Below are 43885 nucleotides of genomic sequence, written 5' to 3' on the forward strand. Positions count from 1 at the left end.
CCTCCGCGAGGATGACCTCATCCTCGCGCTGCGCACGCTCGGCGTGGTGGCGACGTTCGGCGCGCCCATCGTGCTCGTGTTCGATCAACTCGAGAACCTCGCGGAGGAGGAGGGAAAGACAGGCCGGATCATCCGGCACGCGCGCCTCGTGAGCGAGCTACGCGACACGGTGCGTGGGCTCGTGATCGTGCAGATGGCGCTCGACGCCGTCTGGATGCAGCGCATTCACCCGGTGCTCCACGCCAGCATGCGGGATCGGCTCGAGGAGAAGATCGAGCACCTCGCGCTCCCGACCCCCGAGCAGCGGCGAGAGCTCATCGAACGGTGGAGGAGCGCGCTGCCCGAGGAGGAGAACAGCAAGCCATTTCCGTATCCGTTCTCGACGAGGCAGGTCGATGCATGGCTCGGCACGCCGGGAATGACGCCGCGTATGCTGATGCAAAGCTGTGGTGAGGCGTATCAGCGTCGAGCCCTGCCCGACGCAGAGGAGGCGGAGCCTGTCGACACCTCGCCGGACGAACGCCTCGCGGTGGCCTGGCAGCAGCTCCTCGGGCGAGCGCGGAAGTGCATCGACGAGGCCGCGGCGCAGGCCCAGGGCGTGGCAGCCGAGAGCATCCGCGCAGGGCTCCTTTCGGCGCTTTCGGTCGCGCAGGTGAAGGCCGAGACGGGGGAGACGGAGGGGGCTCCTGCGCTGCGCATTCGCATGGCCGACGGTGGCTGCGATATGCTTTTCGTGCAGCAAGCGCATCATCGCTCGCTCGCCCGGGTCCTGCGCGCAGCGATCGCGCTCGCCGACGAGCGCAAGGTTTTGCTGTTGCGCGAGCAAGCGTTCGCGATCCCGCCGACGTGGAAAGAGGTTCACAAGCTCCTTGGCACGTTCACCGGGAAGGCCAATGCTTCGTTCTTGCCGATCGAACGCGAGGCCCTGGCACGGCTGCTCGCCGTCGAGCGCCTGCTCGGCGCGGCCCGCTCGCAGGATCTGAGCGACGACGCCGGCAAGGTGATTGCGTACGATACGGTGATGGATTGGGCCCGGCGCACGCTCGGCTGCAATGCGTGGGGGCCGGTGGAAGTCCTGTTCGGAGTGACGACGTCACCTGTCTCGGCGCCCCCGGCTCCTCGGCCGCCCGAGCCCCCGCCGCCTCCTCCAGCCCCGAATGCCGCCACCGCCCGCGAGCATGCAGACGAAGCATTTCCTCGCGCGACAGTGAAGACGCTTGCGGACGGTCCGGTGCTTCGAGAGCTGCGCAAACTCCGGGTCGCGTCGATCGATCGCCTCGTGCGAGAGGTGCGCGCGTGTGAGCCCATGGCCACGCGGGCAACCGTCATGGAGGAGCTCGCCAGGCTGCCAATCAAGCGTTTCGGCAGCGCGATCGTCGCGCTGGAGGAGCCATGGCGCTGAGCTCTCAGCCCCTTCCCCGGCGCGGCGCCCGCGAGCTCTCCGTCACCGAGATCCGCAACGCCCTCCGTTGCCCGCGCGTCTTCGCGCTCGGCCGCGCGCGCGGTCAGGCCGTCGCTTTCCCGATCGGCGCCTCGTCCCTCGGCGCGCTCTTCCACCGCATCGCCGAGCGTTTTGCGTGCGAACTCGAGGCGCCTCCCGAGCCCGTGCGCCTACTCCCCCCGCATGCGCCACGCGAGCGCGTGGCAGATGGCCTCTCGGCCTGGCTCCTTGGCCACCTCGTGGACGAGCTCGAAGCGAACCCCAGCGCGGCGAGCATGCCCGGCGAGATCGACGACCTGGCCGAGGCGCTGCGAGAGCTCGCGCGCTACCTGGCGAAACAAATCGAAGGCACGGGGCACGGGCCGGCGGAGGCCTTGCGCACGTTCCTTCAGCACGCCGAGCTCGCGGTCGACGCCGTGCTCGACGCGTCCGGAGGCATGCCGGTGCGTGTCTCGGGCCGGATCGATGCGGTGTATTGTCGGGCGAGAGGCGCCGTCGATGTCGTCGAATACAAGCTGACGGACGAGGCCAACCAGGAGCTCGACCAGGCGCAGGTTGCGCTTTATCGTTACCTCTTGCGCTCCGCGCTCGATCTCGACGCGGATCCGCTCATCCTGCGCTTCAAACCGGGGCTCATCGAGACGAAGCTCTCGCCGGTGGCTGCTGACGGCATTGTGGACCGGACCCTCTCACCCCTGCTCGGCAGAATGGTGAGCTGGTCGGAGCGCCCCGAAGACGCGCCTCCGACCTCGCGCCGGGATCTCTGCCCGACGTGCCCTGTACGGCCGGCGTGTGTCGAGACGTACCGCGACGCGCTCGAAGCTCGTGATCAGCCGCCTGCGGGCGCAGCTCGCCCCATGCCCGATCCGGCCGGGCGACTGACCGTGCCTCCTCCGCGCGAGCCCGTAGGTGCTCTGCCGGACGACACCGAGGGCATGGCGGAGGCCGAGGCCCTCGCCACGCAGATCGTCGCGCAGCTCAAACGACAAGGGGTCATTGCGAGCCTCGGTCGGAGGACAGTGGGGCCGCGGCTCCTGCGGATCGAGGTGACGAGCCCGCGGCAACGCGTGGCGCAGCTCGATCGCGCTGCGCAGGACGTGGAGCATCACCTCGCCGGGTACAACGTACGGTACGAGCGGGACGAGGCGAGGCGATACTTCACGGCGCCGCGAAAGGTGGCGCGCAGGGTCGTCCTCGAAATGCTGCTCGCGCGCAAAGCCGCGTTCTTGCGCGAGCGGCCGGGGCGCTTCGTGCTCGGGGAAGGGCTCGATGGCGAGGTGATCGCCGGTGACCTCGCCGACGGGAGCTCATGCCATCTGCTCGTGGCCGGTCAGACGGGGAGCGGAAAATCGGTTTTGTTGCGTGCTCTGGTCGTCGGGCTTTGCCATTTTCATCCACCGGCGGCCATACGGTTCACGCTGGTCGATCCGAAGCGCGTGACGTTCGGCGGGCTCGCTGCGGGGATCGGCGCGCATCTGGCAGGGCCGATCGTGTACGATGTGGAGGTGCTCCTCGCGGAGCTCGACGCGCTCGTGGCCGAGATGGAGGAGCGGTACACGCTCTTCGAGCACCGGAAGGTGCAGAGCATCGACGACTACAACGACCTCGCTCCAGCTCCGCTGCCGCGGCGGGTGGTCGTGGTGGATGAATTTCAGGATTTGATTGCGTCGAAGGCAACGCGGCAACCGTTCCTGGACGTGGTGAAGCGGCTCGGGTCGATGGCTCGCGCGGCCGGGATTCACCTCGTACTGGCGACGCAGCGGCCCGACCGCACGACGGTGCCCGGAGAGATCAAGGCGAACCTGGGCGGGAGGGTCGCGCTGCGCGTGCAGGAGGTCATCAATTCGAGGATCATCCTGGACCAGGGTGGGGCGGAGGAGCTCCTCGGAAAGGGAGATTTCTACGCGGACCTCGGGCACGGGCTCGTGCGGGGGCAGGCGCCGATGGCGTGACGGACCGAACACGCGCTGCGCCTGGCCTCGGGCCTGTCGCTCGTCACGGCGGCGCAGAGGTCCGGGTGTTTGGGGGACGCGAGGCGGACGCGGCGGGGCTCCACTCCCCCGCCAAGGCATGGTCGGATGGGCCGCTTCAGCCCGTATAGGGCTGGGCGAATTCGCCCCAGGTGCCGGTGGGCTGCAGCCCGGTGCCCGGGTAATCGTCGCGGTTTTGCTGGCTCCGCAGCTCGACGGCGGCGGGGGCGAGGGCCTCGATGCTCAGCACGGCGGCGTTGATCGCCGCGTCTTCCTGGCCCTCGAGCGTCGCGATCCAGGTGCGCATGTACCGCACGCCGTAAAGGACCTCGTCTCGATCGTAGATCTCGCCGCTCTGCTTCAGGTCGTCCTCGATCAGGTAGATCCACATACGCGCGAAATTGGCCAGCATGCGATCGTAGGTCGCCCGGCGCGGATCGTTGTCGGGCGGGCGGCTCAGGTTGTTGCGTAGCTGCTTGAAGCTCAGGGTACGCACGCTGGCGATCTTGCCGGTGCCATTGCGGAAACCTTCGGCGTCCCGCCAGGCGGTCGCCGCGGACTTCTCGACGGCCGTCTTGGCGACCACGAAGGCGTGGTGGACGTCGTAGCGGGCGAGCAGCACCGACTCGAGGTAATCGCCGATGAACGTGGCGTAATTGTGGCTCTCGTGCAGGAGCGCAGGATCACGCGCCCACGACATGACGAACCAGCTCTGCTGGAACACCTCGCTCTGCTTGATGCGCGCCTGCTCGTAGGTCGGGTTCGCGTGGATCGTCGCGTCGATCTCGGGCGGCAAGAGGGTGCAGGGCCAGCTAGCCATCGCGAAGCAGGCCGTCTCCGGCGGGCGCTGGAGCGGCGCGACGCGCAACACGTCGCCGGCTTCCCAGATCGGGTAGCGGTGGATCACCACGTCGAGGTTCTCCTGCATCGTCCCGGTCCGATCGACGAGCACGTCCGGATATTTCACCGTCTCGTGCCGCATCATGTGCTGGACGACCTGGAGCGACTTGTACTTGAGGCGCATCCACTCGCAGGCGCGACCATAATGGTTCGGGTCCCCCCCGGAGCTCAGATCCGCGTCGCAGCGCGTGTGCGTGTCGATGGCGTCGAAGTAGGCCCACAAGGCCTCGTCGGTCGGGTTCGCGAGGTACTGGTCGAGCAGCGCCGTCCAGGCGTCCTCCTGGCCCGGCGAGGCTGCCGTGGGGATGTCGGGGTACCATTCGAAGACCGAGAGGTGAGGCGCGCCGTAGAAGCCGTCCTCCGACAGGTGATCGAAGGGGATCCCCAGGCGCAGCGCGCCGAGATCGATCGCGTGGAGCTCGTCATAGGCCTGCTTCGCCTTTGCCAGCGAGTCGACGAGGCCGGTCGCCCAGAGCAGCTTCTTCTCGTCCGTGAGCGATTGCATGAACAGCGCGTCGCGCTCTTCCTGGGCCTTGGGGTCCGTCACCTCGAGCCCCGGCGTCGTGGCCTCGAACGCCTCGAACCCGGGCTGCTCGGGGCGATAACGCGCCGGATGCAGCAAGGTCTTCATCTCGTACTTCTGCCGCAGCGCGTGTACGTATTTCACCAGGCTCTCGGCCTTCTGGTCGTCCACGTGGGCGAGCGCGCGGCGGCGAATGTTCGCGTCGCTGTAGCCGACCTTGGCCAGGTCGTAGCCATCCGGGGCGTGGCACCCGACGCATGCGCCGCGCTGTCCGGGGAAACGAAATGCCTCGAGGCCCTCTTTCAGCGCGGCGTCGAGCTCGGCCGGGTCGAGAGCCTTTTCGGGATCGAAGGCCGGGCCGCAGCGCTCGTCATCGTGTGGCTCCGGGGGGCATAACACCGAATCCGGGTAGGCGAGGGGCGCCGCGCCACCGCCGCCTGCGCCGCCGCCGCCTGCGCCACCCGCACCACCGCCGCCGCTCGCGCCTGCGCCGCCGTTGCCCGCGCTCCCCGTCCCCGCGCCCCCACCGCCGCAGCCGGCCGCCAGCATCGCTCCCAGAAACCCGGCAGCAATCCAGATTCGTCGCATAAGCTCCTCCATTCGAGGCGCCCGCGCACGCAGAGAGGCGACGTAGGGAAGCCCCTGTTCGAAGCACGCGCGCCGTTCAAGGAAGAGGGGAGGGTACCACGCGTCGCTCTCGTATTTCAAGGTAGCGCGCGCGGAGGTGTCCGCGCGAAAGCGGGGGCCCGAGGAGGAGGACGCGCAGCCTCTCCTTGACATCCACGACGCCTCCTTATGAACTTTGCATCTCCGAATGAACCTCAAGCCAGGGCCCATGTTCATCCTCAATGAGGGCCCGCTGCCCATCGCCAGCGTGCTCTGGCAGCCGAGACCCGGGGCGTTTTGCTCGACCGTCGTCTGCAAGGCCACCTTCACGCTCGAGCCGGGCGAGGCCGCGCTGCGCCCCATGCAGGAGCCTCTCTGGGAGGCAGACGTCAACGACGCCGGCGCAGGGCTCCGCTGTCCTTCGGACCTCGCATGGGCCAAGCCGTGGGCCGACGTCGTCCTCGTCGGCCATGCGTACGCGCCGCGGGGTGAGCCGGCCCGAAGGTTCACCACGCGCCTCGTCGTCGGCGCGCTCGACAAGCACGTCGAAATCTTCGCCGATCGCAGGATGTCGCGCGACGGCGCTGTGTACGAAGGCAAGCCGGTCGATCGCATGCCGCTCGTCTACGAGCGCGCCGCCGGCGGGCCGAGGACGTGGAACCACGTCGGGCTGCGCGAGGATGCCTGGGACGCCGAAGGCTGGCTCGAGCTGCCGAACCTCGTCCCCCGCGGCGCCGATGCCCTCGCCCCGGGGCAACGATTCGAGCCGATCGGGTTCGGACCCATCCCCGCGACATGGCCGCTGCGACAGGAGCGGCTCACCAGCCACACGCCGCTCTCCGGGTCGGTCACGCGCGGCGGCGCCAGCCTGCCGCCCGACGCCGAACACTGGTTTCACAACGTCGCCCCCGTCGATCAACAGCTCGCAGGCATCGAGGACGGCGCCCGCATCGTGCTCGAGCACCTCAATCCCATGATCGGGCGGCTGGAGACACGCCTGCCCGGGCTCAGGCCCAGCGCGCGCATCGAGCGGCCCGGGCAGAAGCTCGAGCCGCTCGACCTGCGCGCGGATCTCCTGTGGATCGATACGGATCGCGGGATCTGCACGGTGACGTATCGCGGTCGTGTTCCCTTGAAGCACGCCGAGGAGCCCGGTCAGATCATCGTCACGTTGTCGAGGGGGGCGCCGAGCCTGCGGCCGGCGATGAGCACGTCCCCGAGCGCGCAGGCCGAGGCGGAGGAGACGCAGGCGCCCGTCGTGAGGTACGACGGGCTCCCCTTTCGTCCCCAGAGCGCACCTGCCGCTCCGAACACGACGCCGCGGCTCGACGCGCAGCCGCCGCCGAAGGGCTTGTCGCTGGGGTTCCTGTCCGCTGCGCCCGCGCCCGTTTCCGTGCCTGTGCCCGCGCCTGTGAAGCCCGTCCCGCCTCCCGCGCCGCCGCGTGTCGAAGCGCGACCGCTTCCAGCGCTCGGCGACGACGAGGCGTTCGAGCTGCTCTGGTTCGCCGTCGAGATGATGCCCCGTATCCGGCGCCGCAAGGCGTGGAAGGAGATCCTCGACGCGCTGGAGGACGAGCCCATCGATCCAGAGCTCGACGACGCGGAGCTCTCGGCGACGCCCGCGACGGTGGAGAATCGTCGGGACATCTCGGCGATCTTGTCGTGTGGCGAGGCCCTCGGGCCGGAGCGGCTCGGCGAGGTGCTGAAGGAAGGCATCTCGGCCGGCGCGTTCACGGCGAAGATCGCGCTCTGCGCGGGGGAGCTCTCGTTCAAGTTCGACGAGGCGAAGCTCCTCGAGGCGCTCTGCGCAGCGGTCACGCCGCTCGCCGTGGATGACGATCGGCTGCGCGCCGCCCTCGCGACCGCGGACGCCTTCCTCGGCGCGCGTGGCTCTGCGAGCTTGCCAGCGGTGGCGGAGGGGCTCTTCGCGCAGATCAGGGAGGTGCTGCGCCAGGGCCGTCGGGCGACGCCGCTCGAGGGGATCCTCGCGCAGGTGGAGCGTGCGGCGCTCGAGCAGCGGGCGTATCAGCGGCGGATGGTCTTCGGCGGTCCCCACCTGCGGGGCTCGATCGCCGTCTCCGCGGGGCCGGCGGCGCAGGCCGTGCCGGTCTACTTTCCGGAGGACATCGTGATGACGTTGCCGATGATGGCGTCGTTTCCGGCGAGGATCCTCTGCGAGGTGCGTCCGAGGGTGGATCGCGCCGAGGCCTCCTCGCTCTCGCTGCGAGGGGTCGCGATCGGCAGGGCCGTGAGCCTGGGTGCCGCGGGGAAGTCCCCGTGAAGGGAGCGGGCGAGCCATGACAATCTTGCCGCAATCGTTCGTCGAGATCATCGAGGGGGTGACGGGCCGGCAGAACTGCGGATGTGATCCGTGCTGCCCGGACCAATCGCAGAGCGCCGAGGGGCCCTGGATGGTCACGGTCACGCCGCACCACGCCGGCCGAGCCATCTTGCGCAGCTCGCCCGAGACGCTCGGGTACGGCCCCTCGGACGCGGGGACCAACTGGATCATGTTCCTGGACGCGGGCACGCCGCTCACGGTGCTCGATACGACGCAGGACATGAGCTTTTACCGCGTCGTCACCGCCGACGGACAGGAGGGCTGGATCGGCTCGGGGCGCACGGCCTACCTGAGCGGTTTGTGCCTGGGTCATCCCTTCATCGATCGATGGGACGGCCGCGACGGCAGCCCGCGGACCGCGCTCATCCACGCGCGCACCATCATGAACGGGGAGCTGAAAGGCAGCGACTACGCCAATCGATGCCTGCGGTTCGTGAGCGATTGCTACAACATCACCGGCGTTCAGCCTCGTTGCCCCTTGATGTACAACCCGGGTCGGTGCGGCTATGCCGGCAACGCGATCGGCGCCTACCGTGCCCTCCAGCGTTGCGCGAAGATGTTGCCCCTCATCTCGCCGCTGCCCACCGGGGCGATCGTCTTCTGGGGCCCTTCCGGCAAGAATGGCAACCACGGCCATGTCGCCATCGCCCTCGAGGACGGCGTCCAGATCATCACGTCGGGGTTCGTGACGAGCGCGGGGGTCCCGACCAACGTCGAGATCATGGAGAGCGTCGCGGCCGTCGCGACCTGGACCGGCGCCATCGCGCTCGGCTACACGACGCCCGAGGTCGCCTTCACCCCGGGGAGCTGGGGCGCGGCGAGCCCGCCCTGATCACGCGTCCTCGCGCCGGAACACGAGGGCCGGCGCGTCGCCTTCGTCTTCCACGACGAACGCCTCCGCGTCGCCGAAGAGCCGCTGCCGCTGCCTGCCTCGCGCGCCCCGCAGCGCGGCGGCGAGCGCCCTCGGCTCGTAGAACCGAAAATAGAGCAGCTCCGACGTCTCCTTCACGCTCACGAGCAGCAGCCGGCGCAGTTGCCTGCGTACCTCGACGAACGGCCGGCGGCTCGTCAGGTAGATCCCGAGCCCTCGCCCCCAGCCCTCCCTCACGAGGCGCTCGAGCAGCCACGTGTCCTTCGGCAAGGCCACGAGGTAGGGCGCGACCTCGGCGAGCTCCTCCCCCTCCGCGCCGTCATAAAGCGACGTCACGTCCTCGGGCGAACACGAGAGCAGCGCCTTGAGCCGCTCGTCCCTCGCCGCGTCGAGCACCGCGTAGAGCGGCGCAGGCTCCGATCGCAGGAGCGACAGGATCTCCTCTTTGCGCGTCGCCGGCACGAGATCCCCGTCGTCCTCGCGCGCGAGCTTCCGCGCGCGCCCCTCGAAGTACACCGAAAACGTCGTCGCTCCGGCCCGGATCCAGTCGTCGTGCGTGACCTCGCCGGACGAGATCCGCTCGCCGTTCAGGATCGTCCCGCGCGCGCTCCCGAGATCGGCGAGCTCGCAGCGGCTCCCGTCCCACGAGAGGGCGAAGTGCAGCCCCGACATCGCGTCGTCGTGCGGCACCACGAGCCCCGCGCGTTCGCTGCGCCCGACGTGGAGCGTTTGTCCGCGATCGATGACGGCCTTGCTCCAGCGCTTCGGGCCCCACTCGATCCGGACGATGACGCGCATGGAGAGCTCCGCCGGCTCACTCGCCGGTCGGCAGGATGAACGGCGCGCGCTTGTTCTGGACCGTGTACTTGATGAACGCCGCCCGCTTCTCGGCAGCGGCGATCTTGCAGAGGCCGCGCAGCGATCGTCCGATCCACACGGCCGGGCAGCCCGTGAGGATCACGCCGCCGTGCGCCGTCTTGTGCCCCTTGCACGCGACGGGCTCGCCGCCGATGAGGACCTCGTCGTCGCCCTCGACGATCTCGTCGATCGAGCCGTCCTCGCAGAGCACCTTGTCGCCCTTGCGCGCGACGGGCTCGAAGCAGACGAGGACCTCGTCGTACCCCTCGTCGATCGTGCCCTTCGCGTGGGCGGGGCATTTCGTGATGTCCGTCTTGCGCGCGACGATCAGCATCGGGCCCGCTCCTCGTCGTTATTGACCGATCCCCGTCCGGCTCACGTCGTCGAGCGTGGGCAAGGGAGGCGGGGCCACCTCCGCGCGCGCGGGCTCGAGCGGCGCTTCGGGCTTCGCCTCGGAGGCCGAGATCGGCGCGCCGCCGCTGTTGATCTTCACCCGCGAGCCCTTGATCACGATGCCGTCGGGCTGCACGCGGATGAAGCCGCCCGGGCCCTTGATGCAGAAGTCCTCCTCGACCTCGAGGACGAGCCTCTTCGCCTTGATGGAGAGCGTCTCCTTCACCTCCACCACGTGCTCACCGGCGATCGTCTCGTGCCGATCGCCGCCCACCGCCACGGAGTGCGAGCCGCCGATGCGCACGACCGCGCTCCCCCCGACGTCGAGGTGCTCGGCGCCGACGTGCTCGCGCCGCTCCGCCTCCACGACGACGTCGACGCCGCCCTCGATCGTCCAGCGCGCGTTGCCGTGGATGAGCTCGTCGTCGTTGCTCTCGACGATCGTCGTGCGGCGCTGGCCGATGTGCGTGGTCCGGTTCGCCTCGGTGATCTCCGTGCGATTGTTCCTCGTGACCTCGGTACGATCGCGCAGGGTCACCTCGGTCTCGTCGCGCTTGACGAGCTTCGACCGATCGTTGCCGACCGTGAGCACCTCGTCGTGTTTCGTGAGCCTGCGCCGGTCGCGCTCGGCCTGCTCGTAGACGAGCTCCCGCCCCTTCAGATCCTCGAACAAGATCTCGTTGTAGCCGCCCGTCTGGCCCGTGGAGTTGCTCTTCCACGCGCTGCGCGTCCGGTGCTCGGGCAGGCGGTACGGCACCTTTTGCAGGTTGGTGAAGACACGACCGACGATGATCGGTCGATCCGGGTCTCCGCCGAGAAACTCGACGAGCACCTCCTGCCCGACCCGCGGCAGGTTGATCCCGCCGTAACCGGCGCCGCCCCAGAGCTGGCTGACGGGCACCCAGCAGGAGCTCTCGTTGTTCATGCGCCCCTCGCGATCCCAGGGGAACTGCACGCGAACCCGGCCGAGCTCGTCGACGTGGATCTCCTCGCCTGGCGGGCCGACCACCGTGGCCGTCTCCATGCCGTTCACGCGTGGCTTTCGTGTCACGAGCGGCGGCCGATAGGGGATCTCGGTCGCGCGCGCCTCGACCTCGTGGCTCCACTCCCCGGTGGCCGTCCCGTGGATCCGGCTCCCCACGACGAGCAAGCGGCGCTCCTCGGCCATCATCGGGTGCGGGTGCCCCTCGACCGAGAGGACGAGCCCGGGCGCGAGATCGAGGGCGTTCGTGGAGAACGTGCAGGACTTCGCGTTGCCCCGCTTGGCGTCGAGCCGCTTCTGCGCGAGCGCCTCGCCCAGGGCCTCGTCCGATCGCGTCTTGCCCCGGTCATCCGCGGCGGGCGTGGACTCGCCCTTGTCGGTCCCGAAGAGGAACGCGCCCGGGGTGTAGTGAAATCGCTCGAGCCGCTCCTCGACGCCGCGTCCCCGCGACGCGCTCGCGCCGAGGGGATAGTCGGGCGCGAGGCGATAATCGCGATCACGCATCGTGTACCGGCCCGGCCGGACGCGCTGGCCGATGCGGACGTTCGTGACGAACTCCAGCGGCGCGGCGCCGGGCAGGGGACGCTCGACGTGCACGAGGGGCGCGCTGCGCGGGGCCGCGTCGTGGGGATTGGCGGAGAGGACGAGGCGCGTCTCGTCGCCCGCGGCCACGAAGAACGACGCGACGCCTGCGTCCTCGAGCATGCGGCACACGAACGCATGATCATTCTCGGCGTACTGGAGCCGATACTTGCGCTTCTTGTAGATGGCCCGGTCGAGCCGCAGATCGACCTCGACGCCCCACTCGCGGAGCAACACGAGCGCAATGTCCGGCTCGGTCATCTGCTGGAAGATCCGGTAATTGCGCCGCTGCGTCGCGAGCCAGAGCCGGGGGACGATCCGGAGCTCGTAGGTGCTGAGGCCGACCTCGTCGGTCCCCGTCTGCATGATGTGCGCGACGACGCCGGAGAAGACGCGCTCGCCCGCGCCGAAGCGGATCCGGAAGCGCGCGGGCTGCCCGACGATCGAATCGAAATCGAGCGCGGGGTTCGGCGAGTGGACCATCAGATCCACGGTGAAGAGCGCGGACATGCGGTCCTCGACGACGAAGGTCCGGACGTCCAGGGGGATCTGGGAAGCGAGCTCGACGGAGAGGTTCTCGAGCGACATGGGAGGACCTGATAGGAGCACGAGCCCCCGGGGTACGTAAAGCAGCGCGGCCCGCGCTCCCTCACGACCGACCCTCGTCGGTCCTCGCACCCCCGTCCACCGCTCGCCGACCGCCGCCGACCGATACCCTCACCGCCTCGCAGCGCTCGAGCAGCGACGAGCGTCGATTCCTGCACCGATACCGAGGGCTCCTTCATCGACGAGCATCGGTCCCTCGATCTCCCCGGATCCGTCGCACCACCGGCGGCCGTCGATCCACGACCGCCGCGCGGCGATCCACGACCGCCTCATGGCGATGACCGATCGCCGCCCATCGGTCCCTCGACCGGCGCCCATCGGTCCCTCGACCGGCGCCCATCGGTCCCGCACCGGCGGCCATCGGTCCCTCCACCGACCCCGATCGGTTCCTGGACCGGTAGCAGGATTTCGCCCTTGCACGAAAATTCGTCGGGCACACGTTGCACCTCTCGCGCACATCGCTTTGTGGCGCGAATGGAATCCCATCATTCCCCCCGATGTCGGGGAGGAGGAGCCTCATCATGTCGAACACGCTCGAGCCGCTCGCCCTCGATACGCTCGTTTTTGATTGCACTCCGCTCGAGAGCTTCCTCGTCGACCTCGCCCGCGGTGCGCGCCGCGGCATGCTCATCGAGCGCGAGAATTTCGCCGAAGTGATCGCCGAGATCATGACGAATCAGGCTGACTTCGGCGGCAAGGCCGGCATCACGCAGGAGGACTTCGACGCGTTCCAGGAGTCCGGCGCCCGCATCGCGCTCGTCGACGCATTCTTGCCTGCCGTGCGGAAGCTCTGCGAACGGCTCGAGGAGACCCGGGCGCAGGAGGAGGACAAGCGGCAGCGCCAGGCGCTCTCTTTTGCGGTCTCGGTCGAGCGCCGCGCGAAGAACCCGGGCAACAAGCACCTCCTCGCGAAATACGAGAGGACGCGCGCCTATCGCTCCGCCACGGGCTTCAAGGCCGCCAAGACCCGCGCCAGGAACCTCAAGGCTGCCACGATACCAACGCCTGCGGAGGGATGACGCTCTCGCCGCGTGGAGAGCGTCAGCAAAACGGACGGATACGTCCGGCTACTTGTTGAAACTCGGTGGTCGGTCGCCTCATCGTTTCACGCGGTCCGTTTGATGGGCGCAAGGGTTCGCGTGGGGGCGAGTGGATTCGGGTTTGGGGGACCGGGAACCGCGGGGCAGGGGGCAAGGGGCCCTCGACCGGACGTGTCAGACCTCCACCGTCGACATGGCGGAGCCCTGTCACTGATCCTCGCTCCAAGTCGGGGACACATGAAAGCCGGCCCCTCGAAGGATCGCATGATTCTCCTGGAGCAACGCAGCTCGGAGCGGCGCCGTCTGGGTATCGATGCTCTCCCGGGTGTTCTCCAGGCGCGGCTCCATGAAGTTTTTGATGGCTTGCCCGCCTGTTGCCCGGAGAACGGCGAGTGAGGCATTGTAGTCCACCTCCAGGTCATCAAGACCGCGAACCAACAAGGCGACCCTGCCCACTCTCGCAGCGTCCATCCGGACGGTCGGAACGACTCGAGTGCCGTTCGGAAGCGACTGCCCAGCCCCTCCGCATACCGCCCAGATCACGTGGCGTTGACCAGGCGGAACATCGATCCGGGAGAGCGAGTAGTACGCCTGATGCTCGCTGAGCTTGCCATTCTGCTGATCCTCGTATCCCACGAGGGTCGTGCCGTAATCGATCCGAAGCGGCGCGTTCCTCGGCGCGTGCACGCAGAACGCACCATGAAATAGAATCCTGGTCAGCCAGTAGGGAGTTCGCGTCGTCCCGCCGTTGCAATCCGGGACGATGTCCCCGTCCATCACGACCTGGCTTGGCTTGGATTCTGCCGCTGCCGCTCGGGACGCCTTGGAGTTCGCCGAGGTAAGAGGCGACGTGTCCGGCTCGGCCGCGGGCGCGGGGATCGCCCTCAGCATCCCGAGGACCACGGCGAGGAAGAGGCCTCCTCGAAGTGTCCGGCCCATCGTTTCGTTCTTCATGACTCTACTCCAGCATCGCGCTACAATCACGCGACGCGGCTTCAGGCTGGTCGTACGGCAAGCTCGCCGGGAGATGGCTGCACGACGCCCCTCCGTCGAGGAACCTCTTCGCGACCCCGAGGCATTCATAATAACAAAGCGACTGGAACTTGCCGCACACCACCACGGCACAGCGATGCAACTCGTTCTCCGGGTGCTCGTACCACTTCGGCGGCGTCTCCCTCGACACCGCGCTGCTTGCGGTAGATACCTGGGCGTAGCCCGTGAGCGGTGCGGTCGGCTGGGGAGCCTTGATCCAGCTGGGGCGCGTGTCTTTTGCGATCTTCTCCAGGTCGACCAGGTCCACCCGCTTCTTGCGCGCGATCATCTCCGCTATGTCACGCCGAAGCGGCGAGCTCCGCCTCTCGTACAGGACCCCCGCCGCGGTGGAGAGCTCCTGGGGCAGCACGATCTTGGTCTTCGGCCAGATCGTCCCGGTGCCGAAGGGCTTGGGCCGCTCACCGCGTTTGCTGGCATCACGCACATATTTATCGTGCGCTTCTCGCAGGACGGTCTCATTCTTCTTGAAGATCAGCTTGAAAGCCGCTGGATCTCCGTAATATCTCGTTGCCACAAGGTAGAGCGTGTCGGCGTTCTCGATCTCGTAGACGAGTTCGTTCGCCTCGCCTGCGCTCGCCGCAGTGCAGATGCCGGCGACCAGCGTGACCATCATCGAGGCGCGCTGAAAGATTTTCATTCGAATCATTGGTCTCCGAGACCTCCCATTCTGCTCACTTGGCAACCGATACGACTTCGCCTGATGCCGCGTTCACCCAGTACACGCGGGTCGCGTCGACCGCGATGCCCATTGGGCGCTGCTGCGCGGATGCGAGCAGCACGGGTTCGTGCTTCCCATCGAGGCGTGCCTTCTTGACCATTCCGCCGTCGTTCGTCCAGTACACCCACGCCTCGTCGACGGCAATGCAGCGTGGCCCTGGCTCGTTCTCCACGAGTACCTCGATCGGGCCGTCACGTCGCGCGATCGATATGGCGCCAGAAAAAGGCGTTTCATGCGACCAGACCACGACCTCCTCGCGAGGGTCGACGGCCACGGCAAACGGCCCCTGCTGGTTTTCGGCGACGAGCCGGGGTTCGCCTCGTTCTTTCAAGGACCAGCCCCAGATGCTGCCGCCCTTTTTCGTTCGCACGAAATAGACGCCGAGGCGCCCGGTGGCAAAGCCGAAAGGGTTCGGGACGGCGCCGTCATACTCGAGAAGCGGCTTCTTCCCGAGCTCTTTCCGGGCACCGAAAAGCGTTCCCTTCCCGGTGGTCGCGTTCTGGAAGAGGAAGAAGGCACCGCCTTCCGAGGACGCGAGCCCCGTGATCTGCTGCTCGGGATGGAGCCATTGCACCAGAGATTTTCGCGCACCCGTGACGGAGTCTATCGTGAGCAAGCTCTTGGATGACGTGTCCGTCCAGTACCAGCGGCCGGTATCGAACGCGATGCGTGTCGGTGCGCCGCCCACGGACATCGGCGCTGGGACGCCTCCGCCCTTGCGCATGCGCCAGACCTTGCCCTGCCTGGGGACGGTCCATGCCACGATGCCATCCACGTCGTCGTCCACGGCGACACTGAGCGCGCCAGGCTCGTACGTCCCGAGGACGATCGGCTTGCAGCGTCCGCCTTCCAAGGCCTCCGGCTTCGCCTGCGCGTCGATCTCGCACCCATCGGCGGGATCGCCATTGCAATCGTGACGCCCGGGTTCACAGGTGGCCTTGCAGATTCCCTCCTGGCACGTCGCGTCATCGCCCACGACTACCTTGCACCCGCGTCCGCAGATGCCGCAATGAACGGCGCTGGAAACAACGTCCGTCTCGCAGCCATTGGCGGGGTTTCCATCACAATCCATGAAACCTGGCTGGCACGTGGATGCACATTGGCCAGCAACGCACGCGACGCCACCGTGCTCGTTCGTGCATGCGTTGCCGCATTTTCCGCAGCTCGCGGGAGCCCCGAGATCCGCCTCGCACCCGTTTGACGGTTCCCCGTCGCAATCGGCGAAGCCTGCCGCGCACAGGGGGGCACAGGAACCACCAACGCAGCTCGTCGAACCGTGATCATTGATACACCGTACTCCACAAGCGCCGCAGCTCTCGGCGTGCGTGAGATCCGCCTCGCACCCGTTGAGCAATGACCCATCGCAGTTGCCATTTCGTGGATCGCACATCGGCGCGATGACGTCCGGGCGCGCGCTGGCGGTGATGAAAATTGCCGCGATGACGAGGGACGCCGTCGCTCCGCCAGCCCAAATACGCCGCTTGAAGACGGGCCGCGCCAATGGTGGCGGCGAAACACGAGCCACATCCGGGAGAGCGTCGAAAGCTGCGCCGAACTCGGTGGCCGACTGAAACCGCATGTTCGGGTCTCTCTGGAACGCGATACGAAAAAATGCGTTCACCTCGCCCGGAAGGTGGGATATGGGCGGCGGTCCATCGGAGGAGAGGAGAACGAGCCGTGCGACGTCGACGTGCGCCGCTCCTGTGAACGGCAACTTCCCCGAGAGGAGGCGGTAGAGCACAGCCGCGAGGGACCAGAGATCACTCCTGAAATCGACGCGGTTGGAATGTTTCCATTGCTCCGGGCTCATGTAGCTGACCGTGCCCATCGCCATGTTCTCTTGGGTCAGCTCATTGTGCTCGCTGACGATGATCTCGGTGCCGGGATCCACCATCGGCTCGACGAGCTTCATCAACCCGAAATCGACGATCTTGACCTTGCCCTCGATGCAGTAGATGTTCCCCGGCTTCAGATCACGGTGAATGACGCCCGCCGTGTGGGTCGCCTGCAGTCCTTTGCAGAGCTGTCTGCAAATCGACTTCACCGTCGGCATCGGCATGGGCCCCTCGCGCTCGAGCCGTTTCGCGAGGCTCTCACCCGTCAGGAGCTCCATCACCAAGAAGGGAAGCGGCTCGTCGCCATAGTCGAAGCACCGGAGGACATACTCGCTGTCGATCAGACAGAGCGCCTGCGCTTCCCGGCGGAATCTCTCGAGGTCGTCCGCCGCCTTCGTCCTCGGAATCTTGAGCGCCACCTTCAGATCAAGCTTCGTGTTGATCGCCTTCCAGACCTCCCCGAAGGCCCCCTCGCCCAGTTTGGATTTCAGCTCGAACCGACCGGCGAAAGTCTTGCCAGGACGAAGGTCGACCGGCTGGACGCCACGGAGTTCGTCCGTCGGGAGCCTCATGGTGGGCACGCTGGTGTCATCGCCGGTGTCCGTGTTCATGCTCGCGTCACGAGCTTGCAAGCAATGTGAAGCGCTGGCCAAACTTTCGAGTCGTTTACGACCTGTTCCTGAAGGACGCGCAGATACGCAATTTTGCGTATGGACTTGCGGTGGACATCGTGCTCGCAGACGCATGCCATCCCTATCACGCGCGGCAGGAGCGATAATGAGTGAGAGGCGCCACGGCTCCTCACCCGTGCAGGCTCGTTCCTGAATCCGATGAATTGCGTATACCCGCGGACCGCGGGCGCCAGGGGCCCTCGCCGACGCGCGAGACGAGCGCTTGTCTCCTGCAGACGCGTGGGCGATCTCGAGCCGGCCGACCTGTTCTCGGCCCGACCCCCGCGACGGACCGCCTCCGCTTGGATACACCCCGACCGGCCGAAAGACCTCCGGTTGCGCTCAACCGGATGCACCCACCCCCGGAAAAACCGGGAAAGCGTGCCCAGCCCGTGGGCATGGCTGGTGCACTGTTCGCGGGGCCATCCCTGCCGCTCGATCTTCATTGGGGTCGGCGGCTCGAGACCCTGCGAGAAGGAGCTCTACCATGCACTCTCCGCGTTGGTTCGAGGTTAAATGTCAATCGCCCTGGCGGGCCGCGAGGAAACAGGCGCGTCGCATCATCCTGCTCCCGGACGGAAACCATCGCAAAGGCGGATCGGGTCGCAATTACGCCGTCGGGGCGGCCAATGTCGTCGCATGCGCCGAGCACGTCGCGCTTCGCGGCGACGTGAGAACGCTGCTCGTCTGCATCGCTTCACGCCATAATGTCGACAAGAGGCCGGAGGCGTTCTTCGACGTCGTCGCCAGGCAATTCGAGTGGTTACGCTCGGAGATCCGGGAGCGCCGAGCGCTCGTTCGGCGGGGTATTCGTTGCAGCGTGCACGGAAACCTCGCACGAATGCGCGCGTCGGGCGGCTCCCAGGCCAGACTCGTCGCCTGCGTCGAGGCCGCTTGCGAGGCCACCACGTCTCTCCCGGAGCCGCGGATGGACCTTCAATTCTGGATCGACTACCCGGACGAGCTCGCCTGGGAGCGGGACGTCGATCTCGTCCTCCGGACCGGCGCCGAGGAGCCGGACGTCGTGCGTCCCGGCTTCTGCCTCCCTCCTTTCGTGCCGTGCGTCGCGACGACGACCTTGTGGCCCGATGCTCGTCCCGAGGAGATCGGAGATCTCATCGATCGAGGTCTGCGGGACGCGCCGTCCCATTTCGCACCCGGATATGATCTGGAGCTCGTGCTCGAGCTCGTTCAGGCGCTGCCCCGTTCTCGTATCCCTGCGCCACTGCGGCTCACCATTCCTGTCTGCGCCTCGGCAGAGGAAATCGACGCGAGACGGGCATCCCACCACGCCGATCCGACGAAAAAGCCCGCCTTGCTGGTGAACTGCCTGGATTCGCGCGGGATGCGTGGTCAAGAGCACGTGTTCGTCGACGACGCCTGGTACGCAATTCGAATCGTCCCCGCGGCCCGCTGGTCTGATTGCACTGCCGAGGACTACGACGCGGTCATCGCCCCGGGCCAGGGTGCACAAAACGTCCTCCTGGCCGCGCCTGCCACGGCAGCGGCGCCGGTCCATCCATGCGCTCCCACGGTGGATGGCATTCTTCATGCGCTGCGACGCGCGGTTCGTTTCTCTGTCGCGCACGTCCTCTTGCAGGGCGCGGACAGAAGTCGAGGGCCATCGACCTCGGTCGAGCCGCCCTGGCCCGCCGAGCTCCTGGACCTCATCGAGGTGACGGCAGCGACGCCCGAGCGCACGATCGAGCAGATCGTGCGAGAGCGCTTGCCCGAGGTCGCCGACGCGGACGCCGAGCGCGACCTTCTCGTCCAGGCCATGTCGGCGCGGGTGCTCGGCGAGGCCCTATCGGAGGGGCTGCTGCTTCCCGATCGATCCTTGCAGCAGGCAGATCGCAATTATGCGTACACGGGTGCTTACATGATGCTCCGCGTGCCGGACGAGTCGAACCCGACGGGGGATGGCTGGGAGCGTTCTGCCGAGCTCGCCATTCGTTGCATGCTCGCGATCTCGACGGGCGACAATGGTGTCTTCGACCGGGTCCTGCCAGGCGAGACGCTGGACGCATGGCGCGCGCGGCTGCAATCTGCGGCGCATCACCTGGAGGCGATCGCCCGCGGAGAGAGACCTGCCTCTCGCCCCGTCGGGCGGGGCATGCAGATCGTCGACGCCATCGGCAAGCAATGGGAGAGCCTCTTCTCGCGCCACGCGAACGCCAGCGGTGCGCTCTCGGACGCCTGCCGTGACGCGCTCGTACGTCATTATCGGTCCAACGCGCTCGAACGCGCGCCGGACGTCGTCGACAATCCACTCGTGCGCCGGCTCGGGCTCGGCGGACCTCCACGGCGGGAGGCGATCGGACACATCGAAGCGAACTATGCATCCAGGGCGCCTGGCCCCATCGGCGAACGAATCCGGCTCCTCGCGCACGAGGACGCGAACGACCCAGAGCGCTTCGCCGAGCTACGGCGCGAGCTTCGATTGCTGCTGCACGTCGTGGATACGGCGCCGACCATCGCCGTGGAAGTATTGTTTCTCTTCTGCGGGCTCACGACGCCTGCAGAGCACGTCTACGAGAAGCGTCTGCGAGCCTTGATCGAGGTCGGGCAGCTCGCCGACCATACCTTCAGGTTGGCGAACGACCTCGCCAGCCTGAGCACGAACGGGGGCGATCGAGATGCCGGCAAGGAGAGTTGCCTGTCGATTCTGATCCCCAAGGGCGTTTCTGCCTCGAAGTGCGGTGCGGCCCGGAAACGTGCACATGCGCTCGGGGAGATGTACCTCGCGTGGCTCGAGGAGCATCTGGGACACGCAATGGCGAGACTCGCGCATCAATGGCCCTCGATGGCGGAAAAGCTCACGAGGGCCGTGCTCGTTGGTCGAGGCGTGTACCAGTACGCGCACTACGCGACCCTGTCATCGGAGAAGATGCTCGCGCTCATCGGCGAGGTGAGCCGGGCACGACCCCGACTCGATCCTCCAGCCAGTCCGCTCTCTGCGTGGGGCGCGTCCGGGTCACCCGTGGATACCTTGCTTCCCCTCACGGGAACCGGGTAGATTGGCGTGACAAGGAGCTCGCATCACTCGTGGGTTTCGACGGTCGTCAGCAAAAGGCTTTGCGTCGTGCTGCGCGGATGTTGTCCAGGGTCGCCGCGGGGGACGATCCCACGGTGATCCTCGACGCCCTCGCGCCGTGCGTCCCTGCCGTGGCGGGTCTGCTCTCCGTGGTGCGCAGGGACGCACCGCAGCTCCTCATCAGTCACGCGATGCGTTTGCCCACAGAGCTCCTCGAAGGGTGGATGAGCACGCGCTCCGAGCACCTCGAGCCCGCGCTCCGCCTCGTCCTCGAAGCGAGCCCCGGCGGCTTCTGGCGCGACGCGGATGCGATAGCAGGGCCTCTGCGTGAGGGCCTGGAAGTGCTCCAGGCCCTCGACGGTTTCGGGCTGGGGGAGGGAGCTGGCTACAAGGTGCATCAACGCTTGGTTCCCGGCCGCGGCACAGAGCACGTCATGCTGGCGCTGCTCACGGAGAGAGGCACGCGGTTCCCGAGCACCGCGCCTGCGCTCATGGAAGCATTGACCGCCGACGTGCGAGACGCTGTCCACCGAGTCAGCCTGCCCCTGGTGGCGTCGCGGTCGATCTTGTCGCAGATCGTGGAGGAGCAGGGGCTCGGGTACATCTGCGTCTCCCGACAGAGCGGCGCGGTCCTGGAAGTGAACCAGAGGGCGCTCGACCTGATCGCCCGATACCACGCCGGCGGGCCCCCGGGGAACCGCCGCGCTCTGCTCGATTTCGCGGCCTCCGCGCAGCGGTTGACGGCCGGGGGCAGCGCCTGGTCGCTGAGACACCCCGACGGTGTCGCCGCGCTCGAGGTGCACGTGCACGTGCTCGCCAAGGAAACGCATGCGCTTCACGAGGATGTACACCTCCTGTCGATGCGGGAATGGTCCTTGCCGCGCGACCTGCACCCGCGCCACGCCGAGAGCTCCTCGATTCTGGAAGTGCTCCCCTCGCGCAAGCGTGAGATTGCGCTCTTGCTGGCTCGCTCCAGTTTTTCTTACAAGGAGCTCGCCCACCAGCTACACATCAGCCCGAATACGTTCCGTACGCACGTCGAGCACATCTACCGCTTGCTCGGCGTGCAGTCCCGCGCGGGGCTCACGAAGCTCCTGAACGACGGGTAGCCTGACCAGGAGGATCGATGAATCGAGATGACGACGACTCGACGAACACGATGGTGCCGTCGCCGAACGGTTTGACCCTACGAACCAACAAGATTCGCGTCGAGGTGATACAGGGGCCCCAGGCAGGGGAGACCCTCGAGCTCCCGGGCCCTGGGGTCCGGATAGGCAGCGGCGCCGACTGTGATTTCAAGGTCAAGGACCCAACCGTGAGCCGGCACCACCTGACCTTGCGGATCGAGCGCAACAAGATCAGGATCCTGGACGCCGGCAGCCTCAACGGGACCACCGTCGACGGCGTACAGGTGCGGGATGGTTATGCACGCCCAGATTCCCGTATCACGATTGGCAAGACCGAATTTCGCCTTTTGATGGTGAACACGTTCATCGAGCTGCCTCTCTTCCCTGGTGAACGCTTCGGGCACATGCTCGGAAGGAGCACCGCGATGCGGGCCGTGTTTGCCGTGCTCGAGCGCGCGGCGGCCACCGACGCCACGGTGCTGATCGAGGGAGAAACGGGGACGGGGAAGGAGGTGGCCGCGCGGGCGATTCATGAGGCGAGCCCGCGGTCCAAGGGGCCTTTCATCGTACTCGACTGCTCGACCATCTCCCCGGAGCTCGCAGAGAGCGAGCTCTTCGGGCACGTCAAGGGCTCGTTCACCGGTGCAACGATGGATAGGCCTGGAATCTTCGAGGAGGCCGACGGAGGGACGGTCTTCCTGGACGAGATCGGGGAGCTCCCGCATGGCCTTCAACCAAAGCTCTTGCGAGCGCTCGAGAGCATGGAGGTGCGTCGCGTGGGAACGAATCGACCCAAGCGGTTCGACGTGCGCGTCGTCGCCGCGACGAACCGGCCGCTGTCCCGCGCCGTCGACCTCGGTGTGTTCCGCGAGGATCTGTATTATCGGCTCGCCGTGGTTCCGGTACGTCTTCCGCCGCTCTCGGAGCGCTCCGAGGACATCTCCATGCTCGTGCGCCATTTCGAGAAGGAGCTGTCGACACGCATGCGGTCCACACGTCCACTCTCGCAAGAGGTCATCGACAGTTTTTCGGGTTTGACGTGGAACGGAAACGTGCGAGAGCTTCGCAACGCGGTGGCGCGCGCCCTCGCGTTCGGGGCCGGGGAAGGGGCGAAGAACAACGAAGGGGGGGAGCCAGATTTACAATCTCTCGGCATTCGACTGGACGAACCCCTGCTTCACGGCCGCGACCGCGTGGCCCAGGCATACGAAAAGCATTACCTGAGGCTGATGCTCCAGAAGACGGATGGCAACGTATCTCGCGCAGCGGAGCTCGCCGGCGTCGGACGGAAGTTCGTACAGATGGCGATGAAGCGTTACGGGCTTCGCGGCGACCTCGAACCGTGATGTCGTGGGGCTGGCGCCGCCCTCGACGAGCCGGCAAGCGTGGCGTTCCCAAGCCGCGCCGGTCGTGGGCGACGAACGCTCGTGCCTCTTCGCCTCCACCGCACCGCCGCTCCCGGGCTCGTCGCTGGCCTCATGGTAGCGTTCGCGTCGCGGGCTACTACCACTACTCTGCCATCTCCAGCCATCCTGCCCGCGATCTGACCTGCGACGGGCTTGATCTCCGGGGCGTCGCGACCCTTCGTGTCGAAAAATTTGGCCCATCGGTTCCCTTTGCGCTGGTTTGCCCGCGTGACCGCCGTCAAACCGTCGTTCCACCCTGACGAACTGGCCGAGGAGCGCTGGGAGCGCGAGTTCGACTCCTGGCTTCTGCCGTTTCTGCACGAGTTTGGTTACCCGTCTCAGCAGAAGTGGGCTCCGATCTACATGCGTGGGCTCCTCGGACCTGGCGACCGCAAGAGCATCGAACCGATGGCTGCGCGGGTTTGCCCGGGCGAGACGCAGCAGCTTCACCACTTCCTCTCGACCTCCCGCTGGGACACGGCCGGGCACGAGCGCGTGCTTCTCGAGAAGGCCGGAGCGCTCGTAGGCGGCAAGGATGCGCATCTCGTCATCGACGACACGGCGATCCCGAAGAAGGGGACCCACTCGGTCGGCGTCGCGCATCAATATTGCGGGCAGCTCGGCAAGAACGCCAATTGCCAGGCGCTCGTCTCCGTCACGCTCGCGCGTGACGAGGTGCCCGTCCCCGTGGCGCTCCGGCTTTACCTCACGAAAGAGTGGGCGCACGATCCTGCGCGACGGCGCCGCGCGAAGGTGCCAGAGGACGTAGTGTTCCGACCGAAGTGGCAGATCGCGCTCGACGAGGTCGTGGCGCTCCAAGCCGCCGCACGCTCAGGTGCGCTTGATGTGCCCTCAGGCGAAATACAGGTTCCGTGGCCAAACGCTCGAAGACCTGCACCAAGAGGTTTTCGTCATTGCGATACGTCATGCCGAGGAGCTCCGTGACGATGCGAGGGCGTGGCTCGTAAAGGTTGCTTGGAGCGTCGTCGTCAACTACCGGCGGCGCCGCCGAGAGGTACTCGATGCGGAGGCAGGGCTCGACAGGCTCTCCACGGCAGCCGATCCGGAGCTCCGTGAGACCGTGCGTCGCGGGCTCGATGCGCTGGGCGACGTGGAGCGGCAGATCGTGCTTCGTTACGATTTGTATGGCGAGACGCTTGCCGAAATCGCGCTCGATGGTGGAATGGCGGCAGAGCGGGCGTACGCGCGGGTGCGAGCCGCTCGGAAACGGCTACGGCGTGTCATCGAGGAAGACGAATGCGCCTGGTCCGACGAGTGAGGGCGCGGATGTTCACGCAAGCAAAGCCCGGAGCGCAACGGGTCGCGCTCGTGGGATGCTCGGCGCGAAAGCTCGGCCGCGGAGCGCCCGCGCGTGAGTTCTACACGTCAGCCTTGTTCCGCGCGGCCGTCACGTACGCCGAAGCCAAGTGCGACGCCGTGCGGGTCGTGTCCGCGCTTTACGGCGCGGTCGAGCTCGACACATGGCTTGATCCGTACGACCGGAACCTTCGTTCCTTCGGAAAGCGGTACCGCGAAGGATGGGGCGTGCGGACGGTGGCCGAGGTGATCGGTGGGTTTGCCGTCCCCCCTCTGCTCGTTGTCCTCGCAGGTCAGGTCTACGCGGATGCGCTGGTCTTTGGTGCCCACTGGCACAACCTGCCGAGGCCCGAGGAGCCGCTGCGAGGCGTGAAGGGGTGCGGGGCGCGGGTGGCGTGGCTGTCGCGGCACACGGCAGGTGCAGGGGTGGGCGGTTGATGAAGCTCGATCGGTCCCGAGCCCCCCACGCACCCCCTTGCAGAGCATCCGCGTCTCCGCGATGCTGCCGGGCCGTGTCCACCGAAGCCCCGCAGCTCAGCGCCGGGACCCTCGTCCGCGTGCGGCAACGCACGTTCCTCGTGGAAAACGTCCGTTCGTCGCCGGGGGCGGCCTCGGTCGTCTCCCTCGCCTGTGTCGACGACGACGCCCAGGGGCAGCGGCTCGACGTCATCTGGGAGGCCGAGGTCGACGCGCGCGTCATCCCCTCGGGGAACAGTTCTGATCATCCTGACCCGGGGTCGCCAACCCCGCGGATCTTGGCTGGATCTCGACAGACAGAGGGGTCCCCCGCAGCGAGCGTGGTGCCCTTTCCGCCGCCCTTTCCTTCGTGCGGGCCTGCTCGGTGCCCATCCGGGGGGCCAGCTCGGGGATCGCCTCATGGAGCGGGCGGCACTCCTTGAGCCCGAGCTCGGCCGCCGTGCGGGCGGCACGCCGGTAGCGGTTGATCATGTCGCTTGACTTGTGCCCCGTTCGGTCCTGCACCCACGCCTCCGTCCGTCCGTTCGCGAGTGCCAGCGTGACGAACGTGGCCCGTGTATCGTGCAGCCGGATCCGCATCCTCGTCTCCGTCCGCGCGAACAGCTCCGGCCGGCGAACGCCTGCCAGCTCCAGATGTCCGCGGAACCGGCCGGCAGTGTCGCTCATGGCAAGCCGCTGTCCCTTCTGGCTTCCTTCGTCGTACACGAAGACAGGCGCGTCCCCTGACACGCGCACGCCTCTCGCCGCGCAGTGATCTCTCCAGGCGCGCAACGCGGCGACGACCCCAGGCGACAATGCCCACGCGCGGGGCTCGTCCGTCTTGTTCACGTCGAGCACGATCACTCCGAGGTCCAGGTCGATGTCAGACCACCTCGTGTGGAGGGCTTCCGTGCGTCGCATTCCTTCCCGATGAAGGAAGCCGTAAAACAACCGCCATTCCAGCGGGACCTGCGTGCAGCCCAGCAACGTCGCGTCCTCGTCGGGGTAAAGCCACCCCTTTGCTTTCCCCGCTTGGTACCGCGGCACGAATCCCCGCGGGAGCGGATGCACGGCGATATGGCGCAGGGGAAGGACCGCCAGCGAGCAGATCCGATACACGAGTTGCGCGACGGAGCGCCGCGAGTTCGGCGCGAGACTCGCGGGCAGGCTCCGCATCACGGCTTCCGCGTGGTCGAGCGTGAACTTGTCGATCGCCACGTCCCCGACCATTGGATAGACGTACCTGTCCAGCACGTACCTGTTGGTTCTTGCACTTCGTCGTCGCTTGACTCGGTCGGGATGGAGATCCGCCAGCTCGCCGCTCGTCCACCGCTTGCCGATTTCCTCGATCGTCGGCGTGCGGTTCTTCTGTACCACCTGCCCTGACGCGATCATGTCCACGGCCTTGCGTACCTCGTCCAGCGCTTTCCCGTCACGCACCGCGGCGCGCTTGATGATGTCCGGCGCGATGTCGTCGCGCCCGCACTTGCGGAGCTTCACGGCCAGCTCCGCCAAGATGTCGAGGCGAGCCATGGCGCTTGCCTCGTCCTTGCAGGTATCGAGCATGAAGCTTTGCCGCTTCTTCGCTCCGATCGTGAGCCGCGCGAACCACTTGCCGCGCCGCTCGTAAACGTTGCCTGTTGCTACCCTGGGCATGTTCCAAACTCCAATCAATGACGATGCAGGGAACAGCCGAGCGGCCGTGCCCTGCGGGTTTCGGCTCCTTTCGCGGAGCCACGGTAGGCGCGCGAGAGACTCTCCCGTCGTGCCCCCCGGGGCCATGACGGCATCGCGGCGCGTGTCAAGCAACGGATGGCGCGGGAGGGGGGTATGGCCCGTCTACGGGCCATAGAGGCGAGAAGGCGAAGGCGACCGTGAGACCCCGCGGGGGCCGGACGGTTGTCAGAGGCGCCGAGCACGGCGGCTCGTCGCACGGGCGCGGCTCGGAGTGACCGGCCGCGGTTGCAGGCCAATGGCGTCGAGAATGTCGTCGGCGTGCTCCGCGGGCGCGGTGTCGCCGGTGGACGCGGCGTCAGTCGCGGCCGATGGGGAGGACGGGGCGGCGATCTGCTTTCGGGCATTGTCTTCGAGCCACGCGACGAACGCGGCACGATTGACGATCCGAAGCTTCCCGAGCCGCGCGACGGGGACCGGGAAGTCCGGCGCGCGGATGGCTTCCAGGAAGACGCGCCGCGGGATGCCCGTCACCGCCTCGACGTTGCATTGCGAAAGGGTCTCGGGCGGGGGCGCGACGACCTGGAGGACGCCCCGCGGGATCGACAAGGTCGCCGTGATGTTGCTGTCCGGGCTGCGGGATTCACCGATGGACATGTCCGCCCTCCCATGGCGCACGAAGGGGCGCCGTTGCGTGGATCCGATTCTCCCGCCCGTGGGGGATGCGGGACAAGGGAAAATGGAGGTCGCCGTCGAGTTCTATATATATAGCCCGACCATACGTATAGCCCGACCATACGTATAGTCTGACCATACATATTACGCGTTGCCGTCGGTCGCCTCTCCGGGGGCGTCTCTCGGCCCGGGTTCTCGGCTCGTTCTCGGCCCGTTCTCGGCCCTTCTCGGGCAAGTCTCGGAGCCATGCCCGGGAGCCACTGGAACCCGATGGCTCTGCCCATGGGAAATCCATGGCTTTCCATGGATCCTGGGGGGCGCTCCGCCCGCTCCCCGATGCGAAGCGAGTGCTCGAAATCCGGCTGATTTGATAGGGTACGCGTATATCCCACCTCGTGAAACATTTTTGAGGCGTGTAGCCATGGCTTCGCCGAGCAAATAGTGGATCGATTTCTGGGCCCTTCATGGACCCCGAGTCTGTGAAACAAGGGGGCAGGATCGACTTCCATGGCTCAACACGGCGATTTCGCGGTTTGTCTGCGGAGGGCACGGTCCTTGCGCTTGTACAGAACGTGAAATCGAATACCGTCCCGGCGACCGTGAAACATTTCCGCCGCCCGAGGCATGGCTCCGGCGAGCAAAAAGTGGATCGATCAGTGGACCCTGCTCGGATCCCGGGCCTGTGAAACAAGGGGGCGGGATCGACGTCCATGGACCAAACGCGGCGATTTCGCGGTTTGTCTGCGGAGGGCACGACGCTTGCCCTGTCCGGAAGCGTGAACTCGCGCACGAGCAGCGGCACGCGGGAGGTGCCCGCGCGCCCCCTCTCGACGCGAAATTGGTCAAAAACCCATTGTGTCGCTCGGCTCTTTCACTCGTCGACACGGCGAAACAGGGGTGTTGATCCCGAAATTCGGATACGTTTCTCGGACTTTGTGGGTTTTCCTCGAACAACACGCCGCAGAGGCTTGGACCATTCCACCATAGACGTAGCGGACACCGTCGTACGTGCCTCGCGCCGACGCTGATTTTTGTGGCTTGCAGGGCGGCGGATGTGCATAGTGCTCGGTTGGAGCTTCTCTATGGACTTGGGCGGGATCCAATCCCCGAGAGACACGAAGGCGCGCTCCGGTTTGCCATTGCGAACGGAGACCTCGCCTTCCGACGTCTGCACTGCGGTGGTCCTCATCGGCGTCTGCGAGTCGTCGTCGGATCTCGTGTCGCTCGGCGTGGCGTTGGGCGCGTTCGCGGCAGGTCTCTACAGTTTGCCGAGTGGCGCGCCCGCCTCGATGAGCGGGCCCGTGCAGCGCAGTCTCGCGGACGCTGGATGGCGTCAGGCCGCGCAAGCGACGCTCGGCGACCAGCGCGTCCAGTTGCTCGCGAGCGCGTTCCTTGCAGCCTGCGAGAAGCGCGTGCCGAGAGCGTCGTCCACCCCGGATGATCCGGTATGGATCGCCGGTGTCCGCGGTGTTTACGAGGAGGACGAACGCCTCCAGATGCTCGCCGACACCCTGCTCGGAATGCTTCGTTTCCCGCGTGAGGCGGCATCCGCCGCCACGCCGGCCGCGCCGGCCGCGGCCGCGCCTGCGCCTTCTGCGCCCCCCGCGTCTCCCACGCCGACGCGTTCGATCCCCCTTCACGTGGAACTCGTCTTCTACACGCTCTTCGCAGTGACGAACGCCGATCTGGGGATCACGGACGCAGCATGGCAGGACATCCACCGCGCGTTCGGTGAGAAGTTCGCGACGTGCCAGCGCGCTCTCTCGGATTCGAACGTGCGCGCCGTCGCTCGCGTCGTCGTCGCGTACGGCCGGGCGAAGGGCAGCGGCGACGCGGCAAAGCACGCCTTCCTCACGAGCATCCGAGATGCCTGCCGCAATCTTGATGCAGGTGGTCGGCAACGTGCTGGCCAAGTGTCAAACCGCCCCACCGACGGCGCTCGTTCGGGAAATCGTGCTCTACACGGTCTTGGCATTGACGAACGCGGCGCGAGGGCTCACGGACGCGGATTGGCAGGACATGAGCCACGCGTTGGGCGGCCCAATCGATCGGTGCCAGTGGGCGCTCTCGGATCCGACTGTTCGCGCTGTGGCCGGGGCCATCGTCGCATGCGGTCGTGCCAAGGGCGATGCCGGGAAGTTCGCCTATCGGCAGCATCGTACGTGCCTGCCGAACTCGTGTTGGCGGCCATCGCGGGCGCGCTGGCTCAATCCCAGGCGCCCACGGCGTCGGCTCCTACGACGGAAGCCCAGCCGCAATCCGCACAGCCTCCCGCGACGGCGGAGCTGCCTGCCACGGGCCTCCCCGTCGCGGAGCTGCGCCCCGCACAGCCCCCCGCGACGGCGGAGCTGCCTGCCACAGGGGTCCCCGTCGCGGAACTGCGCCCCGTGGCCCCGCGTCCGCTGGTCACGCGACGGCTGCCCTTGGCGGCGCGGCCGTGGCGGAGCACCGCGGCCAGGTCGGGCATCGTGCGGGAGCCCGTGCCGCCGGTTCCGCCACATCCCGCTGCTTCTGCGCCCGTACCATGTGAGCCGGTCCCGACGGTTCCGGCCGCTGCTCTCGCTGTTCCGCGGTGGAAGCATGCAATGCCCGCGGCCCCTTCGGTTCCCGTGCTGATTCTGGGCACCATGCCGACCTCGGGCCGTGTCTCCGCCGCGCTGACGCCCGCGGCCCTTCCGGTCACCATCCCGACCCCGATGCAGACGCGCAGTCCTTCGCCGCGCTCGCCACGCACGGCAGTGCATGTGCCTCTGCCCCGTGGACGTTCCCCGCCGTGAGCTGCCGCTAAAGCGACCGAATCAAATGCAACTTCTCGATCTCGTCCGGCGTGAGGTTGGGTGTGTTCACGCTCCCTCCCGCGCTGAGCATCTACGTGACCACGACGCCCGCGGACATGCGGAAGAGCTTCGACTGGGCTCTCCGCCGCGGTGGCGTCCGCCGCGGTGGCGCGGATGTTATCGGCCAAGGATCCGACCTCGGGGCACCTGCGCGACCTCCTGCATGGGGGACAAGGGCACGGCTTTGGGAAGGACCGACGCCGCCACTCTCCCAAGGCCCCGACCCCGGCGTCGCCATCTTCCCTCGGCAGACGGCTGCGCCGCAGCCGTTTGCGGCGTTGTTCCCGCAGGTGGGCTTCGAGGCAGGGTGGGGCACGTTCCCCTCTTGACAGGTGACGCCTTCTTGTGCGTGCAAGCCCCGGCCGCAAGGACGTCAACCTGGACAGCTTGGAGTTAGGGGCTCGGCCGATGCCTCCCTGTGGTTCCCGGCAGTGGCTGCGCGAACACGGCATGCGCGCGTTTTCCTCAGTAATGTGCTCGCACAGACAAACGGCTTCACACGTCGCCCCTGGGAAGGTACGATGTGCCGCCCTTTCTGGGAACAGCTTAGTCTGGGTTCAACGCGGCGGTCCGTTGAAGCAGCACTCACGGTTCTCCGTTCGCAAGCGGCGTCTGGGATCGTTCGGGAAGTTTTGCAGGTCACGAGGAGGATCGACCGATGACGTTTGTCAAGCCGCCGGGTGATGGATCGGTAGAACTCTCCGGCGAGATCGATGGCGTGGGGATCGGCGAGGCCGCGGGCGAGGTGAAAGCGCCCGATCTCAAGGCTGTCGTCGACGTGGGCGGAAAGGCGGCGGGCGCGGGCACGTTGCTCGGGGCTGCGACCAAGGGAGGCTCCCTCGATCTCGGCGCGGCGGTGACAGGCATCGCGGGCGGAACGCTCGGCGGGGTCGGTGGTGGGATTGCCGGCGCGGTGACCGGCGGTGGAGTGCCCGATCTCGGGGCGGTGGCGACCGGTATTGCGGGCGGGACCATCGGAGGCGCGGCTGCGGGGGCGGTGGGGATCGTCGCCGGTGGCGGCGTGCCTGATCTCGGGGCGATGGCGAGCGGGATGGTGACGGGGGCCGTTTCGAACGCTGTCCAGCAGGCGACCGGGGCGGTCGAGAATCTCGCGGGAGGGGCGGTCGGGAAGCTCGCGGGGGCGGTGACGGGTGGGTTTGCTGGGGGAGCGATCAACGCGACGCTCGGGGGGCTCATCGGGGGAGGGACGCCAGGGATCGTGGCGGGGGAGCTGCCGGTCTTCGAGGAGATTGCGGTCACATCGTTCGATCCTGGGAAGATGATGAAGGGGGTGGCTGGGAACGCTGCTTCCGGGCTTGGCAGCGTCACGCAGCGTCTTGGCGGAAAAAACCTTGAGGTCGAGATTGGCTCGGGTGACAAGGTAGAGGCTCGGCAGTTTTCGATTCACGAGCGGCTTTCGTGTTTGTTCCAGGTCAATCTGGTCGGGGTATCGGAGAACCCGAGCATCGAGTTCGACGACGTGGTCGGCCAGGCCGCGAAGTTCTCGATGGCGGCCGGGAAGCACGATCGGTTCTGGTCGGGCATCTGCAACCATTTCGAGCAGGTGCGCGTCGAGCCGTCGGGGCTCTCGACGTATCAGTTCTCGATCGTGCCCACGTTGTGGCTCCTGACGCAGCGGAAGAATTACCGGATGTTCCAGCAGATGTCGGAGCTGGATATCGTGCTCAAGCTGCTGAAGGAGTGGGAGATCGAGCCGACGCTGCGGGTCGACAAGGGGGCGTACAAGAAGCGGAAGTACCGCGTGCAGTATTCGGAGAGCGATTTCACGTTCATGAGCCGGATGCTCGAGGACGCGGGGATCACGTTCTATTTCGAGCAGGCGGGCGAGGAGACGAAGCTCGTTTTATCGGATGCGCCGCAGTCGAACGCGAAGCGAGGGACGCCGGTCACGTTCGTGGATGACACGAGCATGGTGAAGAGCATCGACCTGGAGTTCGCGACCTCCGTGCGGATGGGTCAGCGGGTGCGTCCGGGCAAGTATACGGTGCGGGACCACGATTACCGGAAGCCGCCGACTTACAAGCTGATGTCGAGCGCGTCGAAGGGGCTGAAGGTCGAGGAGAAGCTAGAGCGGTTCCAGTATGTGCCGGGGGCGTTCCTGTTTGGAACGGACTCGGGGGATGCGACGCCGAGCGCGGATGACAAGGGCAAGGCGCGGACGGACGAGAAGGAAGCCGCGGTGCTCGCGCAGAAGCGGCTGGATGCGAAGCGCGGGGGTGCGCGGGTGGCGACGTTCGAGACGAACGCGTACGACCTGGCGCCAGGCGTGGTGATGGGGATGAGCGGGCATTCGCATTCGGCGCTCGGGGATGGGAAGAGCTTTCTGGTGGTGGAGTCGTCCCTCAGCGGGACGGATCGGGGAGAATGGTCGCAGCATTGCGAGGTGCGGGGGACGGAGGTGCCGTTCCGGCCGGAGCTCGTGACGCCTAGGCCGAGGGTGAACGGGGTGGAGAGCGCGACCGTGGTGGGGCCTCCGGGAGAGGAAATCCATACGGATGAGTTTGGCCGGGTGAGAGTGCATTTCCATTGGGATCGCGAGAGTAAGATGGATGACAATAGCTCTTGCTGGATCCACGTGAGTCAGCCGTGGGGTGGGGCGGGGTATGGGGGGTCGAATCTGCCGCGGATCGGGCAGGAAGTGCTCGTGGACTTCTTGGGGGGAGATCCGGATCGGCCGGTGATCGTGGGGCGGGTGTATACGAATTTGCAAAAGACGCCGTACAAGCTGCCCGAGAACAAGACGCAGAGTGGGTGGAGGAGCAATTCCACGGGCGGCGGTGGTGGGTATAACGAAATCATGTTCGAGGATGCGGCGGGGAGGGAGCTATTCAATATCCAGGCGCAGAAGGATATGACGAAGCTCGTCAAGAACAACGAGACCTCGACGATCCAGAATAGCCGCACCAAGACGGTTTGGAAGAATGATTCGCATTTGGTGGGTGTAGAACATTCCTTGACGATCGCAAAGCCAGGCGAAGGAGCGCCGGCACCGGGCCCGACGAAAGTGACGATGACGCACAGAAAGATCGTCATGACAACTGGCGAGGCGACTGTCACGATCGAGGGAGACACGATCACGCTCGACGCGGACAAGAACATCAAGCTTGAGTCACGGGGGACGATAGATGTCCACGCCGCATCTGGCATCAAGGTAAATTCCGATTCCGGCAACATCGTGATCCAGGGGCTTCCACAGGTAAAGATCAATTGCTCTGAGTAGTGGGAGAAGGTGCAACCGCAATGCCTGAAGCAGCAAGATTAGGCGATCAGCACTCCTGTTGGATGCACGGCGGAGGTCCAATCTTGCCCGACTGCTGCCCATCCGTACTGATAGGTGACCGACCGGCTGCGCGGGCAGGCGACAAGTGCAAGTGCTGGTGCGCAGAAGACCCGATCAAGGAAGGAGCCGCCACTGTCATCATCGGGGATTCACCTGCCGCCCGACGCGGCGACCCTACAGATGGCGGTAAAATAATCGAGGGCTGCCCCACGGTCATCATCGGGGATCCGCCACAAGCGGCGTGTATGCTAAACGCGGCGAGTGTAGGTGCGGCGTTTGTGACGAAGGCTGATTAGAGTGAGACCGTCTGAAGTCACTGCGGCACTCCTGGAGCGTGCAGCGCTCGCAGATGGCGAATCTGCTCGGGCGTGCCTTTATGCAATTCTGGACGGCGCACGCGACAAGCGGATTGCGACACTACGCCGGACGCTGGGTGAAAGGGTTGAGAGTCTTTATGATGGGGAACAGGGACGCGACTTGGCCCCTTTCGGACCGTTTCTTGTAGAGTTGCAGCCAGGAAGCAAGGCAATCGGCGCTCTAGTGGATGCTGGCTGGGGTCTGTCTTGGATGGTATTTCTGAATACGCCGTCCCTATTTGATGAGCTACGACGGCACCTTCGTCGATTCTTGGTGGTTCGCATGCCTGACCAACGCATTGCCTACTTTCGGTACTACGATCCAAGAGTTTTGCGATCATTTCTGCCGAGTTGCACACAGGAGGAACTGCAGGATTTTATGGGCCCTATACGTGCATTCTTGGTCGAATCTGCGAGCGGAGACGAGTTGCTCGAATTCGCAATATGAACGGCCACCAATAGTCCGAGCCTCGCTGAGATATGATTAGGATTAGACCTGAAGTATACGAAGCTCTACTGCGTGGCGCTGCCGAGACACGTGCAGAGCGAATAGTCGAAAGGCTGCGCAATGTGCCAGACATCGCCGTACAGCGGGCCTCGAGTAACGAGATTACCATTCGCCAGCACAACGGCCGAGAGACCAACCTCTCCGTTGAACCTGACGGCTCTGCGGCCATCCTGGCGCTGCCTACGGGAAACACGATTGCCGTACAAACCCACGACCATTCTCAAGTCGTGTCTATACATGACCGTGCTGCTCGGTTGTTTACTGTAGAGCATAACGCCAGAGGCATGGTGACTGGCATTTGTGACTCCAATACCAACACCTACAGATTTGACTATGACGCGCAGGATCGGCTCGTCGCCGCTGTTTACCCAGACGAGTCGACGACACGTCTCGTGTATAATGACTTAGGGAACTTGTCCACTGTCACAGATCGAACGGGTGCATCCACTCAGTACTCCTATCGTTCGGACGGTCGACTTCGATGCACAACGGATCCTCTCGGTCGCAAAACGGAATTCGAGATGGATCCGAGCGGGCAATTACTGAAGATTGATTTTCCTGACGCTTCCGCGTATACGTTTAGTACTGACGTCGACGGCTCAACAAGACTTATGACGCTGCGAGATGGCAGCGTGGTGAGGCAAAGATTCTCGGGAGACTGTCTTGCTTCCGTGAGATGGGCGGATGGCTCATATGTTGAGTACGAGTCAGACGCACACGGCAACGTGCTGCGCGCATCGACAGGAAGCGATGCCGCAACAGTGAGTTCTAAATTTGACTCCCAAGGGAACCGCGTCTCAGAAGCATCACAAAGCACTTCATGGTCATACGTATACGACATCGACGGTCGACTACGGAGTGTACAGAATGATCACGGCTACTTAGTGGATTACGCCTACGGTATCCACGGAGAGCTGATAGACGTTCGAGTACAGGGAGAGCTCCTTTGCAAGATCTCGTATGAACCAGACCGTGGAAAAGTAGTTGTTCAGCGGGGTACTGCCACCACGGAGTTGTTGACTCACAACGAGCAAGGGCGCGTCATTCGCTCCGAGCTTCTTGATGCCGATGGCTGGCGCGTATGGCAGTCGACGGTCGATTACGACAATTGCGAACGTCTGGTGGCAACGTCTGAATCATGGGGAGAGTCTGGCCACCAGCGCTCTTCAAGGCAGATTGTGTGTGACCGTGAGGGTCGGGTACTGGGCGAACTCGACGGACATACTGGAGCAAGAGTGCGTGAATATGACTACGACGCCAAAGGAAATTTGATATACGACTGTGGCATCTACATTGATATCGGTACCATGGACGAGCCATTGCGTCGCGGTGATCATCGCATCGACTACGACCCAAACGGCAACATCACGACCATCCCGTCCTCGAGCGGTCGAATATCTTGTAGCTACACCGCGGGTGGATTGCTCAAGGAAACCAGACTGCCTTGTGGCAAGGTCGTTGAATATCAGTACGACGCCCTCGGCAGACGGATCGCCAAGACTGATGGGCAAAGGACGTGGCGATTCGGTTGGTCAGGCTATCAGCTCGTTCGGGAGGAGTTGCTCGAGGACGGTGAAGTTCGGTGGTCCCGGGAATACATTTATTTGCCGGACGATTCGACGCCATTTGTTTTTCGCGAAAATGGATGCACCTATTGGATTCATACCGACGCGCGCGGCGCAGCCGCGCGCGTATTTGACGATACGGGTGAGCTCGTTTGGGCAGCAGTATATGATTCGTTCGGCGTCCCAGAAGTACATATCGCAAAGATTCGCCAGCCGTGGCGGCTCGTGGGTCAGTACGAGGACGAAGAGACCGGCCTACACTACAATCTTGCCCGGTACTATTGTCCATGGTTACGGACCTACCTTTCACTCGATCCTCACTGGATGCGCTATGGAGCCACAAACTATAGCTACGCTGCTAACGACCCGTGGAATCGTATCGATCCTTTAGGCACTTTCCCGCTCGTCGCAGTTCTGATCGGAGCGGCGGCTGGTGCTATCATTGGTGGTGCTATAGCTTGGTACTGTCATGGCTCATGGCGCGACATCCTTGCAGCAGCTATCGGAGGAGCGATAGGTGGCGCCATATTCGCCTATGGTGCAGCAATGCTGGCCGCGGCTGGTACGGTTGGATTGCCACTATATGTCGGTCTTGCTAAATGGGGCTTCCTGTCTGGCTTTTCAGGAAGTCTTACCTCAGAGGTATTGGACAGTCGAGAAGGAATCTGTTGGGAGTGCGTAGGTATTAGCAGTATCGCTTCGGCAGTACTCGCCCCCCTGCTCTATGGAGCGGGTCAGTGGATCAGCCGGACGCGAGTAGGGCAGTGGTTGTCCGGCAAGTTGCGTATTGGTGGAGGAGCGCGCACGCCCAACGGAAATATACTGAAAAATCCGAAGTCGATTTGGGGCAAAAGTGCAGACGAGATCGCTGACGAACTTCGGAAGGCAGGATACAAGGTGAAGGTCGAGCAGTCGACCCGTGGCTCCAAGCTGTCGCAACAGATCCGAGTTGAGGGACATCCGGAAATTACGAACATTGAGGTACACCCAGGAGGTGGGCGGCATGGTGGTTCATATTATAAGATATCGACATCAACGCAGGGGAAGATCAAGGTAGTCGATCCAAAAACGTACATCCCTGATCCGAAAGATAAATCGAAAATCATACACTATCCATGAGGCGCATAGCAATGCCCAAGCTTATCGTTGTCAGCGGCATCGCCACGGCACCCAGTCGCGATAGATTCGGACAACTGCCTTGCGACTCGGTGCTCATTGTGGAGAGCCCAACCGCAAGAACTGATGACCTTGCGATGTCAGCCATTGATCTCACCGCCTACGTTGGGAGAGAAGCAGCAGTTCTTATCGAAAGTCAGCACCTAGCCCCGAAGAGGGTGCTTGTGCGCGATCACCAACTCGAAAACGATGAGTTGGTTATAGCGCTACAGCGACACAATGTGTCAGTAATCGCACTAAACACAGAGATCGATTACGACACCGATGTCTCATGGATTGAATCGAGGCTCGATTGGGCTGCGAGTCGCGTTACGATCGAGTGGTTCGTGCTGGACGTCTTCTGCGGCGTACAGGACTCCTGGAGCGAGCTATTTAGCGTGAGACCTGACGAGTTCTCGCCCGCGGATTTGGAGAGCCTCTGCATGAGGTTCCCAATACTCTTGTCGGCGGACGTCACGTTGGACAACTGTCTGAGTGTCTTCTCATTCCCAGGGTCACGTGGACTGCTTCTTACATGCGATGAGGTTTCTCCACTCCTGCCTCCTGAGCGGCATGCCGTAACCGCCGGCACAGCTTATGCGGTAGTAACAACATTGATGGCAGTCAGCGAGTATTGAACGATTCGCCCACTGGAAGTCCACATGGGTCAGTTCTGCACGAGGGAGTAGGATCATTGAGGCTGAATGTTCTGCCCGGCAAAGGCATTCGACGTGGATGGGTGGCAAGTTGACGAAGGGAGTGAGGGGCCATGAGCAATTTACGCGAAGTCCTCATCACCGTTTCGAGCCTTCAGACCAGCGACCGTTACCTTGCAAAGTCGTATCCCGACAAGGATTACGACAACAACGGATTGCACGAGCTTTACGAGGTGCCAGTTTACAAAGTATTTCTTGACGGAACGGATGCTGATGGTAAGCCCCAGCGAAGAGAGTGGACTGCTCTCCGCTTCATGCCGTACTGGAACGATCCCAAGATGCCTGAACCGGGCCACGAGGCGGATACAAAGGGATGGGTCAATTCCGGAATCCATTTCCACAAGAAGCAGCACGTGTTGCACTACAATCCGCACTACACCGTTCGCAATACAACGTCAGCGTTCTTCGGTTCCATTAAGGTTCGCAAACATTTCCTAATTCATGCCGGCCCCGTGAGTCTGGCAAACATTGGCTGGGGTTCAGCGGGGTGCGTGGAAATCATCGGCAGCTTCGACGAATTTCGATTGCATCTTATACAGATGGCTGGCTCCAGTCAAACAGATATCACCGCTGGAATGCTGGAGATTGTTGCGGCGAGGAAGTTGCTCGTTCAATACGACATGGCAACCCCGCCAAATATTAAGTCCGCGCTTCGCGGCGAGATTATGCCTCGACGGAGTTAGTGACGAGCTAATGGGGCGTATCTCCCGTTCACACCCTCCTCATCGTTAGCGCCACTGCCCTCCCCACCCCCACCCCCCTCACCGCTACCTCCTGCCCCTCGTACTGCTCTACCCTCCCTCTGACCTCTCCCACCATCCTCACTGCAAACCGCTGAAACGCCGGCAGTTCCTGCCCCAGCGCCTCCGGCAAATACACCGGCACCCCACCCTGCACCCCCGGCACGTGCAACAAGCTCCGGATACATGTCTTCCCGAGCACCGTCCTCTTCTGATACGCCCGCTGCTCGAGCAACATCCTCTCCGTGTGCCCCTCCAGATACCTCGGCGGTAACACCCGGTTTCCGCGCCCGAACACCTCCTTCAACTTCGCTGTCAGCCCCTCCGCAATCCCACTCGCCCCCTTCAACCAGGGCGTCTTTAACAGTTCCTCCGTCGTATCGAGCTGCTCCTTGAGCGCTTTGTCTCCACTGGCGAGCGGCGCCAGAGCGGCCATGTTCGCCTTCAAAGTCTCCAACTCGTCGAACGGGAACTCAAGATCTCCTGCCACCAGTACCAGCGGCGGCACGAATGTTCCGTCCTCCGTGACCGCGTTCGCAAGTGCCGCCTGGATTCCCGCCATGTCCACCGCGTCACCACGAGCGAGTAGCCCCGCCACGTCACGTCGGTCCCGCGCCTCTTGCCTCTTTTCCGGCGGCGAATCCCCGGAGAGCTCGTCCTCGAACGCCTTCCCCTTGATCTGTCCGAGGACCTCTTTCCACCCCGGCTGCCGTCGGATCCGTGGCAGCGCGGCCGGATCGTACCAAAGCAGCTCGATCACCGCTTTGGGAGGTGACACGGGCGCGGTCGACGCGTACGCCTTCTTGTCCCCGCCATCCTTCGGCTTCGCCGCCGCCGCAGCAGCATCCGAGGCCGCGGCAGCGCCCGAAAGGACCGGATTCGGAGACAGGGGCGGCCCCTTGCTCCCATCGCCGCTCGTCGCCCCCACCGGCTTCCAGCCCCGCTTCGCTGCCGCCTCATCGACGACCGCCGGCGGCGCGACCTCCGGCTTTGCCGCCGTCATCGCCAGCGCGGGAGGAGCCTCCTTTGCCTTCGGCGCTTCACTTTGCGCCTGCGCCATCATTTGACCGAGGGTCGGGGCAGGTGTGGTCTCCTTCGCGCCAGCGCTCCACGCACTGGGCCCAATGGGTGGCGCAATCGCATCCACCACCGGCGGCCTCGTCACCATCGGCGGCGGCGCCACGGGCGGCGGTGGATTCACCACCGGCGGCGTAGGCGGCACAGGAGGTGCGACCGCTGGTATGGCCGGCGCCGACGGCTTCCTCATCGGCACGTACATCGTTGAATCCGCCGAGACAGGTGGGGGGGCCGGCTCGCCCGATCGCAATGCCGCCAATCCCCCGGGGTTCCCGAACGGCAAGCTCGGATCGGCCGCTCTCGATTCCGGCGCCGTTGCTGCCGGAGGTTGCGGCTTATCCTGCCCCAGAAACGGCATGACCGGCGCCAGTGCCCTGGAGAGATCAAACCCAGGCGCCAGCGTCATGCTAGCGAGGTCGTCCTCATCCGCGCCTCCCGCTGCCGCTCCCTTTACCGCCGCGGGGGGGATGGTCTTCAGCAGGTCCTCGTCGTCGAGCTCCTCGACCACCTCCCCATCGAGGGTCACCACGATCCGCCCCGCCTCCGCAGCGTGCCGTAGCCCAATCATGCCCCGCCAAACCACGACGCATACTCCGCGATCCGTGTCAATCCACAGAGTGTCGGCCACGAGCTTCACGCTCTCCCGCTCGCCAGTCGCCCGCTCTACGCTTACCTTCGGCGATATCCCGGGTAAGCTCGTCACCAGCCTCGGATGCTCCGGATGCAAATTTTCCAGGACAAGTCGCTCGTTTGGCCGGATTTCCACCAGTTGCTGATCACGAGGTGCAGCCTGGAAATACCCATAATCAGGTAATTGAGGCAATGGTCGCGTCTCCCACCCAGGCGACGCGAACGCCCCCGCCAGCGGCCCGAGCTTCGCCACCCGGCTCGGCCAGCCTCCCCCAATCGGCGCGAAACACACCGGCACGAACGTGTCCGAACGCTGCGACACGAATATCCCCGGCGGCTGAAGGTTCGGGATCGCGATCATGCCGAACGAGTTCGGCGGTGCGTCGAAGCGCACTCCCACCGGATTGTTCGTCTCCGGCCCGCCCGCGGCCCGCTCCCATCGCAGAGGCATCTTGACGAACCGCTGCCCCTCGAGAAGCTGCCCATCCTGCGCTCGGAACACGCGATCGCACCACACTTCGATCGACTTATCGAGCTCGCCCACCACGAGCCGCACCGGCAGCGATCGCACCGGCTGCTTTTCCGGCGCATACGCGTGCCCCACGAGCATCACGTCGGCCCGCGCCTTGTAGGGAACCTTGTCGCTCGCGACGCGCACGCTCCGCGTCGGGTCGTCGTCCCAGAACTCGTCTTCCTCGACGGCCCCGTCCTGCTCCTTCGCGAGCACCGACTCACCCGGCGTGAGCTGAAACGTCGCTTTGACGACGACCGTCTGCGCGGTCGCTCCCGCGCTCGTTTGCCAGACGAATCCCCACGCCGAAAGCGGGCAAGTCGAAACGACATCCATCCTTGTCAACCTACCAGCCTCGCTCGCCGACGGTAAGCACCATCCTGCACGCCAGACCACTCCAGTCGCTCCCGTCCGCTCGCACCCTCTCCGAGGAAGTGAAGGCTGCACCCGGCCAGGTCTTCCAGGTGCTCTTCCTTCCGTTTCTGGGCCGCAGTGTGTTATGAGCGAGGTTCCACAGTCCGAACGTCGGCGGGCCCGGGGGGCTCTCGGCGTCGGGGTTCTACACGTGAGCCGAGAATGACCTTCATCATCGTCGGGATCATCGTCGCAGCCCTCGTGGTGTTCCTCATCGTCCTCGGCCTTCGCGCGTCGAAGCTCAACGAGGAACTCGAGCAGATCGAGGGCAAGTACGAAGCCGCGCAGCTCGAGATCGGCACGCTGAAGTCACGCGTCGCCACGCTCGAAGCCGAGGACCAGAAGAAGGTCGGTTGGCTCGACGGCATGGAGGAAGAGCTCAACTGGACCAAGGTCGAGCTCGAGAAGCGGCCCAAGATCGAGAGCAAGGTCTACCGGATCCTGACGCTCGGCATGAAGGCCACCGGCAAGACGTCGCTCACGCTCAAGTGGTCGAACCCGCTCACCGATCTCGGCACGATCGAAGGCACGAAGATCGAGCGCTACCAACGCAGCGTGAGCCACGTGCGCGAGAAGGACAAGCTCGTCGAGCACGTCTTCGAGGTGCACGACTGGGGCGGCGAGCACATCGTCGACGCGCTGCAAGAGCTCATCGTGGAGGAGATCCACGGGCTCTTGATCGTCGTCGATCTCGGCGGGAAGGACGCGCAGGAGGTGGACATGGCGCGCGTCACCGAGCAGCTCGAGGAGTTCCAGCCGCAGGCGTTGCGCTACTTCTTCAGCCCGAAGACGGTGGCTTCGTGCAAGACCGTCGTGCTCTTCATCAACAAGAGCGACCTCATCGCCGGCACGCCTGCGCAGGTCGAGGAACACGCCAAGCAGCTCTATCAGCCGCTCATCGACAGCCTCCAGAAGTTCTCGATGAAGATCGACGTGAAGGTGTTCGTCGGGTCCGCGAGCTACGGGCACTCGACGCACATGCTCTTCTCGCACTTCGTCGAGAGGATCCTGCCGAAGAACGCGTACGACTCGCAGCTCCTCCAGCGCATCAAGCAAGAGCTTCGCGCGCCGAGGCTGAACTTCGCGCCGCCTGCGCTACCACCGCAAGCGCCACCCGCGCTACCTCCACAGGCGGCACCTGCGCCTCAGTTCCAGCCGCCGCCCATGCCGAACGCGGCTCCCGCGGCGCAGCCGACATCAACGAATGGTACTGGCCTCGGGTTCGGTGCGTTGCCTGCGCGTCCAGCTTTCCAGCGAGCCACGATGAAGATGCCGGATGGTGGCTCGCAGGCTCCCAGTGACACGACAACACCCTTGCCTGGTCATTTGACGCCGCCGCGCAAGGCGTGAGACGAGGGCCTCATGGATTCGCACGTTGTTTCCGCTGAATACCAGGCGCTGACGTACCAGGGGCCGCCGGATGCGGTCTGGTATCACTTCCTGCACGGCAACGTGCCGCGGCATCAGATCGATTTCATCTACCAACCGGCGATCCCTCAAGGCACGCTGACGCAACAGCATTTCAGCCATCTTGCCCGGATCGTGAAGTATATCGAGCCGCGTCAGGGGGCGGCGTATGCGTTCGCCATCGCAAATTTGTCGCGAGATGACACGCAATATGAGCCGGGACGCGGTGGCGTTGCGTTCGTCTTTGGGTTGAGAATCAAGGGAGCGCAGGATCACGCGGGTAGGCAGGATCCGCCGTTCTGCCACTCGATCGTTTGCGTCGATCGGCATCTCGATGGCGGAGCTGTTTATGGGTCAGCGATAGCGTTTTATCACAAGCTCCTGCCGGACCAGGAATCGAGGGCAGAAGGAAGCGGCTGGTATCACACCTATGTCTCCGCCGTGCAGCAACGCTCTGATGCTGTGGAACAGGTCATCCGGGGATACATCCAGGACTTCGATGACCTGCCGGCGCCATCACCGAGCGGGCTTGGATTGCGCTATACGGTGGAAAACGCAACCCCGCCGCGACGGGTGGTGGTCGTGTATCCGGACCAGGCGCCATTCGAAGTGCTCGCACATTGCGCGGCGCGGATCGCGCAGGTGCTCGTGGAGTCCGATGTTCGATGGACGGCGATCACGAACGGCCGAGAGCAGGACGTGCTCGGAGGATTGACGGTGCGGTTCATCCCCGAGCGCGATGCTGTGCAGGAGCCGCCGGACGTCGTACTGGTGCACATCGACCAGGTTCCGCAGGACCCGCGGGAGATTGCGGAGCAGCTCTTCGGGGCGCAGGAGGTGCGCATTTCTCAGATGCCCGACCTGCGGCTGAACTGGCGTCACATGATGGCGCGGCAGGCGGGCGGGAGCTCGGGGGTAGCGATGTCGGCTGCGGCGACGGCGTCGACATCGAGCGGGAGGACGGGCTCGGTGAGGCCTCCGGCGATGGCGGCGGAGGAGCAGCGGGCGCGGCCGTGGGCGAAGCCGGCGGTGGAGGCCAACGCGGAGCCGGCGAAGGGCAATGCGGAGGGGCTTGGGATCGTACAGGTCGTATCGAAGGCAGAGGGGACGGGGACGGGAGAGACGCTCGCGAAGCCGACGTTGGCGGCGGAGCTGAAGAAGAAGCCGCGACGGCAGTTCATGCCGATCGTGGGGCTTGGGGTGGTCGTGGCGGTGCTGGGGCTGATTGCGGCGGTTTGGTTTGGAACGGCGCCGACCCCGACGCAGGGAAATGGGCCAGGGGTGGAAGCGACAGGGGCGACGGGGGCACCAACGGCGACGATGGTGCCTACGCTGGCGCCGAGCGCAACTGTAGCCGGCACGGCGGCGAGTGCGCAGCCGGCGGGGACGGTGACGACACCCACACCGCCCGTGGATACGATGACAGCAGGTACAGTGCCCAGTGGGGCGCCGAGCATGGTGCCCAGTGGTGCTCCGAGTGGAACGGGGACGACGAAGAAGGGCGGGACGACGAAGAAGGGCGGGGCGACGAAGAAGGGCGGGGGGATTATTGGGGGGAAGCTACGGTGACACTGGTGCGCATTTGAAGT

At 65.2% G+C, this 43885-nt stretch carries 29 protein-coding genes and 1 pseudogene (1 of these 30 only partly in view); 20 read left to right on the forward strand and 10 right to left on the reverse strand.

The genetic code is table 11. The annotated features are described in order from the left end of the window. Window positions 1-1402: the 3' portion of a hypothetical protein gene (locus tag GF068_RS31235; protein WP_153823167.1), read on the forward strand. 638 nt of this gene lie to the left of the window's left edge; 1402 of the gene's 2040 nt are visible here — the last part of the coding sequence; its start codon lies beyond the left edge, outside the window; the stop codon is at window positions 1400-1402. After that, complete coding sequence (locus GF068_RS31240) at window positions 1393-3393, forward strand: FtsK/SpoIIIE domain-containing protein (RefSeq protein ID WP_153823168.1); 2001 nt, start codon at window positions 1393-1395, stop codon at window positions 3391-3393. Before GF068_RS31235 ends, GF068_RS31240 begins: the two co-directional genes overlap by 10 nt. A gap of 136 nt (window positions 3394-3529) precedes the next feature. On the opposite strand, the gene GF068_RS31245 is transcribed toward GF068_RS31240, so the two are convergent. After that, window positions 3530-5422: a hypothetical protein gene (locus tag GF068_RS31245; RefSeq protein ID WP_153823169.1), complete on the reverse strand. Its 1893-nt coding sequence runs from the start codon at window positions 5420-5422 to the stop codon at window positions 3530-3532. A gap of 247 nt (window positions 5423-5669) precedes the next feature. Here GF068_RS31245 and GF068_RS31250 point away from each other — a divergent pair, with 247 nt between their 5' ends. Together GF068_RS31250 and GF068_RS31255 are read left to right on the forward strand one after the other, a co-directional pair. Beyond that, window positions 5670-7721, forward strand: coding sequence for a DUF2169 family type VI secretion system accessory protein (locus tag GF068_RS31250; protein WP_170319776.1), 2052 nt, complete (start codon window positions 5670-5672; stop codon window positions 7719-7721). A 16-nt stretch (window positions 7722-7737) separates the two neighbouring features. After that, window positions 7738-8613, forward strand: a complete 876-nt coding sequence (locus tag GF068_RS31255) for an SH3 domain-containing protein (RefSeq protein WP_153823171.1) — start codon at window positions 7738-7740, stop codon at window positions 8611-8613. On the opposite strand, the gene GF068_RS31260 is transcribed toward GF068_RS31255, so the two are convergent. From GF068_RS31260 to GF068_RS31270, 3 genes are read right to left on the reverse strand one after another with little or no spacing between them, the layout of a single operon-like run. Then, window positions 8614-9450 (reverse strand): DUF4123 domain-containing protein, encoded by an 837-nt coding sequence (locus GF068_RS31260; protein WP_153823172.1) that lies wholly within the window; start codon window positions 9448-9450, stop codon window positions 8614-8616. Between the two features lie 16 nt (window positions 9451-9466). Then, window positions 9467-9844, reverse strand: a complete 378-nt coding sequence (locus GF068_RS31265) for a PAAR domain-containing protein (protein ID WP_153823173.1) — start codon at window positions 9842-9844, stop codon at window positions 9467-9469. 18 nt (window positions 9845-9862) lie between these two features. Next, window positions 9863-12055 (reverse strand): type VI secretion system Vgr family protein, encoded by a 2193-nt coding sequence (locus GF068_RS31270; RefSeq protein WP_206079587.1) that lies wholly within the window; start codon window positions 12053-12055, stop codon window positions 9863-9865. A gap of 539 nt (window positions 12056-12594) precedes the next feature. Here GF068_RS31270 and GF068_RS31275 point away from each other — a divergent pair. Continuing rightward, entirely contained in the window at window positions 12595-13092 is a 498-nt protein-coding gene (locus tag GF068_RS31275; protein WP_153823174.1) for a hypothetical protein, read from the forward strand. Window positions 13093-13320: 228 nt separating this feature from the next. Here GF068_RS31275 and GF068_RS31280 read toward each other — a convergent pair whose 3' ends face one another. From GF068_RS31280 to GF068_RS31290, 3 genes are read right to left on the reverse strand one after another with little or no spacing between them, the layout of a single operon-like run. Next, a complete protein-coding gene (locus GF068_RS31280) occupies window positions 13321-14067 on the reverse strand; it encodes a hypothetical protein (protein ID WP_153823175.1) in 747 nt (248 codons plus the stop codon). A gap of 4 nt (window positions 14068-14071) precedes the next feature. After that, entirely contained in the window at window positions 14072-14803 is a 732-nt protein-coding gene (locus GF068_RS31285; protein ID WP_153823176.1) for a LysM peptidoglycan-binding domain-containing protein, read from the reverse strand. Between the two features lie 34 nt (window positions 14804-14837). Continuing rightward, on the reverse strand, window positions 14838-17330 hold the full coding sequence (locus tag GF068_RS31290; RefSeq protein WP_170319777.1) for a serine/threonine-protein kinase: 2493 nt from the start codon (window positions 17328-17330) through the stop codon (window positions 14838-14840). 547 nt (window positions 17331-17877) lie between these two features. On the opposite strand from GF068_RS31290, the gene GF068_RS31295 reads away from it, so the two are divergent. The 6 genes from GF068_RS31295 to GF068_RS31320 all read left to right on the forward strand — a co-directional run bounded on the left by GF068_RS31295 (window position 17878) and on the right by GF068_RS31320 (window position 24712). Further along, window positions 17878-20406: a hypothetical protein gene (locus GF068_RS31295; protein WP_153823178.1), complete on the forward strand. Its 2529-nt coding sequence runs from the start codon at window positions 17878-17880 to the stop codon at window positions 20404-20406. A gap of 77 nt (window positions 20407-20483) precedes the next feature. Further along, complete coding sequence (locus tag GF068_RS31300; protein ID WP_153823179.1) at window positions 20484-21533, forward strand: helix-turn-helix transcriptional regulator; 1050 nt, start codon at window positions 20484-20486, stop codon at window positions 21531-21533. 17 nt (window positions 21534-21550) lie between these two features. Then, a complete protein-coding gene (locus GF068_RS31305; protein WP_153823180.1) occupies window positions 21551-22897 on the forward strand; it encodes a sigma 54-interacting transcriptional regulator in 1347 nt (448 codons plus the stop codon). Window positions 22898-23110: 213 nt separating this feature from the next. Continuing rightward, a complete protein-coding gene (locus tag GF068_RS31310; protein WP_153823181.1) occupies window positions 23111-23902 on the forward strand; it encodes an IS701 family transposase in 792 nt (263 codons plus the stop codon). Further along, window positions 23802-24236: an RNA polymerase sigma factor gene (locus GF068_RS47440; RefSeq protein ID WP_153823182.1), complete on the forward strand. Its 435-nt coding sequence runs from the start codon at window positions 23802-23804 to the stop codon at window positions 24234-24236. The genes GF068_RS31310 and GF068_RS47440 overlap by 101 nt, the downstream gene beginning before the upstream one ends. An 8-nt stretch (window positions 24237-24244) precedes the next feature. After that, window positions 24245-24712: a DUF6884 domain-containing protein gene (locus GF068_RS31320; RefSeq protein WP_153823183.1), complete on the forward strand. Its 468-nt coding sequence runs from the start codon at window positions 24245-24247 to the stop codon at window positions 24710-24712. Window positions 24713-24970: 258 nt separating this feature from the next. On the opposite strand, the gene GF068_RS31325 is transcribed toward GF068_RS31320, so the two are convergent. Then, window positions 24971-26386 carry a tyrosine-type recombinase/integrase gene (locus GF068_RS31325; RefSeq protein WP_170319778.1) on the reverse strand — a complete coding sequence of 472 codons (1416 nt, stop codon included), beginning with the start codon at window positions 26384-26386 and terminating at the stop codon, window positions 24971-24973. A 246-nt stretch (window positions 26387-26632) separates the two neighbouring features. After that, window positions 26633-27061, reverse strand: a complete 429-nt coding sequence (locus tag GF068_RS31330; protein ID WP_153823185.1) for a hypothetical protein — start codon at window positions 27059-27061, stop codon at window positions 26633-26635. Between the two features lie 3513 nt (window positions 27062-30574). Between GF068_RS31330 and GF068_RS31335 the strand changes: the two genes are divergently transcribed. The 7 genes and pseudogenes from GF068_RS31335 (at window position 30575) to GF068_RS31360 (ending at window position 38200) form a co-directional block, all read left to right on the forward strand. Further along, window positions 30575-33157: a type VI secretion system Vgr family protein gene (locus GF068_RS31335; protein WP_240807664.1), complete on the forward strand. Its 2583-nt coding sequence runs from the start codon at window positions 30575-30577 to the stop codon at window positions 33155-33157. Between the two features lie 20 nt (window positions 33158-33177). Next, complete coding sequence (locus GF068_RS31340; protein WP_153823186.1) at window positions 33178-33513, forward strand: PAAR domain-containing protein; 336 nt, start codon at window positions 33178-33180, stop codon at window positions 33511-33513. A 1-nt stretch (window position 33514) separates the two neighbouring features. After that, window positions 33515-34021 (forward strand): DUF4123 domain-containing protein, encoded by a 507-nt coding sequence (locus GF068_RS47445; RefSeq protein ID WP_170319779.1) that lies wholly within the window; start codon window positions 33515-33517, stop codon window positions 34019-34021. Window positions 34022-34053: 32 nt separating this feature from the next. Next, window positions 34054-34821, forward strand: a pseudogene (locus tag GF068_RS47605) (hypothetical protein); the annotation flags it as partial. A gap of 144 nt (window positions 34822-34965) precedes the next feature. Beyond that, window positions 34966-36765, forward strand: coding sequence for an RHS repeat domain-containing protein (locus GF068_RS45575; protein ID WP_338046644.1), 1800 nt, complete (start codon window positions 34966-34968; stop codon window positions 36763-36765). Between the two features lie 11 nt (window positions 36766-36776). Continuing rightward, a complete protein-coding gene (locus GF068_RS31355) occupies window positions 36777-37439 on the forward strand; it encodes a hypothetical protein (RefSeq protein ID WP_153823188.1) in 663 nt (220 codons plus the stop codon). 131 nt (window positions 37440-37570) lie between these two features. Next, window positions 37571-38200, forward strand: coding sequence for a hypothetical protein (locus GF068_RS31360; protein WP_153823189.1), 630 nt, complete (start codon window positions 37571-37573; stop codon window positions 38198-38200). A gap of 28 nt (window positions 38201-38228) precedes the next feature. Here GF068_RS31360 and GF068_RS31365 read toward each other — a convergent pair whose 3' ends face one another. Beyond that, entirely contained in the window at window positions 38229-40811 is a 2583-nt protein-coding gene (locus GF068_RS31365; protein WP_153823190.1) for a DUF2169 family type VI secretion system accessory protein, read from the reverse strand. A gap of 240 nt (window positions 40812-41051) precedes the next feature. Here GF068_RS31365 and GF068_RS31370 point away from each other — a divergent pair, with 240 nt between their 5' ends. Further along, the gene (locus GF068_RS31370) at window positions 41052-42239 is read left to right on the forward strand and encodes a GTPase domain-containing protein (RefSeq protein WP_153823191.1); all 1188 of its coding nucleotides are present in this window, start codon (window positions 41052-41054) and stop codon (window positions 42237-42239) included. Between the two features lie 12 nt (window positions 42240-42251). Then, entirely contained in the window at window positions 42252-43865 is a 1614-nt protein-coding gene (locus GF068_RS31375; RefSeq protein WP_153823192.1) for a hypothetical protein, read from the forward strand. The last annotated feature ends 20 nt before the right edge of the window (window positions 43866-43885 follow it).

The organism is Polyangium spumosum, assembly GCF_009649845.1.
GTDB classification, from domain to species: Bacteria; Myxococcota_A; Polyangia; order Polyangiales; family Polyangiaceae; genus Polyangium; species Polyangium spumosum.

Bases quoted from the DNA above. Each gene is read 5' to 3' on its own strand.
- GF068_RS31365 (WP_153823190.1), bottom strand. From the start codon at position 40,811: ATGGATGTCGTTTCGACTTGCCCGCTTTCGGCGTGGGGATTCGTCTGG.
- GF068_RS31320 (WP_153823183.1), top strand. From the start codon at position 24,245: ATGTTCACGCAAGCAAAGCCCGGAGCGCAACGGGTCGCGCTCGTGGGA.
- GF068_RS31245 (WP_153823169.1), bottom strand. From the start codon at position 5,422: ATGCGACGAATCTGGATTGCTGCCGGGTTTCTGGGAGCGATGCTGGCG.
- GF068_RS31250 (WP_170319776.1), top strand. From the start codon at position 5,670: ATGTTCATCCTCAATGAGGGCCCGCTGCCCATCGCCAGCGTGCTCTGG.
- GF068_RS31340 (WP_153823186.1), top strand. From the start codon at position 33,178: ATGCCTGAAGCAGCAAGATTAGGCGATCAGCACTCCTGTTGGATGCAC.
- GF068_RS31300 (WP_153823179.1), top strand. From the start codon at position 20,484: ATGTTGTCCAGGGTCGCCGCGGGGGACGATCCCACGGTGATCCTCGAC.
- GF068_RS31285 (WP_153823176.1), bottom strand. From the start codon at position 14,803: ATGAAAATCTTTCAGCGCGCCTCGATGATGGTCACGCTGGTCGCCGGC.
- GF068_RS31355 (WP_153823188.1), top strand. From the start codon at position 36,777: ATGCCCAAGCTTATCGTTGTCAGCGGCATCGCCACGGCACCCAGTCGC.
- GF068_RS31370 (WP_153823191.1), top strand. From the start codon at position 41,052: ATGACCTTCATCATCGTCGGGATCATCGTCGCAGCCCTCGTGGTGTTC.
- GF068_RS47440 (WP_153823182.1), top strand. From the start codon at position 23,802: ATGTGCCCTCAGGCGAAATACAGGTTCCGTGGCCAAACGCTCGAAGAC.
- GF068_RS31275 (WP_153823174.1), top strand. From the start codon at position 12,595: ATGTCGAACACGCTCGAGCCGCTCGCCCTCGATACGCTCGTTTTTGAT.
- GF068_RS31265 (WP_153823173.1), bottom strand. From the start codon at position 9,844: ATGCTGATCGTCGCGCGCAAGACGGACATCACGAAATGCCCCGCCCAC.
- GF068_RS31240 (WP_153823168.1), top strand. From the start codon at position 1,393: ATGGCGCTGAGCTCTCAGCCCCTTCCCCGGCGCGGCGCCCGCGAGCTC.
- GF068_RS31375 (WP_153823192.1), top strand. From the start codon at position 42,252: ATGGATTCGCACGTTGTTTCCGCTGAATACCAGGCGCTGACGTACCAG.
- GF068_RS31295 (WP_153823178.1), top strand. From the start codon at position 17,878: ATGCACTCTCCGCGTTGGTTCGAGGTTAAATGTCAATCGCCCTGGCGG.
- GF068_RS31330 (WP_153823185.1), bottom strand. From the start codon at position 27,061: ATGTCCATCGGTGAATCCCGCAGCCCGGACAGCAACATCACGGCGACC.
- GF068_RS31280 (WP_153823175.1), bottom strand. From the start codon at position 14,067: ATGAAGAACGAAACGATGGGCCGGACACTTCGAGGAGGCCTCTTCCTC.
- GF068_RS31255 (WP_153823171.1), top strand. From the start codon at position 7,738: ATGACAATCTTGCCGCAATCGTTCGTCGAGATCATCGAGGGGGTGACG.
- GF068_RS31360 (WP_153823189.1), top strand. From the start codon at position 37,571: ATGAGCAATTTACGCGAAGTCCTCATCACCGTTTCGAGCCTTCAGACC.
- GF068_RS31335 (WP_240807664.1), top strand. From the start codon at position 30,575: ATGACGTTTGTCAAGCCGCCGGGTGATGGATCGGTAGAACTCTCCGGC.
- GF068_RS31290 (WP_170319777.1), bottom strand. From the start codon at position 17,330: ATGAACACGGACACCGGCGATGACACCAGCGTGCCCACCATGAGGCTC.
- GF068_RS31325 (WP_170319778.1), bottom strand. From the start codon at position 26,386: ATGCCCAGGGTAGCAACAGGCAACGTTTACGAGCGGCGCGGCAAGTGG.
- GF068_RS31260 (WP_153823172.1), bottom strand. From the start codon at position 9,450: ATGCGCGTCATCGTCCGGATCGAGTGGGGCCCGAAGCGCTGGAGCAAG.
- GF068_RS31270 (WP_206079587.1), bottom strand. From the start codon at position 12,055: ATGTCGCTCGAGAACCTCTCCGTCGAGCTCGCTTCCCAGATCCCCCTG.
- GF068_RS31305 (WP_153823180.1), top strand. From the start codon at position 21,551: ATGAATCGAGATGACGACGACTCGACGAACACGATGGTGCCGTCGCCG.